The following is a 54,898-nucleotide window of genomic DNA, read 5'->3' on the forward strand; positions in this document are numbered from 1 at the left end:
CGCCGTCTGGATCAATCCGCCCAACAACAAGCTCCAACTCCAAGCTTAATCTATCGCTCCGGCTGTCTCACATTCGTTGACACGCTCCGCCTCCTGGAGGTCGAGTTACGGCAAGCGCTAAAGACCGGCGAATTCGAGCTCCACTATCAACCTCTGGTGACGACGGCAACGGGGCAAATCAGCGGATTCGAAGCCCTCTTGCGATGGCATCATCCCAACCGCGGCATGGTTGCGCCGATGGATTTCATTCCCCTGGCAGAGGAGATCGGCCTGATCGTTCCTCTGGGGGAATGGGTTATACGCCAAGCCTGTGCTGACGCGGCCAGCTGGCCGGAACACGTCCGCATCGCCGTCAATGTTTCGGCGATTCAATTCAAGAGCGGCAATCTGGTCCCGGTAATCGTGTCGGCGCCCGCGAACTCAGGCATTGCCGCCAACCGGCTGGAAATCGAAATCACCGAGAGCGTGGTTCTCCACGAGAGCGAGGCGACGCTCGCCAAGCTGCACCAGCTGCGCAGTCTCGGCGTGCGGATTTCCATGGATGATTTCGGGACGGGCTATTCCTCCCTGAGCTATCTGCGCAGCTTTCCGTTCGACAAGATCAAGATCGATCGCTCTTTCGTCGCCGATCTCGACAAGAAGGCCGACTGCGCGATCATCGTCCGGGCAGTCGCTTCGCTCGGGATTAGCCTCGGAATCGCGACCACGGCCGAAGGCGTCGAAACCGCGGAGGAATTCGAACTCTTGCGAGCCGACGGCTGCACTGAGAGTCCGTTTCGAAACTCACTGCGGCGGGTTCAAAGGCCCCTCGGATGGTCGCTCCGCAATGACATGATACCCGATTTCCGCGGGTTTGGGCGTCCCGGGTGAACCATGGAGGCTGGTCTTGGCAGGGTTTCGAAACGGCCTCTGAGGTGCAAGGTTATCTCTTCAGCCCTCCAAAGCCGATCGCCGAGACGCTTCGCCTTCTGGGTGCCCGGCCTCAAATCTTTACACCCGACCGCAACTTCACGATTGAGCACAAGGGCCGACTCAACACTGATAAAATCCCCGCAGTGGCGCGGGCCGATACCGCAACTCTTGCGCTGGGCACAGCGGCTTTCGGTTCTGCCCGCGGATGAGGATCTGACCTTTGACCCTGCTGCAACGTCCGCGTCGACCGGCGGCGTTGCCCTGTTTTATCACCGCTGCGCACACAAATGGTCCGAGCAAGCGGAGTCTCCAGGATCGGCCAGCCTTTCAGCAAAGTGGTGCTGCCCCGTATAGGCTATCAGCATCATTCTCGATGCCACGAGTTCCGTGAACGTCCCGTTCCACCGACAGCCTTTGGGTCCAAGATTATGAAATATCGACAGGGACCGTCGGGCATATCCGGCATTTATGCAGGTTCGCGACCAGACAACGTGCCTGTCCGAGCCACTCGTTCCCAAACGGCCGCTTACTCCGTCATCCGCCTTCGCTGGGCAACGCCCGACGGATTGCCGCTTCCAGAACTTCAGGAGAGACTGGCTTGGAAAGGATCGCTGCGGCAGGGGCGGCTTGCCGAATCCGGGTCAGGTTGGCCTCATCGGTATAGGCGGTGATGAATATAACCGCCACTTGCCGACGCTGGAAGATACGCCGCACTGTCTCAACCCCGTCAGGGCCTGCACCCAGATTGACGTCCATCAGAATCAGGTCGGGAGCAAAATCAATTGCAGATTTCACGGCGCTTTCGCAGTCGCCCGCGATATCGCAAACATTAAACTCGAGGTCCTGGAGCAGGGCCTCCAAATGCCATGCCACAAAATATTCGTCATCGACGATCAGGACACGGGGCTCATGATGACGAGGCGCCTCCCCTTCGCTCATGGCCATTGGGCGAAACGACCCGCTACCCGGGCGATCGGAGGCGCAAATAACTTGCTTGTTCAAGCGCATGACTGGCTGCTTTCCTCGGACGCGCCCATCGGTATTACGAGGTCAACTTCCACTCCGTCGGGTCCGTATTTGACGGCGACCTGCCCCTTCAACTCGTGTCGGACGCTGGCGTTGATCATGGCGCTTCCAAACCCGCGTCGGCTGGGGGGCGACACCGGGCCGACGCCAATCTCGCACCATCGGATGCGAGTTTCACCATTTGCCTCGGTTGTCCATTGTATCGAGAGTCTGCCACTCGGGGCAGAAAGGGCCCCATATTTCGCGGCGTTTGTCAGCAATTCGTGCATCACCATGCTCACGCTCAACGCCGCTTTCGGCTGCAACCACACGAGAGGACCGCCGATGTCTAGCTGGCTATCCAACATCAGGTAGGGCGACAGAACCTTGTCGACGAGATCACTTAGGGATGTCGCTTTCCAGTTTCGCTCCGTCAGCAGCGAGTGAGCACCGCTTAGCGCATGAAGTCGTGCGAGGAAGTTTTGACTGAACGTGTCAATCGTGTCGCTATTTCGAGCGGTTTGGGAGGCGATCGCGGTCACGACTGCCAGCATGTTTTTCACGCGGTGATCGACTTCGGCGAGCAGAAGCTTTTGGTGGGCCTGCGCCCGTTTCCGCTCGTCTATCTCGATCTCGAGGGATGTCGCATGTTCTCGCAGCGCCTCTTCAGCATGCCGACGCTCGAACACCCGCCCGACCTGCTGGCCGATCGCTCGCAATGTCAGCAACAAATCAAAATCGGGCTCGACCGCCGCTTCACTAAAGAATTCGATGACCGCGATAACTCGATCCTCCGACATGATCGGAAAGCCAAGGGCCGATTTGACCTCGATCCCCTTGGGCCATTTGGCTCGCGGGAAATTCGGGTTGGTAGCCACATCCGCGATCCATTCCGGCTCGCGGCCGCTCCAGACACGGCCGGGGAGCCCTTCGCCTGGAGCGAAACTCGTGACGGCGGTGGCGGAGCGGAATTCCGCGAATTCGTCTGGCCGGCTGCTAAACCAAATCGGCGACGGAAGCAGCCGGACCGGCGCCGTTTCCGACGCCAGATATACATGACCAAGGGGCCACCCCGTCAGCTTATGGACCGAGGCGAGACAAACCTGCAGGGCGTCATCCAGTGAGATCGTTTCCGCGGCAATCGAAATCGTGCGATACAACGCTTCCATTTTGAGGGCGTGCTCTTCGCGCTGCCGTTCCGCGCTTCTTCGCTCGCTGATGTCGCGAAGGAAGCCGACAAAAATCAGTCCATCACCCTCTGCCATGGGCGAAATGGACAATTCCACCGGAAATTCCTTGCCGGTGTGGCGCAGAGCCCAGATTTCAATACGACGACGGAGCACCTTCGCCTCGCCGGTCTCAAGGAAGCGACGCAGGCCCTCCGTGTGAGCTTCACGGAAGCGAAGCGGAACGATCAGGTCGCCCAGCTTGCGGCCGAGCGCTTCGTCACGTGACCAGCCGAAGATTGCTGTGGCATTCTCGTTCCAGTCGACGACATCGCCACGGCGATCCATGACGATGACGGCGTCGAGGGCGGTTTCCAGAACGAGACGCCACGCGCTATCGGGGTCTGGCGATGGACCAGGCAATGAGGAAATCGGTGGCGTCATCAAAATCGCATCATTCCCCTACCCGATCGAAACGGCTGTTTGCCACGCATCCGACGGTGAAAATGTGGTCTGCGACCGCAGCGTTGCAACCACGTTCATAACGGCCCGATGTCTTTTAACAGCTGGTGATACGTCGACAACGGACGGGGAGAAATCTCGTTCCTGTGTGTCTTCCACTTCAGGGTACGGCCGCGGAACTTATCTCCCCTGCCCGTTCGACGAACGCCAACATAGAACGCTCATATACCGCCGCCCGGCGCGACCCGGGGGCATCGAGTCCGGCGACGGTCAGCGGCTAACAGCGGTCTGTGGCGTTGGTCTTGAGCACCTCGGCGAGGATGATGTGAGGCTGGTCGAGGGTGGTGCGCATGCGGTCCTTTTCGGATGAGGTTTCCGAGATTTGGCGCGGGACCACTTAATCGATCCGCCCGGCGCGACAAAGGCGCCGCCGGGGCAGTGTCGCTTCCTGCCAGACCTTCATCACATCCACTTGATCGGGGGCATTTGTCGCAACCTCCTGCCATCCCTCCCGTTATCGACACAATCGCGAACGGTTCGCACGACGTTGCACCCTTCCGATCCTATCCACAAATGGAGGATACCTCATGAACAAGCTTCTGATGACGACTGCCGCCACGCTTCTCGCGCTGGGCTCGACCGCATTCGCCGACAACATGATCGACACGGCCGGCGTGAAGGTCGAGGGCAAGACCGCGACTTTCGCCAAGGTCTCTTCGGACAAGGGCGGATATCTCGTTCTGCACGAGGTGAAGGACGGCGCGCCGGTGGTTCCGGGCTCGATCGGCAACGTGGCCATCCCGGCTGGTGAGAGCACCGACATCGCGGTCGAAGCCGACATGGATTTCGCAACGGACACCGAATACATGGTCATGTTGCACGAAGAGACGAACGGCAACGACACCTATGACTTCGGAGAAGGAACGACCGACGTCGATACCCCGACAATGGCGGATGGCAAGCCGGTGGTAATGCCGTTTACCGCCACCATGGCGTCGATGGATAGCTCGGCCGGCGCCTCTGCTGGGGCCTCGGTCGACACCAGTGCGGGCGGCGCGTCTGCGGGCGGGGCAATGGACTCCACCATGTCCGGCGCCAGCACCGCGACCAGCGGCGAGGCCGGCGCGAAGACCGACGAGGTCACCACGCCGTCGGGTGGTGTGGTTCCCGGCCAGACGCCGAAATAAGGCGGTCGCCACGCTTCCAGTGAAAAGCCGTCCCGCCTCGCGGGGCGGCTTTTTTTTCGGTCCCCGCAGCCGGCCTGCGGGACTATCGTGCCAGTTGGCAGCGTTTCCCGCGGCAAAGCCACCCGATCGAGGAGATCGCATGAGCCGTCTTGGCCTGCGCCGTCGCGACTGTGTGCCCCAAGTCCTAACACGGGAAGGTTCCGTTTTTTTGGTATTCCATTCCGCGCAGAATCTATAGGCAGGCGATCGATTTCCACGGGCTCTCTATCCCCCCGGTCCGGACGTGTCGCGTGACGATCTGGATTGAATTTTGTCTTGTTTCACGAACAGTGCGGTTCTCCTCACAGGTCGATCAGCACATCTTCATCATAGCCGAATAGTTCAGACAGCGCCTGCCGCTCGGCCAGCGTCGGCGTCACCCCGGCCTCAATTTCCCAAAGTCTTGCAGGCAACACCCCACACGCATGGGCGACCTCTTCGAGGGTGCGGCCGGAATGATCGCGGACCGCCCGCAGCACCGACGCGCCTGCGTCGATGCTGTGGACAATTTCCGGCGGAAACGGCGCGAGCCTGGACATGACGAGATAATAGCGCGTGGATTTGTCGCGTTGATCGGATTTTAGGTGGCCGTCTGACATTCCCGTAAGCAGCACGCCACGGGTGATGGCCACCGGAAGCTCCTCCCCGATATTCCGACACCTGTCTGTCGGGAAAAACCCTACATGCCGAATCGGGACGTCGGTTCGTCGCCGACCTCGACGACCAGCCGTTCGTCAAATTCATCGTTCTCGATCTCGGTCGGCAACCGCTTGCGGTGCGCGGCGTGGACGTAGCCTCTCGGATTGCAGATCACCCGGGTCGCGCCAATCGCATAGTCGTGCCGGGTATGCACATGACCGTGGATCCAAAGCTCCGGCTGATGCGCGAGGATCAGGTCCTCGAGGTCGCTCGCATAGGCGGCATCCCCCGGTTCCTCGACCCGGCCGTTGCGCAGGGACCGCGGCGACGGAGCATGGTGCGTCACGACCACAGTCGGCCCGTCGAACGGTGTCGCAAGCGTCGTCTCGATCGCCGCCAGGTGGCGGCGATGGATTTCCGCGAGCATCCAGGGCTGGAGGCGACGTTCGTAATCGGCAATCCTGATGTAGCGAAAGTCGTTCATGTCCCTGCCCGCCGCGGCCTGGCCGGCATCGACGTCGCCCTGCCAGATCGCGTAGTCGGTCCACAGCGTCGCCCCGACGAACCGAGTGCCGGCGATCGTCACCGTCTCGCCGTCGAGTAGGTGAATGAAGTCGACAAGACTACGGTCGCGAAAGCGCTGGATCTCGCGGTCGATGGTGCCGCGCCAGAAATCGTGGTTGCCGGCGACGACGACGATCGGAATGCCACGATCCTGCGCCTCGAGCCACGAGCGGCCCATTTTAGAGAGCCGCCCGGCGACGTCGCCCGCGATGACGATCACGTCGGCCTCGACATCACGCGGCAGTGAATAATTGCCGAGCGAGCCGCGACTATAGTCGTCGTGCAGATCGGACATGATCCAGATTCTGGTCATCGTGGGCCTCCCTCGCCCGGTCTGTTCCAGAAACCTGCGTCGGACGCTTCCGCCGCAGGTTCTTCCCGGCGATCGAGCCGCGGCATGATTTCCGCAAGCGTCACCGGTCGGTAGTCCCAGACATCGACGCCGACGTCGCAGGCCAGGCCGGGCACCTGCAGTCGTCCATGGGCGTGACCGTGAAGATGAACCGCGCCGCCATGCGCACCTGCCCATGAGGCGATCGGATAGTGGCAAAGGACCAGTCGCTGGCCGTCGACCTTGATGTTGGCGATGTCATGCACGGATGCCCACGGCCAGGCTGCGATGCCCGGCGTGTCGTGATTGCCCCGGACCAGATGCTTGGAGCCATTGAGCTTGCGGAAGATCTTCAGGAGATGCTCGATCGGCCCCTTGCCGAAATCGCCGAGAAACCAGACCCGATCCTTCGGCGTCACGCGCCGGTTCCAGGCGGCGACGAGCGCTGCGTCGTGCTCTTCGATCGAACGAAAGGGACGGCCGCACATCTCGATGATGCGTGCGTGACCGAAGTGGGTGTCAGCGGTAAAAAACGTCGGCATGGGGCCTCCTTCGCCCGGCAATTTCCGCTGCGGTCATGAAAGTTCAAAGAGGGGAAAATCGCAGACAGTTTAAGGTGCCATATATGACACCTTATGCGTCTTAACGTGCCATATATGGCGCGTTAAGCTGTCCGCTGGGCGATGATCTCGTCGAACATCGATGTGACGGCCGCCGTGATCGCATCGGCAATCATCGTCTTTTCCCAGCCTTCGAAATGCGCGTCGGCGATGGCGAGCATCCACCTGGCGTCGCCATCGATCCTTTCGAAGATCGTCATCGCCGCACCTTTTCCAGCACCCAGCGCATGACGCAGACCCCCAGTGCCCGCCGCATGTCGGCGTCGGCCAGGCTCCACACCTCGACGGCCTGGTGGACGAACTCCACCGGCGGGATGCCTTCGTCCCGCTCGATCTGGTCGAGACGGTCCTGGATTCGCTTTTCGAAAGATATGATCATGGTGTGGGCCTCCTTCGCCCTTCATAAAAGTCCACGTTCCTGACCGAACGCCCGTAGCGCCGCCTCGCCCAGAACCCGCTTTTCGATGGCAAGGCGCGCCAGATCGACGATCGCGATCCGATGCCGGTGCGCCGTCATCAGCGCCTCGGAATAAAGCCGTCGCACGGCATGCTCGACGTCGCCGCGATCCGCATCGCCGGGCGTCAGATAGCCGCCCAGCCCGAACGACCCGGCGGCGTTCGCCAGCGCCACGCTGGCCTGCTGGAGATCCTGCCTCGCCCCGGCCGACGCTTCGCCCAGCACGATTTCCTCGGCGGCGCGACCGCCGAGGATCGGCAGCACGTAGCGCTCGATATCGCCAAGCCGCCCTTCGGAAGGAGCAATGTCGCTCTGGACGTAACCATTCATTCCCCGCCCATGGACGATCGACAGGCAGCCTGGGACGGTTCCCGTCGCCAGAAACGCCACGGCGTGTCCGGCTTCGTGAACCGCGGTGCGCCAGACGATCTCGCGACCGCGGGTTTCCGGCGGCAGCGCCGCGGCCATCAGATCGCGCCCGGTCACCGGCTCCCTGCGGCGGCGGGCGGCGCGCTTGGCCTCACGGACGAAGCGGGCGACGTCGGCTCCGGACGCCGATCCCGCCAGCGACGTCGCGACCGGCGCGATGTCGTCCAGATCGGCTTCGGGCAGATGGTGACGAATGATCTTCGTCAGCGCGTCGGCGTCCGGCAACCCTATCTCGAAGCGGCGATCGAGGCGTCCGCTGCGGACCAGTGCCGGATCGAGATTGTCGTCGTTGTTGCAGGCGGCGATGGTCACGATGCCCTCGGTCCGCGACGTCCCGTCCAGGCATTCAAGGAGGGCCGTGACGATCGCCGTCCACCAGTCGTCGTGACGGCCGGCCGACGCCGATCCGCGCTTCGGAATGGCGTCGATCTCGTCGATGAACACGATGCACGGCGTGTGCTTTTCCGCCTCGGCGAAGGTCGCCCGCATCGCCTTGACGAGCGTGCCCATATGAGCCTCGCCCGACGACTGCCACTGGGCGTAGGACGTGGCGATCATCGGCATTCCCGCCGACGCCGCCAGCGCCGAAGCCAGCATCGTCTTGCCGGTGCCGGGCGGGCCGACAAGCAGGCAGCCGCGATCGACATCCGCCCAGGCGACGCCGCCGTTGCGATAGCCGTCGATATCGGCGATCAGATCGCGGCACCAGTCGGCGGCCGCGCCGTATCCGGCGAGGTCCTCGAGGCGCGGCTCGGTCGGATGCAGGACATCGATGGGCGACAGCGCCTTGCTTGATCTCCAGCCGGTCTGCTCCTTATTTTCCTTCTTCTCTTCGCGCCGCATCCACGTGTCGAAGGCCGCTTGATGCGCCTTCATCGCCTCGACGAGTGCGATCACCTCGCCGGGATTGCCGGCGCGCTTGAAGGCGAAGTCGATCTTGCGGGGTGACATTGCGGCCGCATCCAGCCTGCGCGGCCATGCCGCTCCCGAGCCGGGGAAGGCACGTTCGAGCGCCGCGGTCATCAACGACGGCTTGATCCGCCGCAGATCGAACTCCGCGTCGACAAGCGGCTTGAACACGGGGTCGAGCACCTCGTCCGGCTTCAGATACAGGATCGTATGGCCACACCGGAGCATGTCGAGAACATTGCCGAGATCGTGACCTGGATGCTCCGCGAGTCTGCGCCCGTTCTCAATGCTCACCCCACGGACCGGATAGCCGGAGATCCCGATCGCCTCCGCGAAGCCGGCCTCGATCGGGATTGCCCAGCGGTCGTTCGACACGCGGACGAGAATGCACGCCGTCTCCTTCGCCTCGATCCGGTGCGCGATCCGGCCCGGAAGGTCGGCCAGCAACTGAAGACAGACGAACTCGGTCGGCAACAGCAAGCCGTTCGCGGCCTTACTGGCGCCGAGATCGATATCGTCCTCGTCGAGCGGTGCCGGCAGCAGGTGAACGCGATCGTCCGGGATCCGCCGCTTGCCGACGACCCGGACGATCGGTTGACTGGCCTTCTTCGCCATTGATGATCTCCATCCTTGCGCCTGGGCCACTGCCCTCGCGTCTTGGAAATCATCATGACCAACGGGTACTAAAATCCGGTGGTACCCGACCGGCGAATTTTACGCGTTCTTAAAGTTCTTCCACCTCAAGGATCGCGTCCGCGTTCGCGGCTTCCAGCAGCGCCGACCGCAATACCGCCCGCATGGCGCCGTCGTCGGCATATTCCGCGACAAGTTTCTGGATCTCGGCCGAGAACTCCCGCCGCAGCTTCGCCTGGTCGCGAAGCTTGCCGACGATCGTCGGCGGCATCCGGCTTTCGCCCTTCACCCACCGGGTCACCGAGCGCACCGGAACTCCGGTGAGCCGCTGGAGGATCTCGACGGTCGAACGCGGAAAGACTTCGTGGATGAGATCGACGACGGCGTCGGTGTCGTAGTCCTCGGGATTTGGGGAATGGGTCATGCGGGCCTCCTTCGCCTGGTGGGTTCGATGATGCGGGCCGCTCGATCCTGATCCAAAAAGGCCTGAAACTGTCGCCGAAACTGTCGCAGGGAGAATTCAGGTTTTCGGGAAACCCTTATTTTGCTGGTCGGAGTGGCAGGATTCGAACCTGCGACCCCCTCGTCCCGAACGAGGTGCGCTACCAGGCTGCGCTACACTCCGTGACCTGCGGCGCGGTATATAACGGGGCGGACCCGGCGCCGCAAGCGATCATTGCGATTTCATCGGAGCGATCGGCATTTGCGCTGGAGCGCTGCGGGCGCGCGTGGACGCGCGGCGCATCTTCGCCATTACAGCAGCGTCAGCAGCCCGACGGAGATCGCCGGCACGTAGCTGATCACCAGCAGGCAGGCGATGATGACGAGAACGAAGGGCAACAGCCGCGGGACGATCTGCTCGAACGGGATACGGGCAACCTGGCACGCGGCGAAGAGATTGACGCCGAAGGGCGGCGTGATCATGCCGAGCGCGAGGTTGACGACCATGATCAGGCCGAAATGCACCGGATCGATGCCGAAGGAGACCGCGACAGGCGCGAGGATCGGCGCCAGGACGATGATCGCCGCCGAGGTCTCGATGAACATGCCGGCAATGAACAGGAAGGCGTTGACCGCGAGCAGGAAGTAGAGCGGGTCTTCCATCACGCTGCCCAGCCACTCGCCGATCGCGGCCGGCACGCCGGCACGGGTGATCAGAAACGAGAACAGGCCGGCGGCGGCGATCACGAACAGGATGATCGTCGAGGAGATCACCGAACGGTGCAGCACCGGCAGAAGATCGCGCGGGCTGATCGTGCGGTAGACCGCCATGCCGATGAACAGCGCGTAGAACACCGCGATGACCGAGGCCTCGGTCGGCGTGAAGATGCCGTCATAGATGCCGCCGATGATGACGATCGGCATCAGCAGGGCGAGGAACGCCGCCTTCAGCGATTGCCAGAACGGCAGGCGGCCCTCGTGGTCGCGCTCGCCCCATTTGTTCTTGCGGCAATAGACGTAGACGAAAAGGATCAGGGCCAGCCCGATGAGCAGCCCCGGTCCAAGGCCGGCGATGAACAGATCGCCGATCGAGACCTCGGCGCTGACGCCGTAGAGAATCAGCGGGATCGACGGCGGGATGATGACGCCCAGCTCGGCCGACGTCGCCTGCAGCGCGGCGGCAAAGCCGGTCGGATAGCCGTGCTTGGTCATCGCCGGAATGACGATCGCGCCGATCGCGAAGGTCGTCGCGACCGAGGATCCCGAAACCGCCGCGAAAATCATGCAGGTCAGGACGCAGGAGCAGGCAAGCCCGCCCCGCACCCCGCCGACCATGGTCTTGGCGAATTCGACGAGGCGGCCGGAGATGCCGGCGGCCTCCATCAGATTGCCGGCAAGGATGAAGAACGGCACCGCCATCAGCGGGAAGGAGTCCAACTTGGTCATCAGCTGCTGGGCGACGACGAGCAGCGGCAGGCTGGTGAAAAAGACCAGGCCGCCGATCGAGGCGGCCGCGATCGCGATCGCGATCGGCAGGCCGAGCGCGAAGAAGCCGACGAGGGCGAGGAGCATGAAGCTGGACATCGATGCTCCTCAGACGTCGTGGGTGGCAGGGCCCTGCCGGTGAACCAGGATGCCTGCCAGTTCCTCGAAGAGGCGCGCCAGCGTCGCGACGATCGACAGCGCCGCTCCGACCGGAATCGCCGCGTAGATGAAGCCAATGGATATCTTCTGGCCGAAGAACGGATCGCTGACGCCGGCGATCGTCTGCCGGGCGGTTCGCTCGGTCATCGCCCAGCCGTACCAGACCATGACCCCGAGAACCCCGAGAGTCAGGCACGCGAGGAGAACGGCAAGAAATTTACGCGCCGACGGCGGCACGCGCGCGATCAAAAGGTCAACCGAAATCAGCGCGCCGGAGCGCAGGCAGGCGACCAGGCCGAGATAGACCATCCAGATCATCAGCGAGCGGGCCGTCACCTCGGACCAGGTGGACGGGCGCTCCAGCACGAAGCGGGTCAGAACCTGCCAGAAGGTGATCACCGACATGAGCGCGAGAAGCGCCATGGCTGTCCATAGCGACAGGCGCAGGACCCAGCGATCGATGGCGCGCAGGACAGTCAGCATCGATGGCCCTTGTTGCTGGTGTCGAAGACGACAGGGGCCGGGACGTCGCCGCCCGGCCCTGTCGTCGTCTTACGAGTGTGTCACTTGCCGGTGTCGCGGATGGCGTCCAGCTTGTCCTGGCCGAACTGCTCGGCGTATTTGGCCATCAGCGGCTCCAGCGCTTTCTCGAAGGCGGCGCGGTCGACGTCCTCGGTCACCTCCATGCCCGCCTCCTTCAGCGTGGCGACGCCCGAATCGGCGTCGGAGCGAACCTTCTCGCGCATCGCGGCGGCGCCCGCCTTGGCGGCTTCGCGGAAGGCATCCTTCTCCTCGTCGCTCAAGCCGTCCCATACCGTCGGCGACATCAGAAACAGGGCCGGCGAATAGACATGGTTGGTCAGCGAGAGGTACTTTTGAACCTCCGCGAACTTGGCCGAGAGAATCACCCCAATCGGGTTTTCCTGGCCGTCGACGGTGCCCTGCTGAAGCGCGGTGAACAGCTCCGGAAAGGCCATCGGTGTCGGCAGAACGCCGAGTTCGGAGAACGCCTCCATATGCACCTGGTTCTCCATAGTGCGGATCTTCAGGCCCTCGGCATCGGCGGGCTCCTTCACCGGCCGCTTGGAATTGGTCAGGTTGCGGAAGCCGTTCTCGCCCCAGGCGAGCGCGATCAGGTCGTTGTCGGGGAACTTGTCCAGCAATGCCTGGCCGATCGGACCATCGAGCACGGCATGGGCGTGATCGTAGTCGCGAAACAGGAACGGAATGTCGGTGATCAACGTCTCCGGCACGAAATTGCCGACCGGACCGGTCGAGGTGATGACGAGATCGACCGTACCGAGCTGCGCACCCTCGACCATCTCGCGCTCGCCGCCGAGGGCGTTCGCCGGGAACTGCTTGATGGTGAACTTGCCGTCGGTGAGTTTTTCGAGTTCCTCGGCCATAGCCGTGGCGCCGACGCCGTAATGTGAGGTTTCGGACAGCGAGTAGCCGAGCTTCAACTCGACGGCATTGGCCGCTGAAACGGTCCACCCGGCAAATAGCGCGGCGAGACCGGCGGCGGTGAGCGTTCTGATGGTCATGATTCCTCCCGACATGGCGGCAACCGTCGAAAAGGGCTCCTCCCTTGTCCGTAAGGCCGCATGATGAAGCGGATTTGCGGGAGAATGCCTTACCCTGTCAAGGCGATGCGCGGCGGCAGTTGCGGCGAAGGCAGCGTAAGCCGAGACGGATGGTGATGTCACGCAGCGCCGGCGCGGACGCAGTCGGCACACAGGCCGCTTATTTCGATCGCGGTGCGCTGCGGGCAGAATCCCTCGGATTTGGCCCAGCCGCGCAGTCGCTCCTCGACCACCGCGTCGGAAAACTCCCAGACCCGCGCGCAACGTCCGCAGATGCCGAAGGCGATCGTCGCGCTCTCGTGATGATCGTGGGGATGGTCGCAGGGCACGAACGCCTTGAGGCTATCGAGCCGGTGGACGAGTCCACGATCGAGAAGCGTATCGAGAGCGCGATAAACCTGCAGGGGCGCGCGAAATCCGTCGTCGCGGAGTCGGTCGAGGATCGTATAGGCGCTCAGCGGCTCGTCCGCCGCCTTCAGCGCGTCGAAGACGAGGCTCTGGTTGCGCGTCAGTTTCGGCGCGGCGATCATCGCGGTGCCTTTTCAGCAGGTTCGGCCCGGCGGTCGGCAAATGCCGGCATCGGCAGCAGGCTGACAAGGAACAGCGCAAGCGCGGCGACGACGATCGACGGGCCGGACGGCGTGTCGAAATTCAGCGAGGCGAAGAGGCCGCCGGTCGAGGCGACAGCGCCAATGAACGCGGCGAGGAGCGCCATCATCTCCGGCGTCGAAGCGAAGCGCCGCGCAGTCGCCGCCGGGATGATCAACAGCGCGGTGATCAGGAGAATGCCGACGATCTTCATGGCGATGGCGATGACCACCGCCATCAGCAGCATGAAAAGAAATCGTGAGCGTTCCGGCCGAAGCCCCTCGGCTTCTGCGAGTTCGGTGCTGACGGTCGCGGCGAGCAGCGGACGCCAAAGCACGGCCAAACCGGCGAGGACGAGGATGCCGCCGCCGAAGATCGCGACAAGGTCGATGCGGGAGACCGCCAGGATGTCGCCGAACAGGAGACCCATCAGGTCGATCCGCACCCAGGTCATGAAGGCGATGATGACCAGTCCCAGCGCCAGGGTCGAATGGGAAAGGATGCCGAGCAACGCGTCGGTCGACAGCGCGCCGCGCCGCTCGAGCAGGACGAGGGCAACGGCGACCACCGCGGCCACTGCGAAGACGCCGAGCATCAGGTCGATCTCGAAGGCTGTCGACAGCGCCACGCCGAGCAGCGCCGAATGGGCCATCGTATCGCCGAAATAGGCCATGCGCCGCCACACAACAAAGCAGCCGAGCGGGCCGGCGACCAGCGCGATGCCGATGCCGGCCAGAATGGCGCGGACGAAGAAGTCATCGAACATCGGCGGGCTCCCGGTCCTTCGGACGATCGGAACGATGTTCGTCATGGTCATGGTCATGGTCATGGTCATGATCATGATCGTGCCCGTCACCGCCTTTCGGGGGACTGCATTCGTCGCCGATCGTGCCGTCGGCGAAACGCACCCGCCCATCCGGCAGATGGGTGTGATCGTGATCGTGCGAATAGATCGCCAGGGTCTCCGCCGCGCGCGGGCCGAACATGCGCTGATACGCCGGCGAATTGGCAACCGATTGCGGCGTCCCCTCGCAGCAAACATGGCCGTTGAGACAGATCACCGTATCGGTCTTGGCCATCACCACATGCAGATCGTGCGAGATCAACAACACCGCGCAGCCTTCGGCATCACGGATATCGGAGATCAGGTCGTAAAGCGCGATCTCGCCGCTGAAATCGACGCCCTGGACCGGCTCGTCCAGGACAAGAAGATCGGGCTTGCGGATCATCGCGCGGGCGAGCAGCGCCCGCTGAAATTCGCCGCCGGACAGACGATGCACCTCGGCCTTGGCCAGATGGGCGATGCCGACGCGGTGCAGCGCCTCGGTGACCGCCGCGCGCGAAGCCCGCACGGTCAACGTCATCAGCCGCTCGACGCTGAGCGGCAGCGTCCAGTCGATGCTCAGCTGCTGTGGCACGTAGCCGACCGTCAGCCGGTTCGCCCGGCGGACTGTTCCCTCGTCGGGCTTCAATATTCCGATCGCGGTCTTGGCGGTTGTCGATTTGCCGGAGCCATTGGGGCCGATCAGCGTGACGATCTCGCCCCGGCGCAAGGTCAGGTCGACGCCGCGCACGAGCCAGCGCCCGGAACGCCGCACACCGACGCCGCGCATTGCGACGAGGACATTGTCTACGAGAGAAGAGGAAGAGGTCATTCGCTATCCGGACCATCGCTTGCAGCAGCGTATGTCACTCGCTATAGCACATCATTGTAATGACATAACATATCAATTTAGCGCCAATGGGCGCCGCGTCATTCAGAGCCGAAGGATTTGTGCATGCCGACAACCCGCTCGTTGCTCCTCGCCGCCGCGTTGTCTGTCCTGACTTCTTCCGCCCAGGCAGCCGACGCGGACACCACGCCCGCCGTGGTCGCCTCGATCAAGCCGATCCATTCGCTCGTCGCCGGTGTCATGGAGGGTGTCGGCGAACCGATGCTGATCGTTCAGGGGGCCGGCTCGCCGCACACCTATCGGATGAAGCCGTCGGAGGCCGCGGCGCTCCAATCCGCCGATGTCGTCTTCTGGGCCGGCGCCTATCTGGAGGCGTTTCTGGTCAAGCCGCTCGCAACGCTCGGAGCGAAGGCGAAAAGCGTTGAGCTGGTCGATGCGCCGGGCGTCGAGAGGCTGCCGCTGCGCGAGGGCGGAGCGTTCGAGGCCGACGCGCACGAGGACGAAACCGCCAGCGAGGCCGCGCACGAAGACGATGGCGGCACCTTCGACACACATGTCTGGCTCGACCCGGTGAACGCCAAGGCGATGGTCGGCGCGATCGAGGCGACCCTCGCCGCCACCGACCCGGCCCATGCAGAAACCTACGCGGCCAACGCCGACAAGCTCGAGGCACGGCTGGACGGACTGATCGCCACAATCGAGGCCGACCTCGCCGGCGTGAAGGGCCGGCCCTACATCGTCTTCCACGACGCCTATCAGTATTTCGAGCGCCGCTTCGCCATGCCAGCCGCCGGATCGATCACCGTCAGCCCGGAGACGCCCCCCGGCGCGAGGCGGATCACCGAACTTCAGGCCAAGGTGAAGGCGGTCGGCGCGACCTGCGTGTTCGCCGAGCCGCAATTCGAGCCGGCGCTCGTCGATGTGGTCATCGAGGGCATCGAGGCGAAGGCGGGCGTGCTCGATCCAGAAGGCGCGGCGCTAAAGGATGGGCCGGAGCTCTATTTCGAACTGATCGGCAACCTCGCGGCGTCGCTGAAAGACTGTCTTTCGTAGGAAAACTGAGGCGGAACGCTGCAGCATTCCGTCCGCCACCGGGCAATTTCAGCCCTCGTCCCCCGCCGCAACAAAGGCGGCCAAGCGCTTGTCGAAAAAGGCGCCAACGCCCTCGCGGGCATCGGCCGTCTCCCAAATATCGGCGAGGCGCCGGGCGGTGTCGGCAATGGTCGCCTCGTCGATGATCGGGCCGAGCGAGCGGGCGAGCGCCTTCGACGCCGCGACGGCCGCCGGCGAGCAGGCAAGATAGGGCGCGATCTCCGCCTCAACCGCGGCGTCGAGATCATCCGCCGGTATCGCTTGGGCGAGAAGGCCGAGCGATACCGCCTCATCGGCGTCGAACAGCCGCGCCGACATGAAGACGCGGCGGGCGCGTCCCTCGCCCATCCGGGCCAGCACGTAAGGCGAGATCGTCGCCGGGATCAGGCCGAGTTTTGCCTCCGTAAAGGCAAAGCGCGCCGCATCGCTCGCGACGGCCACGTCGCAGACCGCGATCAGCCCGAGCCCACCGCCGAAGGCCTGACCCTGGATGCGGCCGATCAGCGGCTTCGGCATCTCGTTGAGGGCTTTGAGCATCCGCGCCAGCGCCGTCGCCTCGGCGATGCGCTCCTCGCGGCTGGCCGCGAACTGCGCCTTCATCCAGGCAAGGTCCGCCCCGGCGGAAAAGCTCCGGCCTTCGCCTGTGAGGACGACGACACGCACGGTGGGGTCGGCGCCGAACTCTTCGGCCGCCCGCGTGAGGTCGGCGATCATCGCCGCGTTCATGGCATTGTGCTTGTCCGGCCGCGCCAGCGTCAGCGTCGCGACGCCGCGCCCGTCGGTCTCGATGCGGATCTTCCCGGTCACTCGCCCCTCCCCGCCGTCCCGGCCGCGCTCTCCGGTTCCAACGCCAGCAGCAGCGCGCCATCCTCGACCTGATCGCCGGGCGAAACCAGAAGCTCGGCAATCGTGCCGTCGCGGGGGCTCTTCAGCGTGTGTTCCATCTTCATGGCTTCGAGCACGATCAGCGCCTCGCCCTTCGTCACCGCGCCGCCGGCCTTGGCGGAAACCAGCTTGACGAGGCCCGGCATCGGCGCGGCGATCCTGTCGCTGGCGATCCCCTCCTCGGCGTGGGCGCTGGCGCTCCAGCGCACGAAGCGATGCGCCGCACCGTTAGCGAACACTGTGACCGCTTCGGCCTCCCGGGCCAGCGTCACCCCGAAAATGCGGCCGTCGAGCGACAGGCGCACAGCGTCGCCCTCGACTGCCACGAGATCAAGGTGCAGGGTGGTCTCTCCGGCATCCACGGCGAAACGGCCGTCGCCGCGATCGGCGACCGCCACGTCACGGCGCCCTCCCTCCCCGGTCTCGAAGCGCGCCGTCTGACGCGCGGTGCCCCAGATGCGAAAGCCGCGTAAACGCGTCCAGGGATCGTCGCCGGCCTTGGCCGGGACAGGCTCCTCCAGATGACCGAGCTGCGCCAGCGCGGCGGTCGCCACGATTTCCGGCGGGGCCGGCGCGATTGCCGTCAGCGCCTCCTGATCGCGGCCGATCAGCCCGGTATCGACATCGCCGGCGGCAAAGCCCTCATGCGCCGCGAGCCGGCCGAGGAACGCGACATTGGTCACCGAGCCGGCGATCTGCGTCCCGGCCAAAGCCCGGCGCAAGAGCCGGAGCGCCGAGGGGCGGTCCGGGCCGTGGACGATCAACTTGGCGATCATCGGATCGTAATGCGGGGTGATCCGGTCGCCCGCGCAAACGCCGGTGTCGATCCGGAGCCCCTCGCCCGCCGGAAAGCTGAGATGGGTCAGCGTTCCGGTCGCCGGCAGGAAGCCGCGGGCCGCATCCTCGGCATAGATTCGCGCCTCGAAGGCATGGCCGTGGATCGCCAGATCCTCCTGCGTGAGCGGCAATACCTCGCCGGCCGCGACGCGCAATTGCAGTTCCACCAGATCGAGGCCGGTGATCGCTTCCGTCACCGGGTGCTCGACCTGCAGCCGCGTGTTCATCTCCATGAACCAGAAGCGGTCGGGCCTGAGGCCATCGGAAGCATCGACGATGAATTCGATCGTCCCCGCCCCCGCATAGCCGATCGCCTTGGCGGCGGTGACCGCTGCTTCGCCCATGGCGGCGCGCATTTCGGGCGTCATGCCGGGCGCCGGCGCTTCCTCGATCACCTTCTGATGGCGGCGCTGCAAAGAACAGTCACGCTCGAACAGATGCACGGCGTTGCCGTGGCTGTCGCCGAACACCTGGATCTCGATATGCCGGGGCTTTTCGACATATTTCTCGATCAGGCAGTGCGGATCGCCAAAGGACGCCGCGCCCTCGCGCCGGGCGCCTTCCAGCGCAGCGGCGAACGCGGCCGGATCGTCGACGCGGCGCATGCCCTTGCCGCCGCCGCCGGCCCGGGCCTTGATCAGCACCGGATAGCCGATCTTACCGGCCTCGCCGGCGAGGAAATCGGGATTCTGTTCGTCGCCGTGATAGCCCGGAACGACCGGCACACCAGCCGCGTGCATCAACTTCTTGGCGGCGTCCTTCAGGCCCATCGCCCGAATCGCCGAAGCCGATGGGCCGACGAAGATAAGCCCCGCCGCTTCGACCGCCGCGACGAAATCCGGATTCTCGGACAGGAAGCCGTAGCCGGGGTGAATCGCCTCCGCGCCGGTCCGCTTCGCCGCGGCGATGATGCGGTCGCCCTTGAGATAGCTCTCGCCGACCGGCGCCGGGCCGATATGCACCGCCTCGTCGGCCATTTCGACATGCAGCGCTTGCGCGTCGGCATCGGAAAACACCGCGACGGTCCGAATGCCCAGCCGCTTCGCCGTGCGGATGACCCGGCAGGCGATCTCGCCACGATTGGCGATGAGCAGAGTGGTGAACAGTCGTTGACGATGCTGTGCCATGCCTACCAGCCGAGGTCGCTGTGCGAGCCCAGCCGCACCAGGGTCAGTTCCTTATCATACAGCTTAGCATAGATGAGCAGGAGATCCGGCCTCAGATGGCAATCGCGATAGCCGTTCCAATCGCCCGTCAGCGCATGGTCGCGATAGGTCTCCGGCAGATCGTTGTCCTCGATGAGTAACGCGAGCACGGTTCGCAACTCGGTATCCAATATTGCGCCGTACCGCCCCTTTGCCATCCGCTTGTAGTCTCGTCGGAAGCGAGCCGTACGTCTAATCGTCCGCATTCAGATCGGCCATGAGGGCGTCGATGCTGTCGAACTTCTCCCCGTCGCCTCGGCGGGCCTCTTCAATAGCCGCGATTGTCTCGGCATTCGGAACGAAGGGCGCGAAGGGCAGCTTCTTCTCCCTGGCCACTCGCACCATCAGCATGCGAAACGCATCGGACACCGACAGCCCCATCGTCGCGAGGACCGCGGCGGCCTCTTCTTTGGTTTCCTTGCTGATACGGGCCCTGACGACGGCATTTTCGGCCATGATGCGCTCCTTTGGGCTACAATGTAGCACACTGAGCAATCGGATTCGAGGGCCGCTCCAGTCGGGTGGCACCTTATCCTTCCACGCGTGTCGAGACCGGTCTAATGTGATTTCCACCCATCCATGTGCGGCTAGGGTTCCGTTGCCTTCGCAAGCTGGTCCGAGCGCCGTTACGAGCCGTGTACGGCAGACACCTGAAAGACAAAAAAACTAGGGGGGATGGCTGGGTGCGCTGGCGCGCGCCTGTTTCATCCTCATCGTCTTCAGGGGCCCTCATGACAATTTCTGGTTTTGTCCTCGTTCTCGCGGCGGCGTTCTGCCACGCGACTTGGAACTTCCTCGTCAAGAAAATCCGGGGCGGCCCCGAGTTGATCTGGCTCTTCTCGATGGTCACGCTCGTCCTCTATTTGCCGCTGGCCATCTATGTCGTCGTCTCCCAGCGCCCCGATTTCGGCGCCTGGCAGTCCGGTTTCATCCTCGGCAGCACGGCGCTGCATCTCGGTTACTTCCTGTTGTTGCAGCGCGGCTATCGCAACGGCGATCTGTCGATCGTCTATCCGGCCGCACGTGCGACCGGGCCGTTCCTGGCCACGATCTTCGCCGTCACGATGCTGGGGGAACCGCTGACGTGGCAGATCGCCCTCGGCGCGATCGTCATCATCGCCGGCGTCCTGTTTCTGTCGGGCGGGCTCAAGCGTGGCTCCAAGAGCGTCACCGCCTCGATCCTGTTCGGCGTCAGCGTCGGCTTGCTGATCGCCAGCTATACCGTCTGGGACGCCTACGCCGTCACAGCCTTGCTGATTCCGCCGTTGCTCCTCGACTACGTGTCGAGCATCGGCCGGGTCATGCTGCTCACACCTTACGCGCTGCGACGCCAGGCGATGGTGGCGGCGCTTTGGGCGAACCACCGGTCGAGCGTTATCGCCATCGCGGTCTTGAATCCGCTCGCCTACATTCTCGTGCTCTACGCCCTCACCTTCACGCCGATCATTTATGTGGCGCCGACCCGCGAGCTCAGCGTCGTTCTCACCGTCCTGATGGGCAGCCTGCTCTTGCGTGAGGGCCAGTTGCGGCAACGCCTGTTCTGGGCGGCGGTTATCCTGGGCGGCGTGATCCTGCTGGCGACCGGGTAAGGAGCGGCTCGCGTGATAGCTCCTTGGCCTGCTCAGAGGCCGATTTCATCACATGCGGAACAACCCGAACCGTGTGTCCTCGATCGGCGCGTTCAGCGCGGCGGCGAGCGACAGCGCCAGAATATCGCGGGTTTTGGCCGGGTTGACGATGCCGTCGTCCCACAGCCTCGCCGAGGCATAGAGCGGGTGGCTCTGGCGCTCGAACATCGCGATCGTCGGGCGCTTGAATTCGGCTTCCTCCTCGGCAGACCACTCGCCGCCGCGCCGCTCAATGCCGTCGCGCGTGACGCTCGCCAGCACCCCGGCCGCCTGCTCGCCGCCCATCACCGCGATACGGCTGTTCGGCCAGGTCCACAGGAAGCGCGGCGAATACGCCCGCCCGCACATGCCGTAATTGCCGGCGCCGTAGGAGCCGCCGATCAGCATGGTGATCTTCGGCACGGCCGTCGTCGCGACGGCGGTGACGAGCTTCGCCCCGTGCTTGGCGATGCCGCCCGCCTCATATTGCCGGCCGACCATGAAGCCGGTGATGTTCTGCAGGAACACCAGCGGGATCTTGCGCTGCGAGCAGAGCTCAACGAAATGCGCGCCCTTCACGGCGCTTTCGGAAAACAGCACGCCATTGTTGGCGATGATTCCGACCGGCATACCGCGGATATGGGCGAAGCCACAGACCAGCGTCGGGCCGTAGCGCGCCTTGAATTCATGGAACCTGGATCCGTCGACGACGCGGGCGATCACCTCGCGCACGTCATAGGGCGTCTTGGCGTCGGCGGGCACGATCCCAAGGATTTCCTCCGGGTCGTAGGCCGGCTCTTCCGGCGTCTGGAATTCCATCGCCCGCCGCTTGTCCCGGTTGAGATGGGCGACGGCGTGGCGGGCCAGCGCCAGCGCGTGCAGATCGTCCCTGGCCAGATGGTCGGCGACGCCCGATAGCCGCGTATGGACGTCGCCGCCGCCCAGATCCTCCGCGGTGACCACCTCGCCGGTCGCAGCCTTGACCAGCGGGGGGCCGGCCAGGAAGATCGTGCCCTGATTGGCGACGATGATGGTCTCGTCGCTCATCGCCGGCACATAGGCCCCGCCGGCGGTGCAGGAGCCCATGACGACGGCGATCTGGGCGATGCCCTTCGCCGACATCTGCGCCTGATTGTAGAAGATGCGGCCGAAATGGTCCCGGTCGGGAAACACCTCGTCCTGGTTCGGCAGATTGGCGCCGCCGGAATCGACCAGATAGACGCAAGGCAGATGGTTCTCGGCGGCGATCTCCTGGGCGCGGAGATGCTTCTTCACGGACAGCGGAAAATAGGTGCCGCCCTTCACCGTGGCGTCGTTGGCCAGCACCATCACCTCGCGGCCCGACACCCGGCCGATGCCGGCGATCAGACCGGCCGCCGGCACCGCGTCGTCATACATCCCGTTCGCCGCGAACAGGCCGATTTCGAGAAACGGCGAACCCGGATCGAGCAGCCCCTCGACGCGGTGGCGGGGTAAGAGTTTGCCGCGCGACAGATGCCGTTCGCGAGCCTTCTCGCCGCCCCCGGCCATCGCGGCTTCGGCGGCCGCCTCGACCGCTTCCATCTGCCGGACCATCGCCGCTCGATTTTCGGAAAAGCTCTCGGAGCGGGGCGAGATGGCGGAGGTCAGGACGGACATGAGGTGCTCAAGATTGGCTGCGGGCGACGCGGTCGTCCCGGACCATAGCCATAGAAGTCCCTGCCCTGCTACCGGTAGTCCGGATTGGGATGATCGAACCGACAGCCGGCCTCCCAGGCGTCGCGGTCGTTGCCGTGCCGTGGCAGGCCGCCGGCATCCTTCAGCATCCGCGCCATGTGCATCAGGTTCCAGGTCATGATGGTGGCGTTGCGCTGGGTGAAATCATTGTCGTAGCCCAGCGGCCCGTTGTCCGTCTCGTCGCCGTAGCTCGGCCCCGGCCCGGCCTCGCCGATCCAGCCGCAATCGGCCTGCGGCGGAATCGTGTAGCCGAGATGGCCGAGGGCGTAGAGGCAGGTCATCGCGACATGCTTGATGCCGTCCTCGTTGCCGGTGACGACGCAACCTCCGGTCTTGCCGTAGAAGAAGCTCTGACCCTTGTCGTTCTTCAGCCCGCTCATGCCGTAGAGCCGCTCGATCACCAGCCGGCAGGCCGAGCTTTCCTCGCCAAGCCAGATCGGAGTGCCGAGAACGAGGATCTCTGCTTCTTTCACCGTCTCCCAGAGTTCCGGCCAGGCATCCGTCGCAGCGCCGTGTTCGGTCATGTCGGGCATGACCCCGTAGGCGATGGGATGGTCGACGGGGCGGAACTGGCTGACCGCGACGCCGTTTCGCTCCATGATCTGATGCGGAACCGACAGCAGATCGTCCGTATGCGAGCGCTCGGGACTGCGCTTCAGCGTGCAATTGATAATCACCGCCTTCAAATCGCTGAAGTCGAAATCATGCCCCTTGCAGAGCGCTTCCTGGCGGTCATTGAGGGGCATGGGAGTTCCTTTCGGTCACAGTTTTCGCGCAACTGCGCGGAACGCGGAAAATCGGGCATCCGCCCGCAAGGTCAACCCGTCTCGTGGAACAGCTCGCGGCCGATCAGCATCCGCCGGATCTCGCTGGTGCCGGCGCCGATCTCGTAGAGCTTGGCATCGCGCAACAGCCGTCCGGTCGGGTAGTCATTGATATAGCCATTACCGCCGAGCGCCTGGATCGCTTCCAGCGCCATCTGCGTCGCCTTCTCGGCGGCGTAGAGGATGCAGCCGGCGGCATCCTTGCGGCTGGTCTCGCCGCGGTCGCAGGCCGCCGCCACCGCGTAGACATAGGCCCGGCAGGCGTTCATCGTCACATACATGTCGGCGAGCTTGCCCTGCATCAGCTGGAACTCGCCGATCGGCTGGCCGAACTGCTTGCGCTCATGGACATAGGGAACGACCACATCCAGGCAGGCGGCCATGATGCCGAGCGGGCCGGCCGACAGCACCACCCGCTCGTAATCGAGGCCGCTCATCAGCACCCTGGCGCCGCCGCCCTCCTCACCGAGAATATTCTCATAAGGCACCTCGCAATCCTCGAAGACCAACTCGCAGGTGTTCGAGCCGCGCATGCCGAGCTTGTCGAGCTTCTGCGCGGTCGAGAATCCCGCCATCTGCTTCTCGATCAGGAAGGCGGTGATGCCGCGCGGCCCGGCGTCCGGGTCGGTCTTGGCGTAGACGATCAGTGTCGAGGCGTCCGGGCCGTTGGTAATCCACATCTTGGTGCCGTTGAGGACGAAGCGGTCGTTGCGCTTGTCGGCCCTGAGCCGCATGCCGACGACGTCCGACCCGGCGCCGCTCTCCGACATGGCCAGCGAGCCGACATGCTCGCCGGAGACGAGTTTCGGCAGGTATTTCCGCTTCTGCTCTTCGGTGCCGTTGCGACGGATCTGATTGACGCAAAGGTTGGAATGGGCGCCGTAGGACAGGCCCACCGAAGCCGAGGCACGCGAGATCTCCTCGATCGCGACGCAATGCGCCAGATAGCCCATGGCCGAGCCGCCATACTCTTCTTCCACCGTAACCCCGAGCAGGCCGAGCGCGCCCATCTCCTGCCAGAGTTCGTTGGGAAATTCGTTGGTGCGGTCGATCTCGGCCGCGCGCGGCGCGATCGTCTCCTGCGCGAAGCGGTGCACCATGTCGCGCAGCGCGTCGATCTCCTCGCCGAGCGCGAAGTTCATCCCCTTGTCGAACATATCTACTCCTTGAAATCCCGCCGCCGCCAATCTGGCGCCATCGGGGATGAGCGGCAACATTATTTGCCGACAGGGCGGTGCAAAGCGTCGCCGGCTGGCGGCAAAAAGGCTAGTCTGACCTTAGAGGAACCATGAAAGACCGGAGAAAGAAATGAGCCAGGCCGCAATCAGAACCTCCGACGAAGGCGAGCGGCGCGCACTCGTGCTGGAGAAAAAGGGCGAACTCTCGCTCCGCGAAATTCCGGTCGACGAACCGCTCGGCCCACGCGACGTGCGGGTCGCTATCCACACCGTCGGCATCTGCGGCTCGGACGTCCATTATTTCACTCACGGCGCGATCGGACCTTTCGTCGTCAAAGCCCCCATCATCCTCGGCCACGAGGCGTCGGGCATCGTCACCGAAGTCGGGGATCGGGTCGAAACGCTCCAAATCGGCGACCGCGTCTGCATGGAACCCGGCATCCCGGACCCGGACAGCCGCGCGACGCGCCTCGGGCTCTACAATCTCGATCCGGCCGTACGCTTCTGGGCGACGCCGCCGGTGCATGGCGTTCTGAGATCAAGCGTCGTTCATCCGGAGGCGTTCACCTTCAAGCTGCCGGACACCGTCTCCTTCCCCGCCGGCGCCATGGTCGAGCCGCTGGCCGTCGGCGTCCACGCCGTGACCAAGGCGCGCGCGGCGCCCGGCAATGTCGCGATCGTCATCGGCGCCGGACCGATCGGCCTGGTCACCGTGCTCGCCGCTCTCGCTGCCGGCTGCGCCCATGTGATCGTCAGCGATATCGACGATAGCAAGCTGGACCTTGCCCGCACGCTCGGACCGGTCTCAACCGTCAATGTGGCGCGGGACAACCTCGTCGAGGCGGTGATGGCCCAGACCGGCGGCTGGGGTGCGGACGTCATCTACGAATGCTCCGGCGCGGAGCGGGCGATCGTCGGCATTTTCGAGCCGCTCTGCCCGGGCGGTACGGTGGTCTTCGTCGGCATTCCGCTGAAACCCGCCGCCTACGATGTCGCGGCGGCGATGCTGCGCGAAGCGCGGGTCGAGCATGTGTTCCGCTATGCCCATGTCTTCGACCGCTGCGTCGCGATGCTGGCTTCGGGAACGATCGACGTCGCGCCGCTGATTACCCGGACCTTTCCCTTCGCGCAAAGCGTCGAGGCCTTCGAACTGGCCGCGAGCGCACCGAAAGGCGAGGTGAAGATGCAGATCCAAATGGGACTTTGACACCAGCAAGAAGCGCATTTCGCGGAAAAGCGGCGGCGGCCGAGCCTGTTCTTTACCGGTCGTTGGGAATGGTCAGCAGGACCGACAGCCCCTTCGTCCCCTCGACCTCGAGGCTGCCGTTCAGTTTGCGGGCGCAGCCTTCCACGATCCGCCAACCGAGCGACTTGGAATTTCGAAGCACCGTCTCCGGATTATCCAGTCCCGGCCCATCGTCACCGACGCGAAGACAGAAATTGGGTCCCTGCTGATATGCTTGAATGTCCACATGGCCGTTCTCGCCGCCGTATTTCGCGGCGTTGGTCACCAGTTCGTTGACCACCAGCGCGATCTCCGTCGCCGCTTCGAACCCGATAGAAATCGCCTCGGCATGGCAGTCAATCGTTAAGCCACTGGAGCCGAAAGCGGAGGCGAGCCTGTCGGTGAGGCTCTCCAAATGCTGCCGCATATCGACCTGGGTCACGTCTTCAGCCTGATGCAGGAAATTATGTGCGTTGGCAAAGGCCTGTATGCGGTTCGTCAAAATCCCGAGCGCTTCCTGCGTCTCCTCCGATTTGGCCTGCCGCGCCTGCATCAGCGCCAACGACTGGATGATCGCCAGATTGTTTTTGGTCCTATGATGGATTTCGCGCAGGAGGAATTGCTGTTCGGCCAGGGAATCGCGCAATGCGCGATTCTGCTCGGCGAGTTCTTCGATCGGGGAGCCTTGCGCGGCGTCGATGAGGGCGCCGGCAGTCGCCTTTGCGAGATCGTCGGTGTCGCGATTCCCATTCAGGTGAAGCCCAAGCGTCACCAGTGTGCCGCCCGCGCCGGTCTTCAGGTCGAAATAATCGACCAGCTTCTGCGAGCCACTTAGGCCCAGACCGAGCCCGGTGTGTGCCTGATGCCGAGGCCCGTAGCATCGTTTCGACGGCAGCGATCCCAGGCCCCTTGTCCTGCACCCTGGCCATCAGCCGGGTCCTGTCTTCAGGGCGGTCGAAGGCGAATTCGGCAACTCCCCCGCCCGCATATTGGAGCGCGTTGCGGGCAATCTCCGACACCGCCGTCGCAAAGCGAATCTGATCACGCGTAGCAGCGCCGGCGACCTGCGCGGCAAGGCGCGCGGTGCGGCGTGTATGCGTGACGTCCGCGTCCCGCTCGACACGAATCGACGTGACGACCGCCTTCACTGCCTTGCTCGCGCGACAACCACGCCGCAGTCATCGGTTCCCCGCCGCCTCCGCTTGTAAAGCGTCGCGGCAATTGTCATCGGCTCGCGAAAAAACAGCGACGACGGTTCCGGTACACGCTCGCTGCCCCGCAGACCATCGGTCGAAAGCACCAGCATTCCTTCCGCCGGCCAGTTGTGCTCCGTCACCCGAGGCTGTTTGGCGCTCGCGCCCACGATGCCCGGCGTCGATGGAATGCCGTGGCGAGCGCCGTCAGGGGACAATATTTCCCCCCGAACATTTCCGAGTGACATCGCCCGTAGTTTGCCGGCGGTATGCGGCAGCTCGACGAGTAAAGCGGCGGCACCGCGCCCGCCGCTCAGGGCCGCCGAAATTTCTGCCGCCGTCGCCTCCAGCGAGGCTCCCGTCGACCGCTCGAAGGCCTCGACACCTTTTTTAGCCTCGACCGCCGCCGCGGGTCCGTGACCCAGAACATCCATCAGCATGATCATCGTATGGCGCGCCTCCAGGCGCAGACCGAAGGCGTCCCCGCCCTCGGAGAAATCCGGCTTCGGGACGATCAGGCCGACGGCCTCCAAGGCTTTCCCCAAGTCCTGCTTCAGCTTGCCAATGGTGATCGCAAGCGTCGTGCCCTTCGGGTCGCTGTAGATGTCAAAGGCGTCCGACATGCGCGCGATCGCGCCGAGCCCGCCGCCCAATCCTCGTTCGCCCCCCTGCGCCGTCGTATAACCGTCGGTCATTGCAGCCTGGATATCCGACAAGCCCGGTCCGTCGTCGAGAACGATGACGTCGAATCGCGCCGCCTCACCCTCCGCACGCAGAATCAGAATGATCTCGCCCCCGCGGGCGTGCCGGACCAGATTTGTTGCCGCTTCGGTGACGACCAATGCCAGTCGGTCGCGGTCGTTGGCGGACAAGCCGATCGTCTCGGCTTCGTGGAGAGCTTTTCTGCGCGCCGCACCGACTTGGCTGATTTCCGTGACTTGTAGCGAGATCATCGGGCAGCGGACTCCAATATGACGGTTGTCCCGCTCTCGCGGGACGATTCAACCTCGAGCCGGTCGACCAGGCGGCGGGCGCCGCTCAAACCGAGCCCCAACCCGCCTCCGGTCGTAAAGCCGTCCGTGAGAGCCTGCTTGATGTCGTCGATGCCGGGGCCTCGGTCCGAGCATGTAGCAACGACCTTGCGGAACGACCCGTTCCCGATAATCGCAAATGAAATCACACCTCCGCCACCGTAGACGATCGCGTTGCGGGCTATCTCCGAGACGGCGGTGACGAACTTCGTTCGTTTGATCACGCTGGCGCCCAGAGACGCCATCGCCTTCATTGCGGCTTGGCGCGCGAAAGCCACATCGGCGGCTCGGGCGAGCCTGACGGTCACAACTTCCTCGCTCACGGATCGCTCAATGCTCTATTGGTGAAGGATCAGATCGATTGCCCTGTCCGCGTTCAGCGCCGTCTCGACGCCCTCCAGCGTCATGCCAAGTTCGACGAGAGTCATCGCCACGGCCGGACGCATGCCGACGACGATCGTGCGCGCATTCATCATGCGGGCCATCTGAGCCATGGCACCCAGCATCCGTCCGGCGAAGGTATCGACGATCTCAAGACTGGAGATGTCGATGACCACGCCGCGGGCCTTGTGACGCGCCACTTCCTCGACGAGTTGATCCTGGAGAGTCACGACCCCTTGGTCGTCCAGATCGTCGCGAATCGCGACAACCACGCATCCAGTGATCGTGACAATGGGGGTGGTGCCGAACGAAGATTCCACCCCTTAACTCTCCTTCACGGAAACGCCGATGCGCTCGAAAGCATGGGCGAGGCCGCTCTGCAGATCGACGCGCGTGACGATATTGGGCAGTTCCACGCCGAGATTGACGATCGTCTGGGCGATTTTCGGGCTGATACCGCAGATGACGCATTCGGCCCCCATCAATCGTACCGCCGCCGCCGTCTTCAAGAGGTGCTGGGCCACCAGCGTATCCACCGTCGAAACGCCCGTGATGTCGATGATCGCGACTTCCGCTTCCCACTGCACGATCGAGTCGAGCAGATTCTCCATCACAGCCTGGGCACGGAACGAATCGAGGGTCCCAATAAGCGGCACCGTGACGATCCGATCCCAGATCTTGACGACCGGCGCCGAAACCTCGGTCATCTCGGCCTGCTGGCGTTCGATCACCGCTTCGCGCTTCTGAACGAGGTACTCGATGGCCTGAAGCACGATCTGATCGACGACCCGGGTGGTGTTCCAGATCTCGTCTGAGAAGGCTTGCGGGCTGTCGGCGAGGATCGACCGCAACTGATCGAACAAGGGCTGCTTGATCGATGCGATGAACCAGCCCATTTCCTTCGGGGAAACCCCGCGCTGGGTGCGGCTCTCCGTGATCGCCTCCAGAGTCTCGCGGAATTGATCCCAGGCTGGCTTGCCGAGATCGAACCCCTCGTCGACGGCGGCGTTCTCCATCGCCCCCGTAAGGACACTCAGAAGTTCCCGGCTCTGCTGCTCGGTTTCCTTGGCGGAAACGAGATCCGTTCGCTTGACGCCTTCCCGCGCCTGGGCCTTTAGCCATCCAGCGAGGACTTTCTCGAAGTCCGCCCGGAGAAGCGCCACGGTCGGTGATGTTTCGACTGCCATTTCATGCCCTTACTATCAGCGTCCCTGCGCGTCTATCGCCCGGTGTGGCCGTTGACGCAATCCGGTTTTTACGCATTTGGCCAGATTGGAAACTTTGGCAATGGCTTTTTGCCTCTATCGCGGACGGGTTCTACGCAGATATTTTCGCACGATGCGGCAGCCGTTTACGATTGCAGTGCAATATCCGCTCGCGAATTCTCCACCATACATGCTGCAATGCAGTATATCCGCAGACTTCGGCGGTCATCCGAAAGTACTATTGGCGAACGCCCCCACTTCGGAAACGATAGCAGGCGTTCAAGCTGATTGTCGGCGTTCAGCGGCCACACGGTCGACGCCCGGCGCTCGGCTGGAATCCAATAATTCGGGAGGTCACCAATGGCATTTTTCAAGGACGGATGGACCCGTCGGCAGCTGCTCACGACGGGCGTCGGCGTTGGCGCCGGTCTCGCCATGCCGCACGTCTTCACACGCGGCGCCTGGGCGCAGGACCAGGCTTTTTGCAACAATCCGAAAGGCGACACCGTCACCCTCGGCTTCAACGTCCCCCAGTCCGGCCCCTATGCCGACGAAGGCGCCGACGAGTTGCGGGCCTACGAGTTGGCAGTCAAGCACCTGAATGGCGAAGGCGATGGCGGGCTGATTCCGCTGTTCAAGCCTTCCAACCTCAAGGGTAATGGCATTCTCGGCAAAAAGGTCGCCTTCGTCACCGGCGACACCCAGACCAAGTCGGACGCGGCGCGGGCCTCGGCCAAGCGGATGATCGAGGCCGACGGCGCGATCATGATCACCGGCGGCTCGTCCTCGGGTGTCGCTATCGCGGTGCAGTCGCTCTGCCAGGAGATGGGCGTCATCTTCATGGCGGGTCTGACCCACTCCAATGACACCACCGGCAAGGACAAGCGGCGCTACGGCTTCCGGCATTTCTTCAATGCCTACATGTCGGGACAGGCGCTCGGACCGGTGCTCGCCGAGGAATACGGCAAGGATCGCGTCGCGTACCACCTGACGGCTGATTACACCTGGGGCTGGACCCAGGAAGAATCGATCAAGAACGCCACCGAGGCGCTCGGCTGGAAAACGGCGCAGGCCGTTCGCACGCCGCTCGGCGCCGGCGATTTCTCGCAGTATCTCACGCCGGTGCTCAATTCCGGCGCCGATGTCCTGATCCTCAACCACTACGGCGGCGACATGGTCAATTCGCTGCGTCAGGCCGTTACCCAGTTCGACATGAAGAGCAAGCAGGTCAACGGCAAACAGTTCGAGATCGTCGTACCGCTATTCTCCGAGTTGATGGCGCAAGGTGCCGGTGAAGCCGTGAAGGGCATTCTCGGCACTGCCAACTGGGACTGGAAACTCGACAACGAGGCCTCCAAGGCCTTCTCCAAGTCGTTCGGCGAGGCCTATGGTCGGCCGCCGTCGCAGGCTGCCCAGACCTGCTACGCACAGACGTTGCTCTATGCCAACGCCGCCGAGACTGCCGGCACCTTCTATCCGCCGGAATTGATCAAGGCGCTCGAGGACTTCGAGTTCGACGGGCTTGGCAACGGGCCGACGCTGTATCGCGGCGCCGACCACCAGTGCTTCAAAGACGTTCTGGTGGTGCGCGGCAAGCAGGAGCCGACCAACCAGTTCGATCTCATGGAGATCGTCAAGGTCGTGCCGCGCGATGAGGTTACCTACGATCCGGATATCTTCGGTGGTGAACTCGGCCCCTCGGAAGTCAAAGGTTGCGCGGCCTGATCCAGGGCTGACATGATGAGGGCCGCCGACCGAAGGGCCGGCGGCCCATCCAGCTTTCGCGAGGATCGATAGGATCGATCAGAGGGACCTATGGACGCCATTATTCTTCAGGTCTTGAACGGGCTCGACAAGGGCGGCGCCTACGCGCTGATCGCCCTCGGCCTGACATTGATCTTCGGCACTCTGGGTGTCGTCAATTTCGCCCATGGCGCGCTGTTCATGCTCGGCGCCTTCTGTGCTGTGGCCTTCACCAAATTGCTGACGATCTCCGAACGCGTCCGCGACGAGAGCGTCACCTTTTTCGAGGCCTACAAGGAAATTCCCTACCTGGAGATCTGGTGGGGAGACACCGGCCGCGCGATCGTCGACTGGGCTGTCCCCCTGTCGGTCCTGGTGGCGATCCCGGTCATGCTCCTGATCGGCCTCGCCATGGAGCGCGGGCTCATCCGCTTCTTCTACAAGCGCAGCCATGCCGAGCAGATTCTGGTGACCTTTGGCCTGGCGATCGTGTTGCAAGAGATCGTCAAGCACTATTTCGGCGCCAACCCGATCCCGCTCACCGCGCCCCCGCTGCTCGCCGGCAGCGCCGACATTGGCCAATGGTTCGGGGTCACGGGCATCAGCTATCCGATGTGGCGGATCGTCTATTTCCTGTTCTCGCTCGTCGTCATCGCCGCCGTCTTCGCCTTCTTGCAACTGACCACCTTCGGCATGGTCGTCAGGGCCGGGATGGCGGATCGCGAGACCGTCGGCCTGCTCGGGATCAATATCGGCCGCAAGTTCTCGATCGTCTTCGGGCTGGCCGCGGTCGTCGCGGGCCTTGCCGGCGTCATGTACACGCCGATCCTCGCGCCGAACTACCATCTGGGGATGGATTTCCTGGTCTTGTCATTCGTCGTCGTCGTCGTCGGCGGCATGGGATCGCTTCCCGGCGCGGTGGTTGCCGGCTTCTTGCTGGGAATTCTGCAGTCCTTCGCCTCGCTGACCGAGGTCAAGGACATCGTTCCGGGCATCGACCAGATCATCATTTATCTCGTCGCCGTCGTCGTCCTGCTCGTCCGTCCACGCGGCTTGATGGGCCGCAAGGGCGTCATGGAGGTCTGATCCGATGAACAGCGCTGTTTCACCCTCCGTATCGACCGCCGAGACCGGTCCGCATCGTTCGACTCCGCCGGCAGCCAAGCGCCAGCGCGGCTTCTTCGAGGGGCCGATGGGGGATTATGTCTATGTCGCGCTTTTCGCGGCGGCGATCCTGACCATGCCGATCTGGCTGGCGCCGATCGGCGCCGGTTATCCAGACATCCTGCAGAAGTTCGCGATCTTCGGGATCTTCGCGCTCGGCTTCAACATCCTGTTCGGCTTCTCCGGCTATCTGTCCTTCGGCCACGCCGCCTTCCTGGGTGCGGGCTCCTACGCCGCGGTCTGGATGTTCAAGCTCTTGTCGATGAACGCCGTCTTCGGGCTGGTCTTCGCGATCCTCGTCGCCGGCGTGTTCGCGCTGGCGATCGGCTTCGTCAGCCTGCGCAGGTCGGGCATCTACTTCTCGATCCTGACGCTGGCCTTCGCGCAGATGTCCTACAACCTCGCCTATTCGGTGCTGACGCCGATCACCAACGGGGAGACGGGTCTGCAGATATCGCGCAGCGATCCGCGGGTCATCGACCGCGCCTTCGGCACCGCCTCCGCGTCGCTGCCGTCGCCGAATTTCTTCGGAATCGAACTGCAGGGATGGGCCGGCTTCTATTTCTGCGCGATCCTTTTGATCCTTGCCTTCTTCCTGGCGATGCGGATCAAGAATTCGACCTTCGGCATGATGTTGCTCGCCATCAAATCCAACCAGAACCGGATGGCCTTCACCGGCTTCAACACCCGACCCTATCTGCTGACGGCCTTTGTCATTTCGGGCATGTATGCCGGCCTTGCGGGCGGTCTGCTGGCCATCACCGACCCGTTGGCGGGCGCGGACCGCATGCAGTGGACCGCATCGGGCGAAGTCGTTCTGATGACCATCCTCGGCGGCGTCGGCACGCTGCTCGGGCCGGTCATCGGCGCGGCGGTGATGAAATATCTCGAGCAGATCTTCTCCTCGTTCAACGACAGCTTCCTCTATCGTACCTTCGACTTCCTGCCCGACTGGGCGCAGGAGACGATGGTCGCGATTACCAGTCCCTTCGTCGGCGAAGGCTGGCTGTTGACGCTCGGTCTTCTATTCATGGTCCTGGTGATCGCGCTGCCGGGCGGCATCATGGAGGGGCTACGGCGGATCGGCGGAATCATCCGCAAGCCGAAGACGGCGGGCAATAAACAAATGCCCGACATGCCGCACTCGGCCCATTCGGCCGCGGAATAGAGGAACCGGCATGGATATTCTCGCGATCAGCGGCGTCAACAAGCGCTTCGGCGGGCTCAAGGCCCTCGACAACGTCAATCTGAACGTCAAGGAAGGGACAATTCACGCCATCATCGGCCCCAACGGCGCCGGCAAGTCGACGCTGCTCAATTGTCTGGTGGGGCGCATCGTTCCGGATGAAGGCTCGGTCGAGTTCAACGGCCATGGGCTGCTCGGCCGCCATCCGCACCAGATCAATCAGGCCGGCATCGCAAGGGTGTTCCAGACGCCGGAAGTCTTCGGCGAGATGACGGTGATGGAAAACGTCATGATCCCCGCCTTCGCGTCGGCGGACGGGGCCTTCCGCATCAATCTGTGGAAGCGCGCGGCGGACCGCCGACAGGTTGAGGCGGAAGCCGAGGAAATCCTGGAAGACCTGCACCTGGCGGACCAGCGCGACCAGATCGTCAATTCGATGTCGCGCGGCGACAAGCGGCGCCTGGAGCTGGCCATGTGCCTGGTCCAGAAACCCAAGCTGCTGCTGCTCGACGAGCCGACCGCCGGGATGTCGCGCGCCGACACCAACAACACCGTCGAGCTGTTGAAGAAGATCGCCAAGCGCAAGATCACCAAGGTGATCATCGAACACGACATGCATGTGGTCTTCTCGCTCGCCGACACCGTGAGCGTCATGGCGCAGGGGACCGTCATCGCCGAGGGCACGCCGCAAGACATCAAGACCGATCCGCGCGTGCAGGAAGCCTATCTCGGGGGAGCGCATCTATGAGCGAGACCATCGCCACGACGGAACGCCCGGCCTCCCCTCGCCCTATGGCCGGGACCGGTGCGACGCCGTTCTTCGCCGCACGGGACCTGCACGCCTATTACGGCGAAAGCTATATCGTCCAGGGCGTATCCTTCGAGGTGCGCGAGGGCGAGATCCTGGCGCTGCTTGGCCGCAACGGCGCCGGCAAGACCTCGACGCTGCGCACCATCGCCCGCGCGGGGCAACCCGAGCTCAAGCGCGGCGAGATCTGGCTGGAAGGCCAGCCGCTGCACGAAATGCAGAGCTATCAGGCGGCCCAGGCCGGTATCCAGCTGGTTCCCGAGGACCGTCGGATCATCCCGGGCCTGACCGTCGAGGAAAACCTCAAGCTCGCCCAGATCGAAAAGCCCATCGGCTGGACGCTGGAGCGGATCTACGATCACTTTCCGCGGCTGGCGGAGCGCCGCACCCAGGAAGGCACCACGATGTCGGGCGGCGAGCAGCAGATGCTCGCGGTGGCGCGGGCCCTCGCCCGCGAGGTGAAGCTGCTGCTGCTCGACGAGCCCTATGAAGGCCTGGCGCCGGTGATCGTGCATGAGATCGAGCGGATTCTGGAGGAGATCAAACAGCTGGGCATCACCACGATCCTGGTCGAACAGAACGCCATCGCCGCGCTGCATCTGGCGGACCGGGCGATCATCCTGGAAATGGGCGAAGTGGTTTTCGACGGCACCGCCCAGGAGATCATCGACAACAAGGAATTGCGTCTCCAGTACCTGGCGATCTGACCATGCCTCAGCTCCGGGGGGCCGTCAGGTCTTCATCATGCGCCTTCGTTGGAGTCGATCCGCATGGCGCGAACGACATTGCCGATGACGGCGGCGGGGCGCTTCTCGTCTCTAGGTCCGGTCGGCATTGCCATCCCCCTTTCTCGCTTCACGAAGCCGAAATGATGCGCATCCAAGATCGTCAGCGGTGAATTCGTTAGGGAACTTCTCTACCGCGGCTTCGATTGTCCAATCCAGCAGATTGAGTTTGTGCAGGCGCTTGAAGCCGCTCTGAAGATCACCACTCTGGACAAGTTTGGCTATGGCAGGTCGGGTTCCAAGTTGTTGGCGCATACCTATAAAAATTGTTGGGACGTAGCCTTTCTCACGACCCCTTCGGATCGTTTCGTCAATGAACGCTTCCAACGCGGGACTCGCTTTCGACATCTCGTGCTCCCATGCTTTCCGCGAAGCATATAGAAAATGAGCGATCGGCGCGATTAGGGGCTGTTCCAACTTCAGGTCACAAACTGGAGCCGCACCTCCTAACGTATACATTGCACCCTTCTCCGCGATATGTCATGAGGCCGCAAGGTTGGACCGGCGCGAGCCGCCATTTGGGGGATTCTCATGAACCGCATCGATCTTCAGGGACGCACGGCGATCATCACCGGCGGCGCGCGCGGCATCGGCCTGGCCACCGCCGAGCGAATTCTCGCCAGCGGCGGTTCGGCGGTACTGTGGGATGTCGATGGCGCGGCGATCGAGGAAGCGGTGACTCAGCTCGGTGCGAAGGCCAGCGGCCAGACGGTCGAACTGACCGACGCCGACGCGGTGGCAGCGGCCGCGAAGGACGCCTTCGCCAAGGCCGGAGCGATCGACATCCTCGTCAACAATGCCGGCATTACCGGCGGCAACGGCAAGACCTGGGAGTTGGAGCCCGACGTCTGGCGCAGGACCATCGAGGTCAATCTCGTCGCGCCATTCCTGACCAGCCGTGCGGTCGTGCCGCTGATGCTGGAAAAGGGCTATGGCCGGATCGTCAACATCGCCTCGATCGCCGGCAAGGAAGGCAATCCCAACGCCTCGCATTATTCGGCCTCGAAGGCCGGCCTCATCGGCCTGACCAAATCGCTCGGCAAGGAGCTTGCCGGCACCGGCATCCTGGTCAATTGCATCACCCCGGCCGCCGCGCGCACTGCGATCTTCGACCAGATGAGCCAGGAGCACATCGACTACATGCTGTCGAAAATCCCGCTCAATCGCTTCGTCGAGCCCGCCGAGGTCGCCGCGATGATCGCCTGGCTCGCGTCCGAGGACTGCTCGTTCTCGACCGGCGCGGTGTTCGACATTTCCGGCGGCCGCGCCGTCTACTGAGGCGCCGACGCCTTTCCTGCCCATCACGTTAGAAGGACGGACAACGCACCATGAAACTCGTTCGCTATGGCCCCTCGGGCAAAGAAAAGCCGGGACTTATCGACGCCAACGGCACCCTGCGCGATCTTGGCGCCCATGTCGGCGACATCGCGGGAGACGTCCTCTCCGACGCCGGGCTTGCCAAGCTGAAGGCTCTCGATCCTTCCAGCCTCCCCGCGGTCGACGGCACGCCGCGCATGGGCCCCTGCGTCGGGCAAATCCAGAAGATCCTGTGCATTGGCCTGAACTATTCGGACCACGCCGCCGAGACCGGCGCAGAGCCGCCGAGCGAACCGATCCTCTTCGCCAAGGCGCTGTCCGCGCTGTGCGGTCCCAACGACGACGTCGAAATGCCGCGCGGCTCCAAGGCACTCGACTGGGAGGTCGAACTCGCCATCATCATCGGAGCCAAGGCGAAATACGTGTCCGAAGCCGACGCGATGGACCACGTCGCCGGCTTCGCGATCATGAACGACGTGTCCGAGCGCGATTTCCAGACCAAGCGCATGGGCCAGTGGACCAAGGGCAAGAGCCACGACACCTTCGGTCCACTCGGTCCCTGGCTGGTGACCCGCGACGAAGTCGGCGATGTCCACAATCTCGCTATGTGGCTCGACGTCAACGGCGACCGCCGCCAGACCGGCAACACCAACACGCTGATCTTCAACGTGCCGCACATGGTGTCTTACCTGTCGCAGTTTCTCACGTTGATGCCTGGTGACGTAATCTCGACCGGCACGCCGCCGGGCGTGGGCATGGGAATGAAGCCGCCGAAGTACCTGAAGGTGGGCGACGTCATGACGCTCGGGATCGAAGGCCTCGGCGAGCAGAGGCAGACGGTCGTTTCGGCCTGACTCGGCAGTCAGCGGCGGGGATGACCGGCATGGCTCACGAAGCGCCCCCGCCCCTGCCGCCGCCTTATAAATCTGACGCAGTGTCGGCTCACCAGTCCCGACGCCGCGCCAGCACCAGATGACCAGGGGCCGGCTGCCCCTCCTGGAGGCGGACGACGATCGGTCCGCATTCCAGGCAATCGAATCCGTGCGCGGCGAGCCGGTCCCCAAGATACGTCTCGCGGTGATGGAAGCGCTGGTGCAGGCCGACCATGAAATCGCGTCCGGCGAATGTTGCCTCGGACAGTGTCTCGGTTGAAAATCCGAAGATTCCGCCGGGCGCCAACCGTGCGGCGACTCCGGAAAACAGCGCGTCGAGGCCGCCGAGATAAGGCAGCACGTCGGCGGCGACGATCAGGTCGAACGGTTCTTCCTCGTCGAACTCGGCGAGGAAACCGACCGCCTCGCCGATATAGAGATCGTCGTAGATACCCTTGTCGAAACACGTCTCGATCATGCCTTCCGACAGATCGACGCCGAGCAGTGTCGTCGCCCGATCCCGTAGCGCCTCGCCGGCAAGCCCGGTGCCGCAACCGAGATCGAGCACGCGCTGGTAGGGACCGGGCGCGATCTCCGCGATCCGAGCAGCCATCAGCGCTGGAACGCCGTAGCCGAGCTGGCGCACCAGAATGTCCTCGAACGCCTCGGCATGCTGGTCGAACAGCGTCGCCACATAGGCATCGCCGGCCGATTCCGGAGCCTCGCCCAGACCCATGGCCGCAATGCGGACCGCCGCGCCGCCATGGTCCTCGGGATCGATCACCAGACACTCGCGATAGGCTTCGGCAGCGGCCGCGTGCGCGCCGGCCTTTTCCAGCGAAAGCGCCCTTTCATAGGCGTCCGTCAACGCCGCTTCGTCGAACCCGCTCATAGGTACGCTTCCTGGCTCGCGTCCGCGCCGGCGTGCAACGCCGCCGCCAGCGCCCGCGCCGCCCGTTCGATGGTTGCCGCCGGCACGCTGCAGAACACGTCCGGCACCGCTTCGCTCGCGACGGTGTCAGCCACCGCCTCATCGCTCAGCGGAACATGGATAAAACCGAAACGCTGCACGCCGAGCGCTGTGGCATAATGGGCAAGGCGGTAGAACGTATCGTTGCAGAGATAGCCGCCGGCATTGGTCGACCACTCGAAGGAGGCGCCGGCACTGCGCAAGGCGGCGGCGACGTCGTTCCACGGTAGATTTGCAGGCAGCGACTGGGGACCGTCCAGCACCGCCGGGCCCGATGGGAAGCCGCCGACCGCGTCGGCATGGCCGAGCTCGCGACGGTTGCGCGCGACCAGTTCGATGCGAAGGCGTTCGGCGCGCTGGTGGAGGCCGAACAGCACAACGGTCGTCGGGCGCACGGCTTCGATCGCGGCCTTAAGCCGCGACCAGCTCCCCTCCCACTCGACGGGCAGAATCTCAGCGTGGAGACCATCGGAGCGGACTCGCTCGCACTGCAACGCGCGCGCCAGATCCTCGGTCGGATTGCGCGGCGCGCTCGGAAAGGAAGAAAAGCCGGCGAAGAGTAACGACATGGAACGCATGAGCCTGAACAGTGGGCGGTGCGGGAGGTCGGGTGAGACCGCCTGTCCCAAAATGAAACGTGAAGCTTGCCAAGAAACTTTTACTTGCAACGCCCGGCGCGGGATAGCATTCAAGGGATGTTTGGGCAATTTCGCGAACAAAGGTAATGGACGAACTGCGTATCGGAGGCGCCTCCTCCGGGTGGTATACCGAAACCGGATACCACGATGTATCGGTTCCCTTCCTCGTCAAGACTTGCCTGCCACCGCCACACGGCGACACGTAATGCCAGGATAAGGACCCCGATAATGGCACAAACCGGGACGGTCAAATTCTTCAATACCGAGAAAGGCTTCGGCTTCATCAAGCCGGACGACGGCGGCGTGGACATCTTCGTTCATATCTCGGCAGTGCAGGCATCCGGCCTGCCTGGCCTTGAGGAGAACCAGAAGGTCTCGTACGAAACCGAACCCGACAAACGCGGCAAGGGCCCCAAGGCTGTCAACCTGGAAGCGGCCGATTGACGGCGGACCGAAGCGCCGATGCAATCGGCGCGAAAGTGCCGTAACGGGACAAAATAGCTTGGGATAGCCCGCCGCGCATCGCACGGCGGGCTTTTTTGTCTCCGATCTCCGTGTTGGAGTGCCGGGATGGAACAGAATCGTCTGGCACGCCACGTGCAAGGGCTCTGCCGAACGCCTCGCAAGGGGCCTAAACGGGAGATCGTCATGCAACGCCGAAATCGCTTGGCAATTCGCACGACCGCAGCCGCGCTGTCCTTTCTGATGCTGGCCTCGGGGCCCGCTTCGAGCGAAACGTCCCACAACAGTAATCGCGGCGTCAGAACCGCCCAGATCATCGACTTTTCCGCTCAGGGCGAGGAGTTTCTCGAGGATGGCGGTGGCATCCGGACTGCGCCCGATATCTACGTTACGGACGAGCGGGAAGAGTTGATCGAGGATGGGGGCGGCATCCGAACCGCTCCTGATATCTATTCCACCAATGAACGGGAGGAGTTTCTGGAGGACGGCGGGTCGATCAAACGCAGGCCGAATTTCGACGTCCTGACCGTGCGTGGGCGAAATCGTGCCTGGCGCGCAGTCGAGAAACAGGGGGCTTCGGCACGCTCGCAGGGTTCCTTCACGATGATGTCCACCGGATACTCCGATCGCCGCGCCCTGCCCTCCCGCGCCTCGGCATGGAAGCGGCATTCCGGCCTCGGCGCCATGCCGAACGGACCGCGAGTCATCGACGTGGCGCGCGAACGGCTGGATCGCCGTCCCATGCCGGCTTCCGGCATCGACATCATCGAGACCGGCGGCGCGAAGATCATCCGCATCGCTCCAAACTATGACCGACATGCCGCCGCAAAGTTGGATCGAAGCGCGCGCCCTGTGCGCAAGGCGCGCTCTGGCGAGCCGTGGACGCGGGAATGGCTGAGTGCCTGCACCCGCGCGCATCCCAGCTTCGATCCGAATTTCGGCACCTATATGGACGCAGCGGGCAAATCCCTGTTCTGCACCGGCGGCTGACCGCCGGGCCCGACGGGGCGCGGCTATCAGGTCAGAAAGGGGTTGGTACGGCGCTCGTCGCCAAGGCGTCCGCCCGGCCCATGACCGCAGATGAAGCCGACATCGTCACCGAGCGGCAGCACCTTCTGCTTGATCGAGTGGATCAGGGCAGCATGGTCGCCGCCCGGCAGGTCGGTACGTCCGATCGAACCGGCGAACAGGACGTCGCCGGCATGCAGGAACTTCGCCTGGCGATGGTAGAATACGACATGGCCGGGCGCGTGGCCCGGCGTGTGCAGCACCTCGAAGACTTGCCCGGCGAAGCCGACCGTCTCGCCCTCTTCCAGCCAGCGGTCCGGCGTGCAATTGCGCACCGCGCCGCCGACGCCGAACATCAGCGCCTGGTTCTCGAGACCTGACAGCAAAAACGCGTCGTCCCGATGGGGTCCGACGATGTCGACGCCGAGCCGCTCCTTCAGCTCCATCGCACCGCCCGCGTGGTCGATATGGCCGTGGGTCAGCCAGATCGCCTCGATGGCAATGCCGGCGGCCTCGATCGCCGCGACGATCCGCTCGACATCGCCGCCGGGGTCGACCACGACGCCGGTCTTGGCCTCGGTGTCATAGAGGATGCAGCAGTTCTGCTGGAACGGCGTGACGGGCACGATCTCGGCGCTGAGTTGTGTCAAAACGGGAGTCTCCTCAACCAGTTGTGCGTCGGCGTTGATGTCCAGCCTTAGCCAAGATCGCGCGGCCGCCATGTTGAGCACGGGATAACCGCCGCTGCCCCTTGGCGCAAATGCTGCTTGGCTCTGGGAAAGCTTTCGCGAAACGCTTGGACGTGGTTTCCGCGACGCGCGGACCTATGTCGTCGCGATCCAGATGACGTGCCGGGCGCCACGGCCCGTGCGGCTGGCGCGCACACGCGCCTCGTCGACGCTGAAGCCGGCCCGGCGAAGCCGTCCGGTAAAGCCGCTGTCCGGCCCTTGCGACCAGACCGCCAGCACCCCGCCTGGACGCAGCGCGCGTCGCGCATCTTCCAGTCCTCCGAGATCGTAAAGACCGTCATTGGCGCGGCTCGTCAGACCCTCGGGGCCGTTGTCGACGTCCAGAAGGATCGCGTCATAAGCTGCCTTGCCGCCGCGAATGAGCTCGGCGACGTCCGTCACCGTTATGCTCACGCGGGGGTCGTCGAGGCTCCCGTCGACGAGATGCGCCATCGGGCCTTTCGCCCAGGCGACCACCGCCGGCACAAGCTCGGCGACAATCACGCTGGCGTCGCCGCCGAGATGGGACAGGACGGCGCGGAGCGTAAACCCCATGCCGAGCCCGCCGACGAGGACGTGCGGCTTCGCCCGGTCCGCGATTCTCTCGCAGGACAGACGCGCGAGCGCTTCTTCCGAGCCTGAGAGGCGGCTGTTCATCAGTTCGTTGTCGCCGAGCATGATCGAGAACTCGGTGCCGCGCCGCATCAGCCGGAGCTCACCGGTCGTTCCGGGAATCGTCGCGCTGTCGAGCTTTTGCCAGGGGATCATTGCCGCATCGCCGTCCGGCCGGCCCGCCGGGCGTCCTACTCCGCCGCCGCGCGCTTCGGCTGTACGGCGTCGGTGTAATCGTCGACCAGCCGCCGGGTCGTCTCGCCGGGGGTGAACCGCCAGTCGGCGATCTCGGAGACCGGCGTCACCTCGGCCGCCGTGCCACAGAGGAAGCATTCCTCGAAGCTTGCCAGTTCCTCCGGCATGATCACCCGCTCCTTCACCTCGATGCCGCGGCGGCGCGCGAGATCTATCACGGTGCGGCGGGTAATGCCGTTGAGGAAGCAGTCGGGCGTCGGCGTGTGCAGGACGCCGTCCTTGACGAAGAAGACGTTGGCGCCGGTCGCCTCGGCCACCTGGCCGCGCCAATCGAGCATCATCGCGTCGGCGTAGCCCTTGGCTTCGGCCGCGTGCTTGGAGATCGTGCAGATCATGTAGAGGCCGGTGGCCTTGGCCTTGGACGGCGCGGTGCGCGGGTCCGGCCGTCGATACTCCGCCAGATCCAGCCGGATGCCCTTCATGCGCTGCTCGGGATCGAAATAGCTCGGCCACTGCCAGATGGCGATGGCCACGTTGATGCGGTTCTTCTGGGCCGAGACGCCCATCATCTCCGAGCCACGGAAGGCGATGGGCCGGACATAGGCGTCCGCGAAACCCTGCCGCTCGAGCAGTTCATTCGTCGCGGCGTCGATCTGGTCGGCGCTGTAGGGCAGCGCGAAGCCAAGCATGCGACCGGATTCGATCAAGCGTTCGGTGTGCTCGCGCAGCTTGAACACCGTGCCACCGTAGGCCCGCTCGCCCTCGAAGACGGCGCTGGCATAATGCAGCCCGTGCGTCAGTACGTGGATCTTGGCGTCCTTCCAGGGCACGAACTGGCCGTTGAACCAGATTTCGCCGTCAAGCTGGTCGAATGGAACATTGCTCATGGTGCTCGCGACGCCTGTTCCGGCGTCCTCCCTATCATCATCTGGCGGCGGTCGACTGTCGGCCGAGGGGTGGATCCGCGTCAATGTCTCTGGTCCCTGGATGGCGGACCAGCGACGGTTTCCACTCTTCGCCGTCCGGTGTAACAATGGTAGGAAATTACGTCAATGGTGCTGACCTAAATTATGGATGCTGCCCTGACCTCCGATGCGCGCACGGAAGATGCCGCCGAAGCCATTGTGCTGGAGCCCCTGCCGACCTTCGGAAATCCGGACTTCCGGATGATCGAGTTGTTGTTCTTCGCCTATCGCGAATTCACCGCCGATGCTGATTCGATTCTGGCCCGCTACGGGTTCGGGCGCGCCCATCACCGAATCCTGCATTTCGTCAACCGCGCGCCCGGCATGACCATCACCGATCTCCTCGACCTCTTGCAGATCACCAAGCAATCGCTGTCGCGGGTGTTGCGCCAGCTCATCGACGATGGCTTCATCCGTCAGATGCCGGGGGTGGAGGATCGCCGACAGCGCTGCCTCTATCCGACCGTGAAGGGGCGCGAGCTGACGCTGGAGCTCTCGCGGGAGCAGGCACGTCGCATCGACGCGGCGTTGAGCGATGCCGCGCCCTCCGACGCGGCGCCGATCGGCGCCTTTCTCAGGCAGATGGCGGCGGACCGGCCGGCGACGCGCGAGTGGTTCAAGAAGCAAGGCATCAATTGGAAAGACCCGCTATGAACGAGTTCGCCGGGGAGACCTCGGGCGAGATGACATCGCTCGGAGACGATGCCCCCCACATTCTCGTCGTCGACGACGACCGTCGCATCCGCTCGCTGCTATCGCGATTCTTGTCCGAGCAGAATTTTCGCGTCTCGATGGCTGCGAATGCCAGGGAGGCCCGGCGAATCCTCGACGGGCTCGACTTCGATCTCCTGATCGTCGATGTGATGATGCCCGGGGAGAACGGCATCGAACTGGTGCGCTCGTTCCGCGCCGACCGACAATCGCCGGTGCTGATGCTGACGGCGCGTTCGGAGACCGAGCAGCGGATCGAAGGACTGGAAGCCGGCGCCGACGATTATCTGCCGAAGCCATTCGATCCCCGCGAACTGCTTTTGCGCATCAACAACATCCTGCGGCGCGGGAGCCAGGCGCCGATTCAGAAACTGGAACATGTGCGCTTCGGCCCATTCACCTTCACGCTGTCGCGCCGCGAACTGAAACGCGGGCCGGAGATCATCCGCCTGACCGAACGCGAGCAAGAGATGATGTGCCAGTTCGCCGGCAATCCGGGCGAGACGATCCAGCGTCAGGATCTTCTTGCAGACGAGACGGAGGTTGGCGAGCGCACCGTCGACGTTCAGATCAACCGCCTGCGTCGCAAGATCGAAAGCGACCCGGCAAATCCCCTGTGGCTTCAGACGGTGCGCGGCATCGGCTATCGCCTGAACACGGATTGAGGCCAGAGCGGTCGTGACCCTGATCGAACGCCTCATCCAAAAGCGGCCGTGGCGGTTCGGGGCGTCTACCCGGCGCCGCGCGTGGCGGCCGCGCTGGGGGTGGGGCAAGCTGCCGACGATCGACATCTGGCGCGGGCCCCTGCGACCCATTCCCCGCATCATCCAGCGTTTCATGCCGAAGGGGCTCTATGCGAGATCCCTGATCATCATCATCGCACCGGTGGTCCTGCTACAGGGTGTGGTGACGGTGGTGTTCATGGAGCGGCACTGGCAGCTCGTGACCCATAGGCTGTCGACCGCCGTGGTGCGCGACATCGCGGCTATTACCGACCTCGTCGAAGCACAGTCGCCGGGCAGCGACTATTCCCAGGTCATCGGCATTGCTCGCAACCGGCTTGGTCTCAATGTCTCGGTGCTGCCGCCCGGTCCCCTGCCCCCTCTGGGTCCGAAGCCGTTCTTCAACATCCTCGACGGCATCCTCAGCGAGGAGATCACCGCCCGGATCGGGCGACCGTTCTGGATCGATACGGTCGGCCAATCCAAGATCGTCGAAGTCCGCATCCAGCTGGACGAGAAGGTTTTGCGCGTGTTCGCGCCGCGCAACTCCGCCTATGCCTCGAACACGCATATTTTCCTCGTGTGGATGGTCGGAACATCGTTGGTGCTGATGATCATCGCCATCCTGTTTCTACGCAACCAGATCCGTCCGATCCAGGCTCTGGCCGCGGCGGCCGAGGGTTTCGGGCGCGGCCAGCCAATGCCGCCGGACTTTCGCCCGCGCGGCGCCTCGGAGGTTCGGCGCGCCTCGCTCGCCTTCATCCAGATGCGCGACCGAATCGAGCGACAGATGGAACAGCGCACGGCCATGCTGACCGGCGTCAGTCACGATCTGCGGACCATCCTGACGCGCTTCCGGCTGCAGCTTGCCCTGCTCGGCGAAGGCGAAGACCAGGACGAGTTGAACGCCGACGTCGACGAAATGCAGCGCATGCTCGAGGGTTATCTCGCCTTTGCCAAGGACGAGGCGGCCGAGGAGGTCGGTGAACTCGACCTTGTCCCGGTGCTCGGCAAATTCCGGACCGAAGCCAAATTGAAGGGCAAGCAGATTGCGGTCGAAATCGCCGGCGATCCACGCCTCGCGGTGCGACCGGATTCCTTCACCCGCATGGTGACGAACGTCGTCACCAACGCCTTGCGCCACGGCGACCGAATCCGCGTCCGCGCCAACCACCAGGGACGGTGGCTGACCATCACCGTCGAGGACAACGGCACCGGGATCGCCGCCGAACAGCGCGAGGAAGTCTTCAAGCCGTTCGTGCGGCTCGACACCGCCCGCAACATCGACAGCGGCGGCACCGGCCTCGGCCTTGCGATCGCCCGCGACATCGCCCGCAGCCACGGCGGCGACATCCTCCTGTCGGACAGTGATCTCGGCGGCTTGCGCGCGCTCATTCGCGTGCCGGCTTAAGCCCGCTCAAAACATCCGGCCGCCGTCGGGCACCGTGTGGCCTGGCCCGAGCAGCACGACCTCGCCAGCTGCGTCCGGTACGCCGAGGGTCAGCACCTCCGACATCATCGGGCCGATCTGCCGCGGCGGGAAATTGACGACGGCGAGCACCTGCCGGCCGACCAGCGCCTCGGCGTCATAATGCGCGGTGATCTGGGCGGAGGATTTCTTACGGCCGATCGGCGCGCCAAAGTCGATGGTCAGGCGAAACGCCGGCTTGCGCGCTTCGGGAAACGGCGCCGCCTCGACGATCGTGCCGACGCGGATATCGACCTTCATGAAATCGTCGAAGCCGATTTCCGGCGCCGGACCCTTGCCTGCCGACATTCACCTACTCCCTCGACAATGCCTCGGCACGGTCGCGCGCTGCCTGTACGGCCCGCCGCATCAGCGGCGCCAAACCGTCGTCCGCCATCAAGACATCGAGCGCGGCCTGGGTGGTACCGTTCGGCGAGGTGACGTTCCGGCGCAATTTTTCCGGCGTGTCCTCGGACCGGATCATCAACTCGCCCGCGCCGGCGACCGTGTGCCGCGCCAGCCGCATCGCGAGATCGGCCGGCAGTCCCGCCGTTTCGCCAGCTTTCGCCAGGCATTCGGCGAGATAGAACACATAGGCTGGGCCACTGCCCGAGACGCCGGTTACGGCATCGATCAGGGCCTCGCTCTCGACCCACTCAACCGGGCCGCTCGCCGACAGGAGACCGTCCGCGACGGCGCGCCCCGCGGCTTCGACCCGCGCATTGGCGTAGGCGCCCGTGATGCCCCGGCCGATCAGCGCCGGCGTGTTCGGCATGGCTCGCACCACCGGTCGCTCACCCAGTTTCGCCTCGATCGCCGCCACCGAGGTTCCGGCGGCGATCGACACCACGAGGCTTGCCGGCTTGAGCGCCGCGCGTAACACCGGAAGCGCCTCCCCCATCACCTGCGGCTTGACCGCCAAAAGCACGACGTCGAACGCCTCACCCGGGACACCTGTCGCATGGCGCACGCCGTAGCGGTCGATCAGCGGGCGCAAGGCATCGCCGATCTTTGGATCGACGACGAGCACGCGCGATGGTTCCAGCCCACTTTCCAGCCAGCCGCCAAGCAGCGCCGCGCCCATGTTGCCGCCGCCCAGAAGCAGGATGCGCTGCTGCGCGCCGGCCATGCTCACGCTTCGCCTTCGGTCTCGAAAATCGCGCAAGCCAGCGCATCGTCGGCCATCTTGTCGGCCCACACGACGAACTGAAATGCCTGATAGAAGCGCTCGCAGCTTTCCAGCGCCGTCGCCAGCATCCGTTCGGCCTGCTGGCTGGTCGGCTCAGCGCCGCCGGACAGCAGCAGTGCGTGGCGGAACATCACCGCCCCTTCCTGCTGCCAGAGGTCGAAATGCCCGACGAGCAGCTTCTCGTTGATCAGCGCCAGTAGCCGGAGCACTTCGGAGCGACGATGCGCGGGGATCTTGAGGTCGAAGGCGCAGCCCAAATGCAGCGCCTCGATATTCTCCAGCCAGGAGAACGAAACCGAGTAATCGGTCCAGACTCCGGCCACCGCCACCGCGATCTCGTCGTCGCCCGAGCGCTCGAACGCCCATTCCCGAGCCGCAGCGACCCATTCGATCATATCGACCGGATGAGACTGCCTCAAAGAGGCAAATTCAATCAGACTCATGTCCACGTCCCCGTATCCAATTCGGCGGGGATGCCGATTGCCGCCAAGGCGCCCCGCAGGGGTGACACCGCCACCGCACAGCGTCGAATCACCCTTATGAATCAGCATATAGACCGCGAGTCCTCGCGCTAAGGGGCGTTAACCAAATATTCACCGTCAATCGATTTTGGCACCCCGGAGAAGGGCCTCGCCGGGAGTCTTAAGCGACTCTCGGCAAAGGATAATCCGGTTCGACCATAGGTTGTTCGAAAGTTGTTGATTGCCTGTGGAGAACCTGTCAGCCGGCCTTCGGCTTGGCACTGGGCACGCGTGCCTCGAGGTCATCAAGCCGCTTCTTCAGAACTTCGTTCTCCATACGCGCCTTCGCGGCCATGTCGCGAACAGCTTCAAATTCCTCGCGCTGGACGAGATCCATCTGGTTGAGGAAGCGCTCGCCCTGTGCCCTGAACACCGTCTCCACCTCACGGCGCACCCCTTGGGCGGCACCGGCGGCGTCGGTCATCATCCGCGCGAACTCGTCGAGCATTCGGTTGGGGCCCTGCCGGCCGGGACCTGAAGTGGACATGGATCGTCTCCGCTATGGTGTTGTGGCGTTGCTTCTGTTGGGAGGTAGAGAGCGCTTGGCCCCATGGCAATGGTCTGGCCTACCGGAACGCGGTTCGATCGGTTCCGCCGCCGCCGCAGATGGGCGTGAGCCGACCCCCGCAACGTTGCCGGAAGCCGGCCGGTTTCAGGAATTCTGGATCAATGCCTTGATGCGGACCTGAACGCCTTGCGGCAGGTATTTGATTTCGACACCGCCCGCGAGTTGACGCCCCAGCAGCCGTTCGAGCAGAGTCGTCCCGAATCCTCGCCGGGTAGGCAGGGAGACCGGCGGACCGTCCCTCTCGATCCAATCCAGGCTCAGCTTGCGCCCTTCCTGCGAGGCCTCGGTCATCCATCGGATGTCCAACCGACCCTCTTCGACCAACAGGGCTCCATATTTGGCGGCGTTCGTAGTCAATTCGTGGACCGCCATGGCGAGTGGCACGGCCGCATCGGCGGGCAGAAAGAAAGGCGGCCCCTCGAGTTGCAGCCGTCCGCCGTCGTCATAGGGCTCCAACTCCGCGCGGAGAATGTGCTCCAGTTCCGCCCCGTTCCATTCATTGTCGGTCAACAGTGTATGGCTTCTCGCCAGGGCGCCGATCCGATTGCCGATGCCGGCCTGAAATGTTTCCATGCTCTCGGATGTGCGCAAGGTGAAGTTGATGATCGACTGCACAGTGGCGAGATTGTTCTTCACACGGTGATGCAGCTCGCGAACCAGCAGAGCCTGCCGCTCCTCCGCGTGCCTTGCCTCGGTAATGTCGATGACCACCCCAATGAAGCCGATGACGGTGCCCGCCGCGTCGCGCTGCGGACGACCGCTCACCTCGATCTGTCGCCGCGCGCCGTCCGCCCGTTCGATGCCACATTCCAGGTGCCACTCGGTCTGACCTTCGACCGCGGATTGGAAACATGACTGGACCCGGTCGCGCTCCTCGGGCAGGACATGGTCGAGGAAGCGCTTGAAGCTCCACTCTACCACCGGCGTCTCGTAGCCGAAGATCGCATCATGTCGCGGTGTGCGATCGGCGCTGTCGCGGCCGATGTCGAGCGACCAGGCCCCGATGCGACCGGCATCGAGGGCGAGATGCAGACGCGCATCGCTGCCCTGCAGCGCCCGCTCTGCCCGGGCGCGTTCGACGGCGTCCCAGGTCTGGTCGGCGACTTCCCGGACAAGGCCAATCTCGTCGTCCGTCCACGCACGCGCCTCGGCGTGATTGACGTAAAGGCCGGCCTGCCAGCGGCCCTCGCGAATGATCGGCGCACCGATCAGCGAAACGGTCCCGATCTCGCCGAACAACGAGTCCGCGGTCAGCGGATCCGCTCGCGTATCGCTGATGCCCAGCGTCTTGCCGGCCCGAACCTCGGCCAAATAGCCTGTGCCGATGCCGATGGACGGCAAAGGCACCGTCAACAGCGGCAGCCGGCCATCGGTCCACCCCGACAGAAACTGAAGCGTGTCATCTTCCGCCATCTCGAAGAAACCGACCCGATCGACGACGAGATGTCGGCCAACCGCTTCGGCAGCGGCCTGCATCATGAATCGGTCGTCATGCGTCTTGCGTTGCCCATCCAGCAAACGCAGCAGCAGGTACTGCCGCCGGTGGTTTTCGCGCAGGGCCGATTCCGACCGCGCACGCTGGACCTCCGCCCAAGTGCTCTCGGCGACCTCGCGTACGAGTCCTTTTTCGGATTCTGTCCAATGCCGGGGTTCCCGGCCGTGTACGTAAAGGACCCCGGCCAGCGTGCCGTTCTTGACGAGCGGCACGGTCATCGCCGCGCAGGTACTGACCGACCGGAAGGCTTCGGCGACGTCCTCGCCCGAGGTCAACGGCTCCGTCAGAGCATCCGCGAATGCGACCGTATTGCCGGCGCGGAACTCGGCGATCAGCGCCGGACCAAAATCGTTGAGGCGATGACGGCCAGCGAGACTCGGCATCCCGGCGGCGCACCAATCGCGTTCAACGAAAAACATGGTGTCGGCTTCGATCTCGGCATAGCCCACGCGATCGGCACGCAGGTGGAGGCCGAGGGTTTCGGCGGCGGCGAACATTACCTCGCGCGGATCGTCCAGATCGCGGAGCCGGTCCTTGAGCGCTATCCGAAAATTCAGGCGCCGATCGGCCAGCACGTCGCCGGTGGTTTCGACGCTGATCACCAGAATGCCGCCGACCGTTTCGCTCTGAGTGTAGATCGGCGAACAGGAGAAGCTGAAATACCGCTCCTCCTCGAGGCCACCCGGAATGACGATCGGCAAGTTGTCGGCCCCCGTCGTCTCACCCGCGAGGGCGCCTTCAACGAAGGGTCGCACGCCCGACCAGATCTCCTCCCATACCTGCGCCAAAGGGCGGCCTAGTGCGTCGCAATGCCGGTCGTTCAGGAGCGGTGCATAACTGTCGTTGTACAGGACGCGCAGGTCGGGGCCCCATGCGGCCAGCATGGGAACCTTCGAGTCAAGCAGCGTTCGCACGGTCGTCAGCAACGGCAACGCCCAGTCCTGCGGGGGACCGAGCGGCGAATCCCGCCACATATGCGCCCGGATAAGCGCGCCCATCTTGCCGCCGCCGCTCAGGAAGACGGGGACCGACGGGCCGATATGCGTTACGGACTTCTCTATCGCATCCATCCGCCATGCCCCAGGGCGGCACTACGCCAACCCTTCACTGCCACAAATCGTCCCGTTCCGTGAGACGTTCAGCCATGCTGCCACAGCAGAGGCTTTGTCGGCCTTGGCGTGGCGTAACGACGCAACCTGCGATCTGTTCCATTATTGTCAATGGAAGCCGGATATTTCCGTTCCGGTCTCGGCGAAAAAAGCTCGACGACCAACGACCCCGGGAGCGGCGCTCCTAATCAGAGTTCCTCATGCCGCCGGATCGACTTGTGCGAGCCACGACCCGATCCGGGCGAGGATCGGTTCGGGCGGCTGATAGCCGGCGGTGACGAGGGCGTAATTGCCATCCGCCTGCGGCCCGGCGATCAGGGTTGGAAAGCCGGTGACGCCGGCGCGCTGGGACAGCGCGAAATCACCCAGGGTTTCCTGTTTGGTTTCCTCGCGCGCGAACGCCGCCACAAATGCCGTGCGATCGAAGCCCAATTCCGCCGCCAGATCGGCCAGTGTGTCGGAGTTGGTGACGTCACGATTCTCGGCATAGAACGCTCGGGCGATCCTGTGTTCGAGCGCGATGGCCTTCTCGGGTCCGAGCTGGCGGCCGGTCACAACCGCCCGCGCGGCCGGTTCGGTATCGTAGACGAAGCCGTCCCGCTCGAAAAAGGCAAAGTCGAAGGGTTGCCCCGAGGCGTCGCGCACGTGCTCCCAATGGTTGCGGATATCTGCCTTGGCGCTCGCGTCCATCGGCTTGTCGGTAAACGGCCTGAGGCCGCCCAGCACGAGGCGGACTGCTAAATCCGGATAACGTTCGGCGATCGCATCCATGACCGGCGCGAAGCCCCAGCACCATGAGCACATGGGATCGGCGAAATAGATCAAATGGGGCGTTTGCGGCAATGAAGACGGGTTGTCGGACATGATGGCAATCGGCCTTTCGAGTCATGGGTGGCGATACAGCGCCGCGCCCTTCACCTGTCGCGCGGGGACATACCGGCAAGGGGCGTGTTGAGGGCTATCACCGTCCCGGCGGTTCGGCGCTCCCAACCACGCTTTCGTGAGCAACCAATTTGTTCAGGAGCCGTTCAGCTTCCCAATCGTTACCTAAGTGTTAAAGTATTGGTAATGCAGGAGGTCGACATGAAGTTCTTCAAATCGTTGGCAGTCAAATCCCTCGCACTGGGGCTTGCGCTGTCGGTGGCACCAGCCGCAGTGCCCGCCAACACACCCCTCGTCGGAATATCGCAGGCGGAGGCCGGTCACTATGGCGGCGGCTCCTTTGGCGGCGGTCGATATTACCGGGGAGGTCGTTATGACGGGGGCCATCGTGGCTTCCGCGGCAACCGCCGTTACTATCGTCGCCACCGCGGCCTCGGTTCCGGCGGCGCGGCGATCATCGGCGGTATCGTGGGCCTCGGCATCGGCGCAGCAATTGCTAGCCAACCGCGCTACTCCCGCCCGGCACCGCGTTATTATCGGGCCGCGCCCCGCTACTACCGCGGCAGGCCGGCGGCCTGGTCAGGCGAGTGGTATCGCTATTGCGCGGCCAAATACCGGTCGTTTGACGCCCGCTCGGGCACCTTCCAGCCCTATAATGGCCGGCGCCGCCTCTGCCGCTGACGTCATGGGCCGCAGATGGCCCGTCACGCACCAATCCACATCGAGACCGGAGGAACCGGCCTCGATGTCTTGAAGCATCGCCCACGCGGAATGGGCGAACCAGCTAGCCCGTGCTGATGGAGCGTGTCGCCGCCTCCAGCCAGCCCCGGTCCTCGGCCCGCATCAACGGGGCGAGCGTCCCTCGCACCTTCGCGTGGTAAGCGTCGAGCCAGTCGATTTCCGCTCCGTTCATCAGCGTCGGCTCGATGAGCCGGCGTTCGATCGGTGCGAGCGTCAGTGTCGCGAAGGAATGCATCGCAAGATCGCCGCCCGCAATGGCTGTCGCGGGCTCGACCAGGATCAAATTCTCGATCCGGATGCCGTAGGCGCCCTCGCGATAATAGCCCGGCTCGTTGGACAGGATCATGCCGGCTTCAAGCGCCGCCATTCCGCGCTTGGAGATCGATTGTGGCCCCTCATGCACGGCGAGATAGGAGCCGACGCCATGACCGGTGCCGTGGGCGTAGTCGCAGCCGGCCTTCCACAGCGCGATCCGGGCCAGCGGGTCGAGATCGATGCCACGCGTCCCCTTGGGAAACCGCGCCGTGGCGATGGCGATCATGCCCTTCAGGACTAGCGTGAATTTCGTGCGCGTCTCGGCGCTGGGCTGGCCGATCGGAATTGTGCGGGTGATATCGGTGGTGCCGTCCTCGTACTGGGCGCCGGAATCGAGCAGAAAGAGCTCGCCCTCCCCGAGAGCCCGGTCGCTCCCCCGGTTGACACGATAATGCACGATCGCGCCGTTCGGACCGGAACCGGCGATCGTATCGAAGGAAATGTCCTTCAAGGGGCTTTCGTCCCGTTCGCCATATTCGGCGCGCGACGCTTCCAGCCGCTCGGCCGCGGCGATCTCGGTGACGGTTCCCGGCGGCTGGCGATCGAGCCAGGCGAGAAAGCTCGAGACCGCCGCTCCATCACGTCGATGAGCGGCCTGTGAGCCGGCAATCTCGCCGGCATTCTTGATCGCCCGTGGCAGCCGCGCCGGGTCCGGCATGTCGACGAGCGTGCCGCCGGCCGCCTCTACGATGGTCGCCAGTCGCGCGGCGCCCAATTGCGGATCGAGACCGATCGCGCGGCCGGCCGCCTCCCGCTTCAACGCGGCCTCGAAATCGTCCGGCGATGCCAGATCGCAAAGCGCCGCGAGATAGTCCCTGACCTCGGGGTCGAGCTTGTCCGGATCGACGAATAGGGTCGGACGGCCGTCGGCGCGCAGGATGGCAAAGGCCAGCATCAGCGGGGTGTGCGGCACGTCGGCGCCGCGAATATTGAAGGTCCAGGCGATCGAGGCGGGGTCGGTGAGAAGCGCGGCGTCGGCCTTCGCGTCGCCGATCCGCCTGGCCAGATCGGCCAGCTTGCCCGCCGCCGGGCGTCCGGCGAAGCGCTCCGGATGGATAACCGCCCGCGCCTTTGGCGGCGCCGGCCGATCGTTCCAGATCCGGTCGATCGGATTGGCCGGAAGCGCGACAAGTTGCCCGCCGGCCGCCTCGATCACATCCGTCAGCGTGCGAATCTCCGATACCGTATGCAGCCACGGATCGTAGCCGATCCGCTTGCCGGGCGCGGCGACCGTCAGAAAGTCGGTTAGCGAGGTTTCGACGGACGATAACGGCTCGAAGACCGCGGGATCGATTTCGGAGCGAACCTGCAACGTGTATCGCCCATCGACCAGAATCACGGCGCGATCGGCGAGAACGGCCGCCGCCCCCGCCGAGCCGGAAAAGCCGGTCAGCCATTCGAGCCGCGCGGCCGAGGGGGGGATATACTCGCCCTGGTGCTCGTCGGCGCGCGGGACGATGAAACCGTCGATGCCGGATTCCCCGAACCCGGCGCGGAGCTGGCGGACCCGTTCGGCACTGCGCGAGAAATCGGTGGTCTGGTCGAAATTCTGAAACATCGGCGGCTCTGGCAGGAAACGAGTAAAGACGGGGTGTAAAACGGCGCGACCCGCGGCCGACCGCGGGGACCATAAGCGGGCAGAGCGCGGCGCGAAAGGTTAACGAGACATGAATCGGCTCGCAGTTGTGCAATGCAATAAGGGGCAGGCACCTATGCAGGAATGAGTCTACCTGAATCAGACCCCAGGTCGCATATTGGTTGCAAGGGGAGGCCAGCGAACCGCATCAGGAGATATTGCGATGGCCACGACGACCTACACCGAATTGTCCCACCGCGGCGCCGGCCGCTCCAAAGGCTTCATGCGCAGCATGCTGGACCGCATGATCGAAGCGCGCGAGCGCGAGGCCCGACGCTACATCGAAGACCGCATGGCGTTTCTCGGACGCGATGGCTTCGAGCTGGGCGGGCGGGAGTCGCTGTTCGAGGGGCGCACGCCCGAGCGTCGCTGATCCAGCGGGCGCTTCGCGCGCCATCGGCACGTCACACAGAATCAAAACGCCGGC

The 54,898-nt window shown here is 64.1% G+C and carries 59 protein-coding genes, 1 tRNA gene and 1 pseudogene; 20 read left to right on the plus strand and 41 right to left on the minus strand.

Going from position 1 to position 54,898, the window contains the following annotated elements; genetic code table 11:
• Positions 1-87 precede the first annotated feature (87 nt).
• Positions 88-768: pseudogene (locus tag VQ044_RS09280) on the plus strand (putative bifunctional diguanylate cyclase/phosphodiesterase); the annotation flags it as partial.
• 678 nt (positions 769-1,446) lie between these two features.
• Here VQ044_RS09280 and VQ044_RS09285 read toward each other — a convergent pair.
• A complete protein-coding gene (locus tag VQ044_RS09285) occupies positions 1,447-1,920 on the minus strand; it encodes a response regulator (RefSeq protein WP_327646941.1) in 474 nt (157 codons plus the stop codon).
• Entirely contained in the window at positions 1,911-3,527 is a 1,617-nt protein-coding gene (locus VQ044_RS09290) for a PAS domain S-box protein (protein ID WP_327646942.1), read from the minus strand. Before VQ044_RS09290 ends, VQ044_RS09285 begins: the two co-directional genes overlap by 10 nt.
• Positions 3,528-4,132: 605 nt before the next feature.
• Here VQ044_RS09290 and VQ044_RS09295 point away from each other — a divergent pair.
• Entirely contained in the window at positions 4,133-4,732 is a 600-nt protein-coding gene (locus VQ044_RS09295; protein ID WP_327646943.1) for a DUF7282 domain-containing protein, read from the plus strand.
• 341 nt (positions 4,733-5,073) lie between these two features.
• Here VQ044_RS09295 and VQ044_RS09300 read toward each other — a convergent pair whose 3' ends face one another.
• The 14 genes from VQ044_RS09300 to VQ044_RS09365 all read right to left on the minus strand — a co-directional run bounded on the left by VQ044_RS09300 (position 5,074) and on the right by VQ044_RS09365 (position 15,264).
• Positions 5,074-5,403, minus strand: coding sequence for a helix-turn-helix domain-containing protein (locus tag VQ044_RS09300; RefSeq protein WP_327646944.1), 330 nt, complete (start codon positions 5,401-5,403; stop codon positions 5,074-5,076).
• Positions 5,404-5,450: 47 nt separating this feature from the next.
• Entirely contained in the window at positions 5,451-6,287 is an 837-nt protein-coding gene (locus tag VQ044_RS09305; protein WP_327646945.1) for a metallophosphoesterase, read from the minus strand.
• A complete protein-coding gene (locus tag VQ044_RS09310) occupies positions 6,284-6,847 on the minus strand; it encodes a metallophosphoesterase (RefSeq protein ID WP_327646946.1) in 564 nt (187 codons plus the stop codon). The genes VQ044_RS09305 and VQ044_RS09310 overlap by 4 nt, the downstream gene beginning before the upstream one ends.
• Before the next feature lie 122 nt (positions 6,848-6,969).
• Complete coding sequence (locus VQ044_RS09315) at positions 6,970-7,125, minus strand: hypothetical protein (protein ID WP_327646947.1); 156 nt, start codon at positions 7,123-7,125, stop codon at positions 6,970-6,972.
• Positions 7,122-7,304 (minus strand): hypothetical protein, encoded by a 183-nt coding sequence (locus VQ044_RS09320; RefSeq protein ID WP_327646948.1) that lies wholly within the window; start codon positions 7,302-7,304, stop codon positions 7,122-7,124. The genes VQ044_RS09315 and VQ044_RS09320 overlap by 4 nt, the downstream gene beginning before the upstream one ends.
• 21 nt (positions 7,305-7,325) lie before the next feature.
• Entirely contained in the window at positions 7,326-9,335 is a 2,010-nt protein-coding gene (locus VQ044_RS09325; RefSeq protein ID WP_327646949.1) for an AAA family ATPase, read from the minus strand.
• 109 nt (positions 9,336-9,444) lie between these two features.
• The gene (locus VQ044_RS09330; protein ID WP_327646950.1) at positions 9,445-9,777 is read right to left on the minus strand and encodes a hypothetical protein; all 333 of its coding nucleotides are present in this window, start codon (positions 9,775-9,777) and stop codon (positions 9,445-9,447) included.
• 124 nt (positions 9,778-9,901) lie between these two features.
• Positions 9,902-9,978: transfer RNA gene (locus tag VQ044_RS09335), tRNA-Pro, on the minus strand.
• A 128-nt stretch (positions 9,979-10,106) separates the two neighbouring features.
• Entirely contained in the window at positions 10,107-11,378 is a 1,272-nt protein-coding gene (locus VQ044_RS09340; RefSeq protein WP_327623110.1) for a TRAP transporter large permease, read from the minus strand.
• A gap of 9 nt (positions 11,379-11,387) precedes the next feature.
• Positions 11,388-11,921, minus strand: coding sequence for a TRAP transporter small permease (locus tag VQ044_RS09345; RefSeq protein WP_327646951.1), 534 nt, complete (start codon positions 11,919-11,921; stop codon positions 11,388-11,390).
• Positions 11,922-12,001: 80 nt separating this feature from the next.
• Positions 12,002-12,982 carry a TRAP transporter substrate-binding protein gene (locus VQ044_RS09350; protein WP_327646952.1) on the minus strand — a complete coding sequence of 327 codons (981 nt, stop codon included), beginning with the start codon at positions 12,980-12,982 and terminating at the stop codon, positions 12,002-12,004.
• A 158-nt stretch (positions 12,983-13,140) separates the two neighbouring features.
• Entirely contained in the window at positions 13,141-13,551 is a 411-nt protein-coding gene (locus VQ044_RS09355) for a Fur family transcriptional regulator (RefSeq protein WP_327646953.1), read from the minus strand.
• Complete coding sequence (locus VQ044_RS09360; RefSeq protein ID WP_327646954.1) at positions 13,548-14,375, minus strand: metal ABC transporter permease; 828 nt, start codon at positions 14,373-14,375, stop codon at positions 13,548-13,550. The genes VQ044_RS09355 and VQ044_RS09360 overlap by 4 nt, the downstream gene beginning before the upstream one ends.
• Positions 14,365-15,264: a metal ABC transporter ATP-binding protein gene (locus tag VQ044_RS09365; RefSeq protein ID WP_327646955.1), complete on the minus strand. Its 900-nt coding sequence runs from the start codon at positions 15,262-15,264 to the stop codon at positions 14,365-14,367. Before VQ044_RS09365 ends, VQ044_RS09360 begins: the two co-directional genes overlap by 11 nt.
• Positions 15,265-15,387: 123 nt before the next feature.
• On the opposite strand from VQ044_RS09365, the gene VQ044_RS09370 reads away from it, so the two are divergent.
• Entirely contained in the window at positions 15,388-16,335 is a 948-nt protein-coding gene (locus VQ044_RS09370) for a zinc ABC transporter substrate-binding protein (RefSeq protein WP_327646956.1), read from the plus strand.
• 48 nt (positions 16,336-16,383) lie between these two features.
• On the opposite strand, the gene VQ044_RS09375 is transcribed toward VQ044_RS09370, so the two are convergent.
• From VQ044_RS09375 to VQ044_RS09390, 4 genes are read right to left on the minus strand one after another with little or no spacing between them, the layout of a single operon-like run.
• Complete coding sequence (locus VQ044_RS09375; protein WP_327646957.1) at positions 16,384-17,181, minus strand: crotonase/enoyl-CoA hydratase family protein; 798 nt, start codon at positions 17,179-17,181, stop codon at positions 16,384-16,386.
• Positions 17,178-19,202: an acetyl/propionyl/methylcrotonyl-CoA carboxylase subunit alpha gene (locus VQ044_RS09380; RefSeq protein ID WP_327647015.1), complete on the minus strand. Its 2,025-nt coding sequence runs from the start codon at positions 19,200-19,202 to the stop codon at positions 17,178-17,180. The genes VQ044_RS09375 and VQ044_RS09380 overlap by 4 nt, the downstream gene beginning before the upstream one ends.
• 23 nt (positions 19,203-19,225) lie before the next feature.
• Entirely contained in the window at positions 19,226-19,507 is a 282-nt protein-coding gene (locus tag VQ044_RS09385; RefSeq protein WP_327623102.1) for a type II toxin-antitoxin system YafQ family toxin, read from the minus strand.
• Positions 19,494-19,757: a type II toxin-antitoxin system RelB/DinJ family antitoxin gene (locus tag VQ044_RS09390; protein WP_327646958.1), complete on the minus strand. Its 264-nt coding sequence runs from the start codon at positions 19,755-19,757 to the stop codon at positions 19,494-19,496. The genes VQ044_RS09385 and VQ044_RS09390 overlap by 14 nt, the downstream gene beginning before the upstream one ends.
• 275 nt (positions 19,758-20,032) lie before the next feature.
• Here VQ044_RS09390 and VQ044_RS09395 point away from each other — a divergent pair, with 275 nt between their 5' ends.
• Complete coding sequence (locus VQ044_RS09395) at positions 20,033-20,890, plus strand: DMT family transporter (RefSeq protein ID WP_327646959.1); 858 nt, start codon at positions 20,033-20,035, stop codon at positions 20,888-20,890.
• Between the two features lie 48 nt (positions 20,891-20,938).
• Here the strand turns inward: VQ044_RS09395 and VQ044_RS09400 are convergent, their stop codons facing one another.
• The 3 genes from VQ044_RS09400 to VQ044_RS09410 form a co-directional block, all read right to left on the minus strand.
• Complete coding sequence (locus tag VQ044_RS09400; RefSeq protein WP_327646960.1) at positions 20,939-22,546, minus strand: carboxyl transferase domain-containing protein; 1,608 nt, start codon at positions 22,544-22,546, stop codon at positions 20,939-20,941.
• 68 nt (positions 22,547-22,614) lie between these two features.
• Positions 22,615-23,370 (minus strand): flavodoxin family protein, encoded by a 756-nt coding sequence (locus VQ044_RS09405; RefSeq protein WP_327623098.1) that lies wholly within the window; start codon positions 23,368-23,370, stop codon positions 22,615-22,617.
• Positions 23,371-23,441: 71 nt separating this feature from the next.
• A complete protein-coding gene (locus VQ044_RS09410) occupies positions 23,442-24,605 on the minus strand; it encodes an isovaleryl-CoA dehydrogenase (protein ID WP_327646961.1) in 1,164 nt (387 codons plus the stop codon).
• A 151-nt stretch (positions 24,606-24,756) separates the two neighbouring features.
• On the opposite strand from VQ044_RS09410, the gene VQ044_RS09415 reads away from it, so the two are divergent.
• The gene (locus tag VQ044_RS09415) at positions 24,757-25,833 is read left to right on the plus strand and encodes an NAD(P)-dependent alcohol dehydrogenase (RefSeq protein ID WP_327646962.1); all 1,077 of its coding nucleotides are present in this window, start codon (positions 24,757-24,759) and stop codon (positions 25,831-25,833) included.
• Between the two features lie 52 nt (positions 25,834-25,885).
• Here the strand turns inward: VQ044_RS09415 and VQ044_RS09420 are convergent, their stop codons facing one another.
• The gene (locus VQ044_RS09420) at positions 25,886-26,404 is read right to left on the minus strand and encodes a sensor histidine kinase (RefSeq protein WP_327647017.1); all 519 of its coding nucleotides are present in this window, start codon (positions 26,402-26,404) and stop codon (positions 25,886-25,888) included.
• 45 nt (positions 26,405-26,449) lie between these two features.
• Between VQ044_RS09420 and VQ044_RS09425 the strand changes: the two genes are divergently transcribed.
• Positions 26,450-26,686 carry a hypothetical protein gene (locus tag VQ044_RS09425; protein WP_327646963.1) on the plus strand — a complete coding sequence of 79 codons (237 nt, stop codon included), beginning with the start codon at positions 26,450-26,452 and terminating at the stop codon, positions 26,684-26,686.
• Positions 26,687-26,995: 309 nt separating this feature from the next.
• Here the strand turns inward: VQ044_RS09425 and VQ044_RS09430 are convergent, their stop codons facing one another.
• Genes VQ044_RS09430 through VQ044_RS09445 form a run of 4 tightly spaced genes read right to left on the minus strand, consistent with a single transcriptional unit; the run spans position 26,996 to position 29,643 of the window.
• Positions 26,996-27,997 (minus strand): ATP-binding protein, encoded by a 1,002-nt coding sequence (locus tag VQ044_RS09430; protein WP_327646964.1) that lies wholly within the window; start codon positions 27,995-27,997, stop codon positions 26,996-26,998.
• Complete coding sequence (locus VQ044_RS09435) at positions 27,994-28,383, minus strand: ATP-binding protein (RefSeq protein WP_327646965.1); 390 nt, start codon at positions 28,381-28,383, stop codon at positions 27,994-27,996. Before VQ044_RS09435 ends, VQ044_RS09430 begins: the two co-directional genes overlap by 4 nt.
• 30 nt (positions 28,384-28,413) lie before the next feature.
• The gene (locus tag VQ044_RS09440) at positions 28,414-28,776 is read right to left on the minus strand and encodes an STAS domain-containing protein (RefSeq protein ID WP_327646966.1); all 363 of its coding nucleotides are present in this window, start codon (positions 28,774-28,776) and stop codon (positions 28,414-28,416) included.
• Between the two features lie 3 nt (positions 28,777-28,779).
• Entirely contained in the window at positions 28,780-29,643 is an 864-nt protein-coding gene (locus VQ044_RS09445; protein ID WP_327646967.1) for an STAS domain-containing protein, read from the minus strand.
• Between the two features lie 378 nt (positions 29,644-30,021).
• Between VQ044_RS09445 and VQ044_RS09450 the strand changes: the two genes are divergently transcribed.
• The 5 genes from VQ044_RS09450 (at position 30,022) to VQ044_RS09470 (ending at position 35,269) form a co-directional block, all read left to right on the plus strand.
• The gene (locus VQ044_RS09450) at positions 30,022-31,386 is read left to right on the plus strand and encodes a substrate-binding protein (RefSeq protein WP_327646968.1); all 1,365 of its coding nucleotides are present in this window, start codon (positions 30,022-30,024) and stop codon (positions 31,384-31,386) included.
• Positions 31,387-31,476: 90 nt separating this feature from the next.
• Complete coding sequence (locus VQ044_RS09455) at positions 31,477-32,490, plus strand: branched-chain amino acid ABC transporter permease (protein WP_327646969.1); 1,014 nt, start codon at positions 31,477-31,479, stop codon at positions 32,488-32,490.
• A gap of 106 nt (positions 32,491-32,596) precedes the next feature.
• Entirely contained in the window at positions 32,597-33,736 is a 1,140-nt protein-coding gene (locus VQ044_RS09460; protein ID WP_327647019.1) for a branched-chain amino acid ABC transporter permease, read from the plus strand.
• A gap of 10 nt (positions 33,737-33,746) precedes the next feature.
• Complete coding sequence (locus VQ044_RS09465; protein ID WP_327623089.1) at positions 33,747-34,502, plus strand: ABC transporter ATP-binding protein; 756 nt, start codon at positions 33,747-33,749, stop codon at positions 34,500-34,502.
• 44 nt (positions 34,503-34,546) lie between these two features.
• Positions 34,547-35,269, plus strand: a complete 723-nt coding sequence (locus VQ044_RS09470) for an ABC transporter ATP-binding protein (RefSeq protein ID WP_327647020.1) — start codon at positions 34,547-34,549, stop codon at positions 35,267-35,269.
• A gap of 111 nt (positions 35,270-35,380) precedes the next feature.
• Here the strand turns inward: VQ044_RS09470 and VQ044_RS09475 are convergent, their stop codons facing one another.
• Entirely contained in the window at positions 35,381-35,674 is a 294-nt protein-coding gene (locus VQ044_RS09475; RefSeq protein ID WP_331827664.1) for a hypothetical protein, read from the minus strand.
• 204 nt (positions 35,675-35,878) lie between these two features.
• Between VQ044_RS09475 and VQ044_RS09480 the strand changes: the two genes are divergently transcribed.
• Positions 35,879-36,625: an SDR family NAD(P)-dependent oxidoreductase gene (locus VQ044_RS09480; protein WP_327646971.1), complete on the plus strand. Its 747-nt coding sequence runs from the start codon at positions 35,879-35,881 to the stop codon at positions 36,623-36,625.
• A 50-nt stretch (positions 36,626-36,675) separates the two neighbouring features.
• Entirely contained in the window at positions 36,676-37,518 is an 843-nt protein-coding gene (locus VQ044_RS09485) for a fumarylacetoacetate hydrolase family protein (protein WP_327646972.1), read from the plus strand.
• A gap of 88 nt (positions 37,519-37,606) precedes the next feature.
• Here the strand turns inward: VQ044_RS09485 and VQ044_RS09490 are convergent, their stop codons facing one another.
• Together VQ044_RS09490 and VQ044_RS09495 are read right to left on the minus strand one after the other, a co-directional pair.
• Complete coding sequence (locus VQ044_RS09490) at positions 37,607-38,428, minus strand: class I SAM-dependent DNA methyltransferase (RefSeq protein ID WP_327646974.1); 822 nt, start codon at positions 38,426-38,428, stop codon at positions 37,607-37,609.
• Positions 38,425-39,225, minus strand: a complete 801-nt coding sequence (locus VQ044_RS09495; protein WP_327646976.1) for a pyroglutamyl-peptidase I family protein — start codon at positions 39,223-39,225, stop codon at positions 38,425-38,427. Before VQ044_RS09495 ends, VQ044_RS09490 begins: the two co-directional genes overlap by 4 nt.
• A gap of 147 nt (positions 39,226-39,372) precedes the next feature.
• Here VQ044_RS09495 and VQ044_RS09500 point away from each other — a divergent pair, with 147 nt between their 5' ends.
• Complete coding sequence (locus VQ044_RS09500; RefSeq protein ID WP_327623082.1) at positions 39,373-39,588, plus strand: cold-shock protein; 216 nt, start codon at positions 39,373-39,375, stop codon at positions 39,586-39,588.
• Between the two features lie 204 nt (positions 39,589-39,792).
• A complete protein-coding gene (locus VQ044_RS09505) occupies positions 39,793-40,596 on the plus strand; it encodes a hypothetical protein (protein ID WP_327646978.1) in 804 nt (267 codons plus the stop codon).
• Between the two features lie 26 nt (positions 40,597-40,622).
• Here VQ044_RS09505 and VQ044_RS09510 read toward each other — a convergent pair whose 3' ends face one another.
• The 3 genes from VQ044_RS09510 to VQ044_RS09520 all read right to left on the minus strand — a co-directional run bounded on the left by VQ044_RS09510 (position 40,623) and on the right by VQ044_RS09520 (position 43,036).
• Entirely contained in the window at positions 40,623-41,264 is a 642-nt protein-coding gene (locus VQ044_RS09510; protein ID WP_327646979.1) for an MBL fold metallo-hydrolase, read from the minus strand.
• 174 nt (positions 41,265-41,438) lie between these two features.
• A complete protein-coding gene (locus VQ044_RS09515; RefSeq protein WP_327623079.1) occupies positions 41,439-42,110 on the minus strand; it encodes a spermidine synthase in 672 nt (223 codons plus the stop codon).
• A 35-nt stretch (positions 42,111-42,145) separates the two neighbouring features.
• Positions 42,146-43,036, minus strand: a complete 891-nt coding sequence (locus VQ044_RS09520; RefSeq protein WP_327646981.1) for a branched-chain amino acid aminotransferase — start codon at positions 43,034-43,036, stop codon at positions 42,146-42,148.
• A 183-nt stretch (positions 43,037-43,219) separates the two neighbouring features.
• Between VQ044_RS09520 and VQ044_RS09525 the strand changes: the two genes are divergently transcribed.
• From VQ044_RS09525 to VQ044_RS09535, 3 genes are all read left to right on the plus strand, one after another.
• Positions 43,220-43,768 carry a MarR family winged helix-turn-helix transcriptional regulator gene (locus tag VQ044_RS09525; RefSeq protein WP_327646982.1) on the plus strand — a complete coding sequence of 183 codons (549 nt, stop codon included), beginning with the start codon at positions 43,220-43,222 and terminating at the stop codon, positions 43,766-43,768.
• Complete coding sequence (locus VQ044_RS09530; RefSeq protein ID WP_327646984.1) at positions 43,765-44,490, plus strand: response regulator transcription factor; 726 nt, start codon at positions 43,765-43,767, stop codon at positions 44,488-44,490. The genes VQ044_RS09525 and VQ044_RS09530 overlap by 4 nt, the downstream gene beginning before the upstream one ends.
• 172 nt (positions 44,491-44,662) lie before the next feature.
• Complete coding sequence (locus VQ044_RS09535) at positions 44,663-45,958, plus strand: ATP-binding protein (RefSeq protein ID WP_327647021.1); 1,296 nt, start codon at positions 44,663-44,665, stop codon at positions 45,956-45,958.
• A 6-nt stretch (positions 45,959-45,964) separates the two neighbouring features.
• Here VQ044_RS09535 and VQ044_RS09540 read toward each other — a convergent pair whose 3' ends face one another.
• The 6 genes from VQ044_RS09540 to VQ044_RS09565 form a co-directional block, all read right to left on the minus strand.
• Positions 45,965-46,324 (minus strand): tRNA-binding protein, encoded by a 360-nt coding sequence (locus VQ044_RS09540; RefSeq protein ID WP_327646985.1) that lies wholly within the window; start codon positions 46,322-46,324, stop codon positions 45,965-45,967.
• Between the two features lie 4 nt (positions 46,325-46,328).
• Positions 46,329-47,144: a pyrroline-5-carboxylate reductase gene (gene proC / locus VQ044_RS09545; RefSeq protein ID WP_327646987.1), complete on the minus strand. Its 816-nt coding sequence runs from the start codon at positions 47,142-47,144 to the stop codon at positions 46,329-46,331.
• Between the two features lie 2 nt (positions 47,145-47,146).
• Complete coding sequence (locus VQ044_RS09550) at positions 47,147-47,647, minus strand: YbjN domain-containing protein (protein WP_206454212.1); 501 nt, start codon at positions 47,645-47,647, stop codon at positions 47,147-47,149.
• Between the two features lie 277 nt (positions 47,648-47,924).
• On the minus strand, positions 47,925-48,173 hold the full coding sequence (locus VQ044_RS09555; protein WP_327623073.1) for an accessory factor UbiK family protein: 249 nt from the start codon (positions 48,171-48,173) through the stop codon (positions 47,925-47,927).
• Between the two features lie 204 nt (positions 48,174-48,377).
• Complete coding sequence (locus VQ044_RS09560; RefSeq protein ID WP_327646988.1) at positions 48,378-50,858, minus strand: HWE histidine kinase domain-containing protein; 2,481 nt, start codon at positions 50,856-50,858, stop codon at positions 48,378-48,380.
• A gap of 237 nt (positions 50,859-51,095) precedes the next feature.
• Positions 51,096-51,761 carry a DsbA family protein gene (locus tag VQ044_RS09565; protein WP_327646989.1) on the minus strand — a complete coding sequence of 222 codons (666 nt, stop codon included), beginning with the start codon at positions 51,759-51,761 and terminating at the stop codon, positions 51,096-51,098.
• 219 nt (positions 51,762-51,980) lie between these two features.
• Between VQ044_RS09565 and VQ044_RS09570 the strand changes: the two genes are divergently transcribed.
• Positions 51,981-52,460 (plus strand): BA14K family protein, encoded by a 480-nt coding sequence (locus VQ044_RS09570; protein ID WP_327646991.1) that lies wholly within the window; start codon positions 51,981-51,983, stop codon positions 52,458-52,460.
• A 103-nt stretch (positions 52,461-52,563) separates the two neighbouring features.
• Here the strand turns inward: VQ044_RS09570 and VQ044_RS09575 are convergent, their stop codons facing one another.
• Positions 52,564-54,393, minus strand: a complete 1,830-nt coding sequence (locus VQ044_RS09575; protein ID WP_327646992.1) for an aminopeptidase P family protein — start codon at positions 54,391-54,393, stop codon at positions 52,564-52,566.
• Between the two features lie 241 nt (positions 54,394-54,634).
• Between VQ044_RS09575 and VQ044_RS09580 the strand changes: the two genes are divergently transcribed.
• Positions 54,635-54,844: a hypothetical protein gene (locus VQ044_RS09580; protein ID WP_327623068.1), complete on the plus strand. Its 210-nt coding sequence runs from the start codon at positions 54,635-54,637 to the stop codon at positions 54,842-54,844.
• Positions 54,845-54,898 lie beyond the last annotated feature (54 nt).

The organism is Aurantimonas sp. C2-5-R2 (assembly GCF_036549495.1).
In the GTDB taxonomy this organism is placed as follows: domain Bacteria; phylum Pseudomonadota; class Alphaproteobacteria; order Rhizobiales; family Rhizobiaceae; genus Aurantimonas; species Aurantimonas coralicida_A.

Coding starts and splice junctions, on each gene's coding strand:
- VQ044_RS09285 (WP_327646941.1), bottom strand. CDS start 1,920: ATGCGCTTGAACAAGCAAGTTATTTGCGCCTCCGATCGCCCGGGTAGC.
- VQ044_RS09290 (WP_327646942.1), bottom strand. CDS start 3,527: ATGACGCCACCGATTTCCTCATTGCCTGGTCCATCGCCAGACCCCGAT.
- VQ044_RS09295 (WP_327646943.1), top strand. CDS start 4,133: ATGAACAAGCTTCTGATGACGACTGCCGCCACGCTTCTCGCGCTGGGC.
- VQ044_RS09305 (WP_327646945.1), bottom strand. CDS start 6,287: ATGACCAGAATCTGGATCATGTCCGATCTGCACGACGACTATAGTCGC.
- VQ044_RS09310 (WP_327646946.1), bottom strand. CDS start 6,847: ATGCCGACGTTTTTTACCGCTGACACCCACTTCGGTCACGCACGCATC.
- VQ044_RS09315 (WP_327646947.1), bottom strand. CDS start 7,125: ATGACGATCTTCGAAAGGATCGATGGCGACGCCAGGTGGATGCTCGCC.
- VQ044_RS09320 (WP_327646948.1), bottom strand. CDS start 7,304: ATGATCATATCTTTCGAAAAGCGAATCCAGGACCGTCTCGACCAGATC.
- VQ044_RS09325 (WP_327646949.1), bottom strand. CDS start 9,335: ATGGCGAAGAAGGCCAGTCAACCGATCGTCCGGGTCGTCGGCAAGCGG.
- VQ044_RS09330 (WP_327646950.1), bottom strand. CDS start 9,777: ATGACCCATTCCCCAAATCCCGAGGACTACGACACCGACGCCGTCGTC.
- VQ044_RS09340 (WP_327623110.1), bottom strand. CDS start 11,378: ATGTCCAGCTTCATGCTCCTCGCCCTCGTCGGCTTCTTCGCGCTCGGC.
- VQ044_RS09345 (WP_327646951.1), bottom strand. CDS start 11,921: ATGCTGACTGTCCTGCGCGCCATCGATCGCTGGGTCCTGCGCCTGTCG.
- VQ044_RS09350 (WP_327646952.1), bottom strand. CDS start 12,982: ATGACCATCAGAACGCTCACCGCCGCCGGTCTCGCCGCGCTATTTGCC.
- VQ044_RS09355 (WP_327646953.1), bottom strand. CDS start 13,551: ATGATCGCCGCGCCGAAACTGACGCGCAACCAGAGCCTCGTCTTCGAC.
- VQ044_RS09360 (WP_327646954.1), bottom strand. CDS start 14,375: ATGTTCGATGACTTCTTCGTCCGCGCCATTCTGGCCGGCATCGGCATC.
- VQ044_RS09365 (WP_327646955.1), bottom strand. CDS start 15,264: ATGACCTCTTCCTCTTCTCTCGTAGACAATGTCCTCGTCGCAATGCGC.
- VQ044_RS09370 (WP_327646956.1), top strand. CDS start 15,388: ATGCCGACAACCCGCTCGTTGCTCCTCGCCGCCGCGTTGTCTGTCCTG.
- VQ044_RS09385 (WP_327623102.1), bottom strand. CDS start 19,507: ATGCGGACGATTAGACGTACGGCTCGCTTCCGACGAGACTACAAGCGG.
- VQ044_RS09390 (WP_327646958.1), bottom strand. CDS start 19,757: ATGGCCGAAAATGCCGTCGTCAGGGCCCGTATCAGCAAGGAAACCAAA.
- VQ044_RS09395 (WP_327646959.1), top strand. CDS start 20,033: ATGACAATTTCTGGTTTTGTCCTCGTTCTCGCGGCGGCGTTCTGCCAC.
- VQ044_RS09400 (WP_327646960.1), bottom strand. CDS start 22,546: ATGTCCGTCCTGACCTCCGCCATCTCGCCCCGCTCCGAGAGCTTTTCC.
- VQ044_RS09405 (WP_327623098.1), bottom strand. CDS start 23,370: ATGCCCCTCAATGACCGCCAGGAAGCGCTCTGCAAGGGGCATGATTTC.
- VQ044_RS09410 (WP_327646961.1), bottom strand. CDS start 24,605: ATGTTCGACAAGGGGATGAACTTCGCGCTCGGCGAGGAGATCGACGCG.
- VQ044_RS09415 (WP_327646962.1), top strand. CDS start 24,757: ATGAGCCAGGCCGCAATCAGAACCTCCGACGAAGGCGAGCGGCGCGCA.
- VQ044_RS09420 (WP_327647017.1), bottom strand. CDS start 26,404: ATGCAGGCGCGGCAGGCCAAATCGGAGGAGACGCAGGAAGCGCTCGGG.
- VQ044_RS09425 (WP_327646963.1), top strand. CDS start 26,450: ATGGATTTCGCGCAGGAGGAATTGCTGTTCGGCCAGGGAATCGCGCAA.
- VQ044_RS09430 (WP_327646964.1), bottom strand. CDS start 27,997: ATGATCTCGCTACAAGTCACGGAAATCAGCCAAGTCGGTGCGGCGCGC.
- VQ044_RS09445 (WP_327646967.1), bottom strand. CDS start 29,643: ATGGCAGTCGAAACATCACCGACCGTGGCGCTTCTCCGGGCGGACTTC.
- VQ044_RS09450 (WP_327646968.1), top strand. CDS start 30,022: ATGGCATTTTTCAAGGACGGATGGACCCGTCGGCAGCTGCTCACGACG.
- VQ044_RS09455 (WP_327646969.1), top strand. CDS start 31,477: ATGGACGCCATTATTCTTCAGGTCTTGAACGGGCTCGACAAGGGCGGC.
- VQ044_RS09460 (WP_327647019.1), top strand. CDS start 32,597: ATGGGGGATTATGTCTATGTCGCGCTTTTCGCGGCGGCGATCCTGACC.
- VQ044_RS09465 (WP_327623089.1), top strand. CDS start 33,747: ATGGATATTCTCGCGATCAGCGGCGTCAACAAGCGCTTCGGCGGGCTC.
- VQ044_RS09470 (WP_327647020.1), top strand. CDS start 34,547: ATGGCCGGGACCGGTGCGACGCCGTTCTTCGCCGCACGGGACCTGCAC.
- VQ044_RS09480 (WP_327646971.1), top strand. CDS start 35,879: ATGAACCGCATCGATCTTCAGGGACGCACGGCGATCATCACCGGCGGC.
- VQ044_RS09485 (WP_327646972.1), top strand. CDS start 36,676: ATGAAACTCGTTCGCTATGGCCCCTCGGGCAAAGAAAAGCCGGGACTT.
- VQ044_RS09490 (WP_327646974.1), bottom strand. CDS start 38,428: ATGAGCGGGTTCGACGAAGCGGCGTTGACGGACGCCTATGAAAGGGCG.
- VQ044_RS09500 (WP_327623082.1), top strand. CDS start 39,373: ATGGCACAAACCGGGACGGTCAAATTCTTCAATACCGAGAAAGGCTTC.
- VQ044_RS09505 (WP_327646978.1), top strand. CDS start 39,793: ATGCAACGCCGAAATCGCTTGGCAATTCGCACGACCGCAGCCGCGCTG.
- VQ044_RS09515 (WP_327623079.1), bottom strand. CDS start 42,110: ATGATCCCCTGGCAAAAGCTCGACAGCGCGACGATTCCCGGAACGACC.
- VQ044_RS09520 (WP_327646981.1), bottom strand. CDS start 43,036: ATGAGCAATGTTCCATTCGACCAGCTTGACGGCGAAATCTGGTTCAAC.
- VQ044_RS09525 (WP_327646982.1), top strand. CDS start 43,220: ATGGATGCTGCCCTGACCTCCGATGCGCGCACGGAAGATGCCGCCGAA.
- VQ044_RS09530 (WP_327646984.1), top strand. CDS start 43,765: ATGAACGAGTTCGCCGGGGAGACCTCGGGCGAGATGACATCGCTCGGA.
- VQ044_RS09535 (WP_327647021.1), top strand. CDS start 44,663: ATGCCGAAGGGGCTCTATGCGAGATCCCTGATCATCATCATCGCACCG.
- VQ044_RS09540 (WP_327646985.1), bottom strand. CDS start 46,324: ATGTCGGCAGGCAAGGGTCCGGCGCCGGAAATCGGCTTCGACGATTTC.
- proC (WP_327646987.1), bottom strand. CDS start 47,144: ATGGCCGGCGCGCAGCAGCGCATCCTGCTTCTGGGCGGCGGCAACATG.
- VQ044_RS09550 (WP_206454212.1), bottom strand. CDS start 47,647: ATGAGTCTGATTGAATTTGCCTCTTTGAGGCAGTCTCATCCGGTCGAT.
- VQ044_RS09555 (WP_327623073.1), bottom strand. CDS start 48,173: ATGCTCGACGAGTTCGCGCGGATGATGACCGACGCCGCCGGTGCCGCC.
- VQ044_RS09560 (WP_327646988.1), bottom strand. CDS start 50,858: ATGGATGCGATAGAGAAGTCCGTAACGCATATCGGCCCGTCGGTCCCC.
- VQ044_RS09565 (WP_327646989.1), bottom strand. CDS start 51,761: ATGTCCGACAACCCGTCTTCATTGCCGCAAACGCCCCATTTGATCTAT.
- VQ044_RS09570 (WP_327646991.1), top strand. CDS start 51,981: ATGAAGTTCTTCAAATCGTTGGCAGTCAAATCCCTCGCACTGGGGCTT.
- VQ044_RS09575 (WP_327646992.1), bottom strand. CDS start 54,393: ATGTTTCAGAATTTCGACCAGACCACCGATTTCTCGCGCAGTGCCGAA.
- VQ044_RS09580 (WP_327623068.1), top strand. CDS start 54,635: ATGGCCACGACGACCTACACCGAATTGTCCCACCGCGGCGCCGGCCGC.